The sequence below is a fragment of the Achromobacter sp. UBA2119 genome (assembly GCF_002331005.1).
GTDB lineage: Bacteria > Pseudomonadota > Gammaproteobacteria > Burkholderiales > Burkholderiaceae_B > Achromobacter > Achromobacter animicus.
On record NZ_DCYD01000020.1, the window covers coordinates 1 to 55,160 of the forward strand.

The window sequence follows — 55,160 nt, forward strand, 5'->3', positions numbered from 1 at the left end:
ACAGCGACCATATCAGGGTGTTCCACCGTGTTGACTTTTCATGTGCAGGTACCTAAATTCTTGCACAGGAATTTCCATTCACCAATGTGAAATACATTTCAGCCGGCTGGAGCACCGGCACCCGCCTTCCCGAGTTGCCGCGTCATCCATAACGTTCAATAAAACGGTCCGCTTCAGGCCTGGGAGACAGAAAAATGCGTATCAAACCCGTGTTGGCGGCGCTTGCCGCCGCCCTGGCCGCCTGCGCGGCCCAAGCCCAGTCCGACGTCGTGCGGTTGGGCGTGTCCAACGACCGTTCCGGCATTTATTCCGACCTGGGCGGCCTCGGGTCCGAGACCGCCGTGCGCATGGCCGTGGAGGATTTCGGCGGCAAGGTGACCGGCAAGACCGTTGAGGTGGTCGGCGCGGACAACCAGAACAAGGCCGACGTGGCATCCGCGCTGGTGCGCCGCTGGTTCGACACGCAGAATCTGGTCGCGGTGGTGGACGGCGGCGCCAGTTCGGCCGGGCTGGCCGCCCAGGGCGTGGCGCGAGAAAAAGGCGGCACCGCGCTGATCAGCGGCGGTTTTGCCGGGGACTTCAGCGGCAAACAATGCAGCAACCTCAGCACGCAATGGGCGCCGGATACCTATGCGCTGGCCAACGCCGTGGTCAAGAGCGTCGTCGAGAGCGGCGGCAAGAGCTGGTACTTCATCACCACCGATTACGTCTTCGGCAAATCGCTGGAAAGCAACGCGTCACGCTTCGTCGAGGCCGCGGGCGGCAAGGTCGTGGGCAGCACGCGCCATCCGCTGGGCGCGATGGACTTTGCGTCGTTCCTCATCCAGGCGCAGTCATCCAAGTCCGACGTCGTGGGCCTGGCCAGCGCCGGCGGCGATCTGGTCAACCTCATCAAGCAGGCGCAGGAGTTCGGCCTGGCGGGCGGCAAGCAGCGGATGCTGACGTTCCTGACCTTCATCAACGACGTCCATGCAATGGGGCTGCCCGTTGCGCAGGGGCTGACCTTCCCCACCGGCTTCTATTGGGATGCCGACGAGGATACCCGCGCCTGGACCCAGCGCTGGCAAAAGAAGATGGGCGTCACGCGCGCCCCCTCCATCGTCCAGGCCCTGAGCTACGTGGCCACCACACATTATCTGCAGGCCGCGCAGGCCGCCGGCACCTTTGATGCCGCGGTGGTCAACCAGAAGATGCGCGAATTGCCCATCACCACCAAACTGATCAAGAATGCCCGGGTGCGCCCCGAAGATGGCCGCGTCATCATGGACCTGTACCTGGTCGAGGTGAAAAAGCCCGCCGAGTCCAAGCATCCGAACGATTACTACCGCATCCTGTCCACGGTGCCCGGCGAAAAGGTCTTCGTGTCGCTCGCCGACAGCGAATGCCCGCTGGTCAAGAAATAGGTCACGCCCGGCGCGCCGGATTCCGGTCCGGCCGCAGGGTGCAGGCAATTACATAAAGGAGACAACCATGAAGTGCTATTGCGTCGTCAATTTCCGCGAACCGCTGCAGGAAATGGACCAGCCCACCCCCACGCCGCAAGGGACGCAGGTGCTGCTCAAGGTCCGCGCGGCCGGCGTGTGCCACAGCGATATTCACTTGTGGGAAGGCGGCTACGACCTGGGCCAGGGCCGGACCCTGTCGCTCAAGGACCGGGGCGTGTCGCTGCCGCTGACCATGGGCCATGAAACGGTGGGCGCCGTCGTGGCGGCCGGCCCCGACGCGCAGGGCCTGGCCACCGACCGCAATTACCTCGTCTATCCGTGGATCGGCTGCGGCAAGTGCCCGTCGTGCATGGCCGGCATGGAAAACCACTGCACCGCGCCGGCCTGCCTGGGCGTCCACCGCGCTGGCGGCTACGCGGACCACATCGTCGTGCCGCATCCGCGCTACCTCATCGACATCGGCGACCTGGACCCCGCGCAGATCGCGCCTTACGCGTGCTCAGGGCTCACCACGTACTCCGCCTTGCAGAAGATCGGCGCAGACATCTACCGCGAGCATCCCGTCGTGATCTTCGGCGCGGGAGGCCTGGGCCTGATGAGTCTGACGCTGATCAAGGCGCTGGGTGGCGCGGGCGCCATCGTGGTGGACATCGACCCCGCCAAGCGCAAGGCGGCGCTGGATGCGGGCGCGCTGGCGGCCATCGACGGCGCTGCCCCCGACGCCGCGCAGCAGATCATGCAGGCGGCGGGTGGCAAGCCGGTGCGGGCCGCGATCGATCTGGTCGGCGCACCGGCCACCACCTCGCTGGCGTTCGACTTCCTGACCAAGGGCGGCAAGCTCATCATCGTTGGCCTGTTCGGCGGCGGCTCCACCTGGCCCATCGCCTTGATTCCGATGAAGGCCCTGTCCATCATCGGCAGCTACGTGGGCAACCTGGCCGAACTGAAGGAACTGATGGAACTGGTGCGGGCGGGCAAGGTGCCGCCGATGCCCGTCCACCGCCACGCATTGGCCGAGGCGGACAGCGTGCTGGCCTCGCTGCGCGAAGGCAAGGTCGTGGGCCGGGCGGTGTTGACGGTTGATTGAGGCTTTTGCGGCGAATGCGACTGAACGCGCCCGGCAGCGGGCGCGTTTTTTTTGACGCTTGAATTTGGACGCTTGAATTTGGACGCCTACGCCGGCCGCAACCGCGGATCGTAGATGAAGCGTTCGCGCCGCACCACCACGATATCCTCGGCCTCCGGATGCGCCGGATTGATCAGGAAATTGCAGTCCGGCACGCCGCGATACGGCACGATCGCGCTGGGCAGTTCCAGCAGCGCCGACACCCCCGACGCCACCCAGTTGTCGCCCACGGCCTGCGACGCTTCGGCAAAGGGCACCGCGTCCCAGAACGGATAATCGTCCTGCAGTTGCGCCAGCGACAGCGACTGGCGCGCTTCGAAGATGCTAGTGGGCACGGCCAGTTCAATCAGGTAGCGGTTGGCGTGCTCGGACGCGCGCGCCGCAAAATGCACCACCGTTTCCAGCACGGCGAGCGCCACGCTGGCCGAGGCATACACCACCGGCGTACCCGGGCTGTTGTAGCGTCCGCCCACCGCGGCCGCCCCGGCGCCGGAAAGGTCGTCCGCCCGGTACTTACCCGCCGTGGTGCCAATGCGCCAGAGCGAAACGTAATCGGTCATGCGTAGACGCCCGCGGCGGCGCGGGCCAGCGTGTCTTCGACGATGCGGCTGCTGGCGTCCGACGTCAGCAGCGACAGCGGCTTGACGTTGCCCAGCGCCGGCACGGGCGTGTTCAGCCACAGCACCGCTTCTTCGTCGCTGCCCAGCACCTGACGGGCGACACGCACCACGCGAGCGACGCGGGCAAGCCGGTCGGATTCACCCAGCGGCAGCGCCTGGCCTTCGCGCGTCCAACGCGACAGCGACGCCGCCTTGACCTCGGTGATCGCCATGATTTCCGACTTGGGCACCTGCAGGTAATCGGCGGCATCGTCGACCATCTGCGCGGGCAGTCCGCGGTGCACATCCCGGGCAATGTCAGTCAGCGGACTGTCGATCAGGCCGCGAAAAAGCTGCCTGGGGCGCGGCGGGCGCTTGGTGGAGGCGCCGCGCTTGGCGGGCGATTTGTCAGTCAGCGCGATGGTCATGATCTGCTCCGGGCGCCGCGTGGACGAAGCGAAAGCCGGAGAAACCGGCCAGACTTGCTCAGCGGCTGAATTACCAAATTGAATTTATAATATCCCATTTGGAAATCGGCTTGCAAGACGGCGGATGCCGAGCCGGCCGCGGGCCGCGCTTTGCCCTCGTCCGCGGCCCCGTCATGCACCATATTTGGGCCTATCATAGGCGGCGGCAAATTCGCCCCTCGCATTTCTCTCAAGGACACGCAATGACGGACCGGCAGCTCACCATACTCGCGGCGATCAACCTCATGGTGGCGGTGGGCGCCGGGGCATTCGGCGCGCATGGCCTCAAGCGCATCCTGACGCCAGAACTGCTGGCCGTCTGGCAGACGGGCGTCATGTACCACCTGGTCCACGCCCTGGGCATCTTCATCATCGCGTTGCTGGGCGTCCGCTTCGGGTCGCCGCTGCTGTCGGCCGCTGGCGTTGTCATGTTCGTCGGCATCGTGCTGTTTTCGGGCAGCCTGTACCTGCTGACGCTGACCGGCACCCGTTGGCTCGGCGCGGTGACGCCGTTTGGCGGAACGGCCTTCCTGGCCGCCTGGGCGATGGTCGCCATTGCCGCCTACCGCGCGCAGAGCTGAAAGCCCTTCCCGATCTTCACCTATCCGTTCTTCACCCTCCGGCGGCAGGAACCGCCGCCCTTGCAGGTTTCAGATGTCCCCAAGCACCGCATTACCCGCCGTCCGTGAACATTCCGCCGCCGCAGGCATCGCCTGCGTGGCGGGCGGCATCTTCTTTCTGACGCTCAGCGACGCCAATGCCAAATGGTTGGGCGCCAGCTACAACCCGCTGCAGATCCTCTTTCTGCGCGCGCTGATCGCGCTGCCCTTCGTGACCGCGCTGGCCTTGTGGCTGGGCGGACGCCGCGTGTTGCGCACGACGCATCCCGGCCTGCACCTGACGCGCGGCGCCATCAACGTGGTCTCGGCCTGTTGCTTCTATCTGGGATTGCAGGCGCTGCCGCTGGCCGAGGCCACCGCCATCGCGTTCGCCGCGCCGCTGTTCGTCACGGCGCTGTCGGTGCTGATCCTGAAGGAACGCGTGGACGGCAAGCGCTGGCTGGCGGTGCTGGCGGGCTTTGCCGGCGTGCTGATCGTGGTTCGCCCTGGCACGCAGGCCTTCCAGGCCGCCACCCTGCTGCCGCTGACCACCGCCCTGCTCTACGCGGTCATGATGATCACCGCGCGCGGCATCAACCGCGCAGAAGGCATGCTGACCACCACTTTCTACATCGTGTTGGGACAACTGGTGTGCAGCGCGATCGGATTACCGTGGGTGTGGCGCGCGCCGGCCATGGAGGACCTGCCCTATTTTGGCGGCGTGGCGCTGTTCAGCACGTTGGGCCTGGCGCTCATCACGCAGGGATTCCGCATCGGACCCGCGTCTGTCGTGGCGCCTTTCGACTACACGGGTCTGGTCTGGGCCACGATCCTGGGATGGATCTTCTGGCGCGAGGCGCCCGACGCGTATGCGTACCTGGGCGCCGTTTTCATTGCCGGCAGCGGCGTGTACATCGCCGTGCGCGAAGCGCGCGGCAAATCGCGCCGGCGTGCCAACACCTGAAGCTGCCCGCGTTATTCGGTGGGCGGCGGAAAGTGCCGCCGCAACACCCGGGCCACGTTCGGTTCCAATGCTGCTTCGCGGGCGACCGCGGTCAATGCCGGACACATCGCGCTGAACCACGACGGGCCGGGACGCCAATGCGTCATGACCGTCACATACAGGTCCAGCGCTGAAAAACGCCGCCCCAGCATGTGCGGCGCGCCGGCCTGGCGTTCCAGCTCCTGCCACAGCTCGGCGCGGCGCGTGTGGACCCGTTCGCGCAGCAGGTCCACCGCATCGCCCGGCGTCGTCCACTGCGCGGGATCGTCGCCGTACGTGAACGTCGGGTAGACCGCCGCCACGACCCGCACCAGCAGGTTCAGAAAGCGCGCCCGTTCCGGTTTGTCCGGCGCGGGGGCAAGACCGGCCTGCGGCGCCAGGTCGTTCAGATGCAGGATCATCGCCGCGCTCTCGGTCATGACCTCGCCGTCGGGCAGGATCAGCGTGGGCACCTGCCCCAGCGGATTCAGATGCAGCAGCCGCTCCCGCTCGGGACCGGGCTTCAGGTACGGCACGTCCGTCAGGACGTGCGGCACATTGGCCAGCACCAGCGCCATCTCGACGATGGCGGAGCCGCACCCCGCGGACCCGATGAGCTCATAGGTCTTCATGACGGTCACCCTCCTGTTTCGGCCGGCGCCACCCGCAGCAGTTCGCCCGGTGAAGCGTCCGTCAGCACATACACATAACCGTCCGGCCCCTGCCGCACGTCGCGGATCCGGCGCTTGCGGTCGACCAGCAGCCTTTCCTTCTCAACCACGTTTTTGCCGTCGACGGTCAGGCGGATCAGGTTCTGGTTACCCAGCGCGCCGATGAAGAGGGAATTGCGCCAGGCCGGAAAGCGGTCGGCGTCATAGAACGCCATGCCGCTGATGGCGGGCGATTTCGGCCACCAGTAGACCGGCGGCTCCATGCCCGGCAGCGTCTCGCCCTTGGCTTCCGGAATCTTCAGACCCGAATAGTTGATGCCGTAGGTCGCCAGCGGCCAGCCATAGTTCTTGCCCGGCTGCACCACGTTGATCTCGTCGCCGCCGCGCGGCCCGTGTTCGTTTTCCCAGAGCTCGCCGGTCCAGGGATTGAGCGCCATGCCTTGCGGATTGCGATGGCCGTACGACCAGATCTCGGGCCGGGCGCCCTGCTTGCCCACGAAGGGGTTGTCGTCAGGCAGCGCGCCGTCGGCCTTGAGCCGCACGACCTTGCCCTGCAGCTTGTCCAGGTCCTGCGCGGTTGGCCGCTGGTTGTTCTCGCCCAGCGCAATGTAGAGGTAACCCTTGCCGTCAAACACCAGGCGCGAGCCGAAATGCAGCCCGGACGACAGCTTGGGTTCCTGGCGGAAGATGACCTTGAAATCTTCAAGTCCGCTGGCATCGTCGGCCAGCCGGCCGCGTCCGACGGCCGTGCCGCTCTTGTCCCCGTCCGACTCCGCATACGACAGATACACGTAGCGGTCGGTCGCAAAGTTTGGCGACAGCGCCACGTCCAGCAGACCGCCCTGGCCGCGCGCGGCCACCTTGGGCACGCCGGTCAGCGGCTTGGACAACCCGCCGGGCGTACGCAACAGCCGCAGATTCCCGGGACGCTCGGTGATCAGGATGCCGCCGTCCGGCAGGAACGCCATGGACCAGGGATGATCCAGGCCGCCGACAACCGGCATCACGCGCGCAGGCGCCGAGGGCGGTTCCTGCGAGGTTTGCGCGATGGCGGGCGCAGCGGCGCAGGCCAGGGTCAAGGACAAGAGAAAGGGGATCGCGCGCGTGCTCGCGGCGGTGCGTGACTGCATGGACATCTCCGGCGGCGACAGATTGAAAAGCGGGCGCGGAAGGCATGACAGAGAGACGCGGGACCACTCGCGAATGGCATACCCGGTTGGCGTACCATAGCGCCCACGGACGGGAGCTCTCCCGTTCTTCCTTCCAGGAGTCTCCGACAGATGAAACTGTACTACATGCCCGGCGCGTGCTCGCTCGCTTCCCATATCGTGCTCGAATGGATCGGCAAGCCGTATGAAACGCACAAGCTCAGCCGCGAGGCGCTCAAGGAGCCCGAGTTTCTGCGGATCAATCCGATGGGCGCCGTGCCGGCGCTGACCGATGGCGACTGGACCCTGACGCAGAACGTATCCATTCTGGAGTATCTGGCCGAACAGGCGCCCGAAAGCACGCTGCTGGGCGACGGCTCCGCACGTTCGCGCGCCGAAGTGCGCCGCTGGGTCGGCTTCATCAATTCCGACGTCCACAAGACGTTCTCGCTGCTGTTCGGCGCGCAGCGTTATTTGAAGGACGAAGGCGCGCAGAAGGAACTGGCCTCATCGGCCTCGGCGCTGCTGACCAAGCTGTTCGCGCAACTGGACACGCAACTGGCCGGCAAGCAGTACCTGGCGGGCGCCGCGCCTTCGGTTGCCGATGCCTACCTGTACGTCGTGCTGCGCTGGGCGCACGCCAAGGAAGTGGACCTGACCGGCCTTTCCAACCTGTCCGCGTTCTTCGAGCGCATGCAGGCCAACGCCGGCGTCAAGGCCGCGCTGCAGGCCGAAGGACTGTAAGGGTCTGCGCTGCCCCGCTGACGCCCGGGCGTCCTATTCCGGCGTCACCCCGGGCAGCGCCTCACTCTCAAGGATCCTCTTGACGGCGGCCAGAAAGCGCCGCGCCAGCAGGGGTGGCGCACTCAGGTTGGAATGCGTCGCCCAGATCTCAACGCTGGCCTCGGGCGTAATCGGACGCAGCACCATGTGCGCGGCCTGGTCCGGCGTGACGCACCAGGCATCCACCAGCGCCGGGCCCAAGCCCTGCTGCACGAAGGAACAGGCGGTCACGGGCGAATGCACCTCGATCGCCGCCGCGCAGTGCGGGCCTTCACCGAAGAACGGCTGCAGCGCGCGTCCCAACGGCGTATCGCGGGGATAGCCGATCCACGCCGCCGACGAAAAGTCCTCCGGCCGCACCGCGTCGTGGCTGGCAAGCGGATGCCCGGGCGGCAGCACGCACACCACCGGCACCCGCGCCAGCCGGACCGACGTCAGGTTCGGATGATCCGGCGGCTGCATGGAAATGCCGATGTCCGCCTGTCCCGACAGAAAGTACGCCGCCAGTTCGTCGAACGTCACGCTGCGGTAGTCGACGCGCGCGCCCGCATTGCGACCGCGAAACCGCTCCAGCGCCATGGGGATCAGCCGCTGACCGAAACTGGCGCTTGCCACGATCTTCAGCATGCCCGCGCCGGACTGCCCCAGGCTGGCGGCCAGGTCGTTCACGCGCTGGATGCCGCCGTACACCTGCTCGACCTCGGCATACAGACGCCGCGCCTCCGCCGTGGGGGACAGCCGGCTCTTGACGCGCTCGAACAGCCGATAGCCCAGACGGCTTTCCGTCAGGGCAAGCACCCGGCTTACAGCCGGCTGCGACACGTGCAGCATGCGCCCCGCCCCGCTGATCGAGCCGGCCATCATGATGGCGCGAAAGACCTCGATCTGGCGCAGGTTCAGCGGCCGCCCGGCGCTCGGCCCGGCCTCGTCGGCATACGCATCGGCTTCCATTTCTTCCCCTTTTCCAATAACGAGGGATTATAGGTTTGAGACATTTTTCGATGACGCAGTGCCGCATGGCCGGGTGTAATCTGCCCGCTCCACAAAACAAAACCAGGGGAAATCCAACATGCGCAGCACGCTCCTTCGCAGTCTTTCCATGGCGGCGCTCAGCGTCGTCTTCGCCGGCGCCGCCTCGGCCGCCGGCTATCCCGACAAGCCCATCACTTTCGTGGTCCCGTCTGCCGCCGGCGGCTCGCCTGACGTGCTGTCGCGCCTGATCACCACGCAGATTGCCCGCGACACCGGCGCCACGATGGTCGTCGAAAACCGCCCGGGCGCCGCCGGCAACATCGGCATCGCGCTCATCAAGCGCGCAGCGCCGGATGGCTACACGGTCGGCTACGGCAACATCAACACGCTGGCGGTGAACCGCTCGCTGTTCAAGCGCCTGCCGTACGACGTGGACAAGGACCTGACGCCCGTCGCGCACATGTTCGACCTGTACAACGCCCTGATCGTCCCGGCCGACTCGCCCGTCACCAGCGTGCAGGACCTGATCGACCGAGCCCGCAAGGAGCCGGGCCGCTTGTCGTATGGCGCGTCGGGCGTGGGCACCACCGGCCACATGGGCGGCGAACTCTTCAAGAGCATGGCCAAGCTCGACGTGATGTTCATCCCTTACAACGGCGGCCCCGCCGCCATCCAGGATCTGCTGGGCGGCCGCCTGGACTACCTGTTCGTCAATACCTCCGAGGCCGCGCCGCTGGTCAAGAGCGGCAAGGTCCGCGCCATCGGCGTCAGCAGCCTGAAGCGCCTGGCGCTGATGCCCGACGTGCCCACGCTGGACGAGTCCGGCCTGAAGGGTTACGAGACAGTCGCCTGGGGCGGCGTGGTGGCGCCCAAGGGCACGCCCGACGACGTGGTGGCCACGCTGAACGCCGCCATCCAGAAGGCGCTGCAAGCGCCGGAAGTGCGCCAGGGCCTGGCAACGCTGGGCGCCGAACCGGCCACCGGCTCTCCCGCCGACTTCAAGCAGCTGATCGATCGCGAAACCGCCAAGTGGCAGCAGATCATCGACAACGCCGGCATCGAAAAACTCGACTGAGCACGCTTCATGACGGCAGACACCTTGCAGGCTGACTTCATCGTCGCGGGCGCCTCGCTCATCGACGGCTCGGGCGGGCCCGCCACCCAGGGCGACCTGGCCGTGCGCGGCGGACGCATCGCGGCGGTGGGCAGCTTTGCCCATCCCGCCGGCGTGCCGGTCATCGACGGCCGGGGCCAGGTCCTGGCGCCGGGCTTCATCGACTCGCACACCCACGACGACGGCTACCTCCTGGCGCATCCCGACATGCTGCCCAAGGTGTCGCAAGGCATCACCACGGTCGTCACCGGCAACTGCGGGATCAGCCTGGCGCCGCTGGCGCACACGCAGATCCCGCAGCCGCTCGACCTGCTGGGTCCGCCGGCGCTGTTCCGCTTTGGCACCTTCCGCGCCTGGATGGACGCTCTGCGCGACGCGCCGGCCGCGGTCAACGTGATTCCGTTGGTGGGCCACACCACCTTGCGCGTCGCCGTCATGGACGACACCTCGCGCGCGGCCAACGACGCGGAACGGGCCGCCATGCGCGACCTGATGCAGGAAGCGCTGGATGCCGGCGCGTTCGGCGTGTCGACCGGCACCTTCTATCCGCCGGCCAGCGCCGCCCCCACGGACGAGATCATCGACGTGTGCCAACCGCTGCGCGGCCGCGCCGGCATTTATGCCACGCACCTGCGCGACGAGGCCGACCACATCGTGCCCGCCATGGAAGAGGCCCTGCTCATCGGACGCGAAACCGACTCCCGCGTGGTGTTCTCGCATCACAAGCTGGCGGGCGAACGCAATCACGGCCGCACCCGCGAAACGCTGGACCTCATCAGTCGCGCCGCGGCGGCGCAGCCGGTCTGCCTGGACTGCCATCCCTATCCGGCCACCTCGACCATGCTGCGGCTGGACCGCGCGCGGCTGGCCAGCCGCACGATGATCACGTGGTCCACGGGCTACCCCGAGGCCACGGGCCGTGACTTCAGTGACGTCATGGCCGAACTGGGCCTGGACGACGAAGCCGCGGTCGCCCGGCTGGCCCCGGCCGGCGCCATCTATTTCCTGATGGACCCGGCGGACGTCAAACGCATCTTCGCCCACCCGCTGACCATGGTCGGCTCGGACGGCCTGCCCTTCGACCCGCATCCGCACCCCCGCCAATGGGGCACGTTCACCAACGTGTTGCGCACCATGGTGCGCGAGCAGAACCTGCTGACGCTCGAAGCCGCCATCCACAAAATGACCGGGTTGGCCGCCGCCCAGTACGGCGTCGCCCGGCGCGGCCTGCTCCGGGAGGGGTATCATGCTGACCTGGTGCTGTTCGATCCCGCCACCGTCACCGACGTGGCCACTTTTTCAGCGCCCATTCAGGCAAGCCGGGGCATCCACGCCGTGTGGGTCAACGGCAGGCAGGTCTGGGACGGGGAACGGACGGGCACCGAACGCCCGGGCCAGGTCCTGACGCCCGGTGATGCATGAGCACGGAGTACATAAAGTGAAGACGTTTTCCCAGGGCTGCTACCTGGGTGTATTGGGCGGAATGGGCCCCATGGCCGGCGCGGCCTTTGCCCTCCGCCTGGCGGCGCTGACGCCCGCCACGGTTGACCAGCAACACATCCCCACCCTGCTGCGCAACGATCCCCGTATTCCCGACCGCTCCAGCGCCTACATGGCCGGCGGCGAGAATCCCCTGCCCCACATGGTCGATGGCGTGCGCTTCCTGGAACAGGCCGGCGCCCAGCTCATCGCCATCCCGTGCAACACCGCCCACCTGTGGTTCGACGACATCGCCGCGTCCACGCGTCTGCCGGTGCTGCACATCATCGAAGCGGTCATCGAAGACCTGCGCCGCCTTGGCCTGCCCAGCGGCCGCATCGGCCTGATGGGCACCGCCGCCACGCTCAAGCTCGGCCTCTACCAGCGTCACCTCGAAGCCCAGGGCTACGAGTGCATCGTGCCTGACGACGACGAAGTCGAACGCTTCTGCATGGGCTCGATCCGCGCGGTCAAGGGCAACCAGCTCGAAGACGCCTTTGCGCCCGCCGCCGAATGCATCGCCCGCCTGAAGGCCCGCGGCGCCGACGCCGTGGTGCTGGGCTGCACGGAACTGCCCCTGGCCGTGCCGCACGCCCTGCGCCCCAGCCTCGGCGTGACCCTCACCGACTCCATCGACGCCCTCGCCCGCGCCGCCATCGCGCACTACCAAGCCGACCAGCCGGCCGAACGCATCGCCGCGTAAAAAAAAGGGCGCATCTTTCGATGCGCCCACTTCCTTCGCGGGGAAGAGGTCAACCGCCCAGGTACGCCTTGCGGACCTTGTCGTTGACCAGCAGGTTGGCGCCGGTGTCCTGCAGGACCACGCGGCCGTTTTCCAGCACGTAACCGCGGTCCGCCACGCCCAGCGCCTTGTTGGCATTCTGCTCGACCAGGAACACGGTCACGCCCTGCTCCCGGATCTCGCGGATGATGTCGAAGATCTGGGCGATCACCAGCGGGGCCAGGCCCAGCGTCGGTTCGTCCAGCAGCAAGAGGCGCGGCCGGGTCATCAGCGCGCGGCCGATGGCCAGCATCTGCTGTTCGCCGCCCGACATCAGGCCGGCGCGCTGGCTGGCGCGTTCCTTCAAGCGCGGGAACAGCCCGTAGACGTGGTCGATGCCGGCCTCGATCTCGTCGCGCTTCGAAAAGAAGCCGCCCATCATCAGGTTCTCGGCAACCGTCAGGTCCTTGAACACGCGACGCCCTTCAGGCGAAATGGCGATGCCACTGCGCATGATGTGGTGCGTGTCCTTGTTCGTGATGTCCTCGCCTTCGAACGTGATCTTGCCTTCGCGCGCCCGGGGATTGCCGCAAACGGTCATCAGCAGCGTCGTCTTGCCCGCGCCGTTGGCGCCGATCAGCGTGACGATCTCGCCCTGGTTGACGTCCACCGACACGCCGTTCAACGCCTGGATGGCGCCATAGTACGTGTGTATGTTTTCCAGCTTCAGCATCATTCCTCCCCCAGGTACGCCTTGATGACGCGCTCGTCGTTGCGCACCTGCTCGGGGGTGCCGGTCGTGATGGGCTTGCCGTGTTCCATGACAAGAATGCGGTCCGAAATGCCCATGATCAGGCTCATGTCGTGCTCGATCAGCAGCACGGCCACGCCGAATTCGCGGCGAAGCTGGTCGATGAGCGATTGCAGATCGCGCTTTTCCTGAGGATTCAGGCCGGCCGCCGGCTCGTCCAGCATCAGCAGACGCGGCTTGGTGATCATGCAGCGCGCGATCTCCAGGCGCCGCTGGTGGCCGTAAGCCAGATTGCCGGCTTCACGGTTGGCGAACTCGCGCAGGCCCATGAAATCCAGCCACTGCGCCGCGCGCGACAGCGCCTCGGATTCAGATTGGCGGTAGCCGCGGGTCTTGAGCAGGCCGGGCAGCAGGCGCGATTCCACCTGCGTATGCTGCGCGACCAGCAGGTTTTCCAGCACCGTCAGTTGCTTGAACAGGCGCACGTTCTGGAACGTGCGCACCAGCCCATGGCGCGCCACCTTGTGGCTGGCAAGACCCGTGATGGGCTTGCCGTCCATGATGATTTCACCGGCGGTCGGCGCATAGAAGCCGCCCACGCAGTTGAACACGGTGGTCTTGCCCGCCCCGTTCGGGCCGATGATGGCAAAGACCTCGTCGGACATGACCTCGAAACCCACGCTGTCGACGGCCAGGAGGCCGCCGAACCGCATGGTCAGGCCGGAAACTTTCAGCAATGCCTCGCTCATTTAGCCAGCTCCACGTGGGGACGCTTCATGGGCAACAACCCCTGCGGACGCCACATCATCATCAATACCATCACCAGACCGAACATCAGCATCCGGTACTCGGCGAATTCGCGCGCCAGTTCGGGCAGCACGGTCAGCAGGATGGCAGCGAGGATCACACCGACTTGCGAACCCATGCCGCCCAGCACCACGATGGCCAGGATCAGCGCGGACTCGATGAACGTGAAGGACTCCGGATTCACCATGCCCTGGCGCGCCGCGAAGAACGCGCCGCCAAAGCCGGCGAACATGGCGCCCAGCGTGAACGCGGACAGCTTGATGCGGGTGGGATTCAGGCCCAGCGAACGGCAGGCGATCTCGTCCTCGCGCAGCGCCTCCCAGGCGCGGCCGACCGGCATGCGAATCAGGCGCGTGGACACGAACAGCGTCACCAGCGCAAGCAGCAGCGCCATCATGTACAGGTAGATCACCATGTCCTGGTTCTGGAACGTCAGCCCGAAGAACTCATGGAACGTGGTGCCGCCCTCGGTGCTGGGGCGGCGCGTCATTTCCAGGCCGAAGAACGTAGGCTTCGGAATTCCGGAAATGCCGTCCGGACCGCCAGTGACCTGGTTCAGGTTGATCAGCAGCAGGCGGATGATTTCACCGAAGCCCAGCGTCACGATGGCCAGGTAGTCGCCGCGCAGCCGCAGCACCGGAAAGCCCAGCACGAAGCCGAATAGCGCCGACATCGCACCGGCAAACGGCAGCGCTTCCCAGAAGCTCCAGCCGCCCCAGTGATAGAGCAACGCGTAGGTATAGGCGCCGACGGCGTAAAAGCCCACGAAGCCCAGATCCAGCAGCCCGGCAAAGCCCACCACGATGTTCAGGCCCAGGCCCAGCATCACGTAGATCAGCACCAGCGTGGCGATGTCCACCGAACTGCGGCCCGCGAAGAACGGCCAGATCACCGCAATGGCAAGCAGCAGCACCATCAGCGGCTTGTGGTTGCGGGCAGGCGCCGACGACAGCGTGGGCAGGCCGGTCTTGAGCTTCTTGAACGGAATGGCCAGCCACGGACGCAGCAGCTGGAACACGAACACCACCGCCGCGGCCAGCGCCACCAGCGACCAGTTCGACTCCATCGACGTGCGCGCACCCTGGCGGATGAGCTGCAGACCGAAGACCGGGGTGACGATGACCGCCGTCAGCACGGCCGCCATCGTGGCGTTTTTGAGATTGTTGGTCGACATCAGACTTTTTCCACCTCAGGTTTGCCCAGCAGCCCGGTGGGACGGAACAGCAGAATCAGGACCAGCAGCGAGAACGCCACGATGTCCTTGTACTGCGACGATATGTAGGCCGCCGCAAAGGTTTCCGCCAGGCCCAGCAGCACGCCGCCCAGCATGGCGCCGGGGATGCTGCCGATGCCGCCGAGCACCGCCGCCGTGAAGGCCTTGATGCCGGCCAGGAAGCCGATGAAGGGATTGAGTTTGCCGATAGTGATGGCGATCAGCACACCGCCGACCGCCGCCAGGATCGCACCCATCACGAACGTGAACGAGATCACGCGGTTGGTGTCGATGCCCAGCAGGTTGGCCATGTGCATGTCCTGCGAGCAGGCGCGCGATGCGCGGCCCATGCGGGAATACTTGATGAACAGCGTCAGCGCGATCATCAGCACCACCGTCACGACGATGATCATGAGGCGCGAGTACGGCACCGTCACATCGAAGTCCGAACCCATGTGGAACTGCACGGCGCCGGACACCAGCGAGGGCACGGCCATGTCGCGCGCGCCCTGGCCGAGGGCCACCCAGTTCTGCAGGAAGATCGACATCCCGATGGCGGAGATCAGCGCCACCAGGCGGGGGCTGCCGCGCACCGGCCGGTACGCCACGCGTTCGACCGAAAAGCCGTAGATGCCGGTAACCGTAATGGCCACGAGCAGCATGGCCGCGATGATGAAGGGGGTCGGCAATCCGCTGTTGGTGCCGATCGCCGTCAAGGTGACCAGGCCCACATAGGCGCCGATCATATAGATTTCGCCGTGGGCGAAATTGATCATACCGATGATGCCGTAGACCATTGTGTAGCCAATGGCAATCAACGCATAGATCGCTCCCAGGGACAATCCGTTGAAGAATTGCTGGGTAAGTTGGGGTATGAGGTCGGACATGATTCCATTGCTCCAAATAGTTCCGGCTCCGGTAGTGAGACCCGGAGCCGGAAACCTGGGCGTATTTTATAAGGGCCTGCCGGCGCCGCCTTGCCGGCCGCACAGCGCTTTTGGCGCATCGCTACGCGGATTACGGCAAGACGGAGACAGCAGGCCCTACACGCCGGCAACACGCCGGCGGGATCGCGAGTTTACAGCTGGGTCTTCTTTCCGTCCTTGTCCCACTTATAGACGGCGAACTCAAAGTCCTTCAGATCGCCCTTGGCATCGTATTCGACCTTGCCGATGCCCGTATTGAACGTGGTCTTGTGCATGTAGTCGGCAACCTTGGCCGGATCTTCGCCGACAGCGTTGATGCTGTCCGCCAGGATCTGGACCGCGGCGTAGGCCGGCATCTGGAAGGCGCCGTCCGGATCGCGCTTGGCGTCCTTGAAGGCCTTGACGATGCTTTCGTTGCCCGGCAGCTTGGTGAAGTCGGCCGGCAGCGTGACCAGCAGACCGTCGATGGCCGGACCGGCGATGGCCACCAGATCCTGGTTGGCCGTGCCTTCCGGACCCATGAACTGAACCTTCAGGCCCTGTTCACGCGCCTGGCGCAGCAGCAGGCCCAGCTCGGGGTGGTAGCCGCCGAAGTAGACCAGGTCCACGCCCGAGGACTTCAGCTTGGTGATGATGGCCGAGTAGTCGCTGTCGCCGACGTTGATGCCTTCAAACAGCGCGACGTTGACCTTTTCCTTGGCCAGCGCGTCCTTGACCTGCGTGGCCACGCCCGAGCCGTAGGTCTGCTTGTCGTGCAGCACGGCAACCTTCTGCGGCTTCAAGGTCTTGGCGATGTAGCCGGCGGCGTACGGACCCTGCTGGTCGTCGCGGCCGATCGTGCGGAAGAAGAAGTGCGGCTTGATCGTGTCGGTGACCAGCGGCGACGTGGCGCCCGGGGTGATGCCGACGATGCCCTCTTCCTCGTAGACCTTCACGGCGGCGACCGTGACGCCCGAGCACGCATGGGCCACGGCGAACTTGGCGCCGGAGTTGACCACGCGGTTGGCGGCGGGCACGGCCTGCTTGGGTTCGCAGCCGTCGTCGATCAGGATCGGCTCGAGCTTCTTGCCCTTGACGCCGCCCTTGGCGTTGATGGTCTCGATGGCGGTCAGCGCGCCGGCCTGGATCTGGTCGCCGTATTGGGTGTTGGGACCGGTCATGGGCTGGGGAATGCCGATCTTGATCGTGTCGGCGGCGTGCGCGGCGCCAGCCAAGGCAAGTGCCCCAAGCGCCATGGCTACCGGGGTAAGGCGATTCAGAAACTTCATGCGGAGTTCTCCAGCGAGGTTTTGAGCGGCTCTGTCCAACACGGTTTATCGGGAGAGTACCCCTACGTCCGCATTGCCCGTCGCCGGCTTCTTGGGCAAAAACACGGTGTGGGCGGTATTCTGAAAGCAAGCCGTCATACTGTCACTGCGTGTAATCCCCAATATTTCACGCGGGGCTTTTATTCGTGACGGATAGGCCGCGTAGTGCCGTGAATTCGTTGGAGAAATCGCAATTCCGGCTACGTTGTCTGCTGGCGCTTTTCCGGGATTTATGGTTGGGCGATTAATACCGAGTGGATTAATACGGTGTTTAAACTCGCATTTAAATACAGTGCTTACGCGGGACTTACTACATGCCGCGGAAAGGCCTCAGAAATAATGTCCGGCGCATTAATGAAAAACGCGCGCCCTGCTGAGATCAGCATCGGACGCGCGCATTCATTACGCCGCGAAGGCGGGTTCAAGTTCGGCTAGGCGTTTGCAGGCTTTGCCAGATTCCACATCAGCGCACGGAACGGCGCCAGCATGCTGATATTGACGACCAGCTTGATCGCCAGATCGCCCACCATCCATGTGACCCACGGCGCCCCGGTGGCGGCGAATGCCACGCTGAAGAACACCGCCGTATCCAATATGGCGCCCAGCACGCCCGACGCCAGCGGCGCGCGCCACCAGCGCTGGTCGCGCAGGCGATCGAACACCTGGATGTCGACGAGCTGCGCACATATATAAGCCAGCCCCGACGCCAACGCGATTCGCGGCGACGCCACCCAGACCGACACCGCCAGTGCGGCGGCAAAGCCAAACCACACCACGCGCCGGGCGGCGGCCGGGCCGAATCGCCGATTGAGAACATCGGTGACCAGGAAAGCCACCGGATACGACAGCCCGCCCCATGTCAGCCAGTCATTGAGCGGCACCTGAACCAGGATATTGGAACCCACCACGACGGCCAGCATGCACAGCACCGAAATGCCGAACTGCAGGCGCGTCATGGCGGGAAAGCGCACGGCGGACGGTTTCATTTGCGACCCGCCTCGGCCGCGCCGCGCGCCCGTCCGGCGCTCGCCATGCGCGTCATCGGCCCGTCAATGCGCGACGAATGACGTCTCCAAGCCGCAACACCTTGCATGTTCCGTGTCGCGCCGGCGAACAGCCCGCCAGCATACGCGCGCGGGGCGCCACAAACCCGCACACCGGCCGTGTCACGGCCCTGCCCGGCACCGCGCGCTTGCTCGTTTATGTCAATGACATGAACGCCCCGCACGGCGCATACTTTGGCAGCCGCGCGCGAGGCCGTCGCAGGCGGCCGTCTGCCCGCGCCGGTGAACGCAATCGAAAGTTCGTTTTCCATAGGCGGCGATTGTAAACGGTCGGCTCCCTGCGGATAGCGCGGCGAAATGTTCGTTCGCGCCTGAAACGCGCAATTTGACAGGCGCAGGGAGTGATGTGAAAGTCACGGTTTTGTCACAAACAATTCATAAGGTGTCGTGTTTCATGCGGTCGGACAACCCGTTCGCAACACGCCCAACTGGAGAACCCTTTATGCGATCCCATCGTATTGCACTGACCTTTGCCGCCATCATGACGGCTTTCGCCGGCGCTTCCGCGCAAGCAGCCACCGAGATCCAGTTCTGGCATTCGATGGAAGGCGCCCTGGGCGACCGCGTCAACGGCCTGGTCGAGGAATTCAACAAGCAGAACCCCGACTACCAGGTCAAGGCCATCTACAAGGGCAACTACGGTGAATCCATGAACGCCGGCATCGCCGCGTTCCGCGCCGGCAACGCGCCGGACATCCTGCAGGTCTTCGAAGTCGGCACCGCCACCATGATGTACGCCAAGGGCGCCATCAAGCCGGTGCAACAGATGTCCGAAGAAGCCGGCAACCCGATCGATCCCAAGGAATTCATCGGCGCCGTGGCCGGCTACTACTCGTCGGCCGACGGCAAGCTGGTGTCGATGCCGTTCAACAGCTCGACCGTCGTCTTCTACTACAACAAGGACGCCTTCAAGAAGGCTGGCCTGGACGCCGACAATCCCCCCAAGACCTGGGAAGAACTGGCCGCCGCCGGCCAGAAGCTGAAGGCCGCTGGCCAGGAATGCGGCTACACCACGTCGTGGCCGTCGTGGACCCAGCTCGAGACCTTCTCGGCTTGGCACAACGTGCCGTACGCCACCAAGGACAACGGTTTCGGCGGCCTGGATGCGCGCATCGCCATCAACACCCCGCTGCACGTGCGTCACCTGGAAAACCTGGCCAAGCTCGGCAAGGAAGGCATCTTCATGTACGGCGGCCGCGGCGACGAGCCGAATTCGCTGTTCATCAGCGGCAAGTGCGCCATGATCACCGGTTCGTCCGGCCTGCGCGCCAACATCGCCAAGAACGCCAAGTTCGAATTCGGCACCTCGACGCTGCCCTACTACGCCGACGTGCAAGGCGCGCCGCAGAACACCATCATCGGCGGCGCCTCGCTGTGGGTCTTTGCCAACAAGAAGCCCGAAACCTACAAGGGCGTGACTGCGTTCTTCAAGTTCCTGGCCAGCCCCGAAATCGCCGCCCGCTGGCACCAGCAGACCGGCTACGTGCCCGTCACCAAGGCCGCCTACGAGCTGACCAAGAAGGAAGGCTTCTACGACAAGAACCCGGGCACCGAAGTTGGCGTCAAGCAATTGAACGTCGAAACCACCGCCCAATCGCGCGGCCTGCGTCTTGGCTTCCTGCCCCAGATCCGCGAAATCGAGGATGCTGAAATCGAACGCATCGTCTCGGGCAAGGTTGCTCCCAAGGACGGCGCCGAGAACATCGTCAAGCGCGGCAACGAGCTGCTGGAAAAGTTCGAGAAGAGTGTAAAGTAACGCCCTTTCGCGCGACTTGACCGCCGCCTTGTCAATCAGCATTTTCCATGTTGCGACAAGGACATACGAGGCTTAAAGCCCTGGTTTTTCAGGGGCTTTAAGCCTATCGTGCTTTTTATGAGTGCCGGTGCTTTCGGGCTCCGGGCGCCACGCGCGACATGCGCGCTGGCGGTTTCAGGCGGCGGTTATTTCAACCGCCGCTTTTCTGTACCTTGGGTTCCCCCTATGGAAAAACGCGTTGTATTCGGGCACAAGACCTTGCCCTATCTGCTGCTCCTGCCGCAGCTGATCATTACCGTGGTGTTCTTCTTCCTGCCCGCCGGACAAGCCATGTGGCAGTCCATGCGCCTTGAAGATCCCTTCGGTCTGTCCTCGCAGTTCGTCGGCCTGGACAACTTCATGGAACTGTTCTCCCAACAGAGCTACCTGGATTCCTTCCGCGTCACCGCCGTGTTTTCGGTGCTGGTGGCCGGTGTTGGCCTTGGCGTGTCGCTGGTGCTGGCCGTGATGGCCGACCGCGTGATCCGCGGCGCCGGGCTCTACAAGACCCTGCTCATCTGGCCGTATGCCGTGGCGCCCGCCGTCGTCGGCGTGCTGTGGCTGTTCCTGTTCTCGCCGTCGGTCGGCATCCTGGCCGTTGCCTTGCGCAAGTCGGGCGTGGACTGGAATCCCCGCCTGGACGGCAATCAGGCGATGACCCTGGTGATCATCGCGGCCGTCTGGAAGCAGGTGTCGTACAACTTCCTGTTCTTCCTGGCCGGCCTGCAATCGATCCCGCGCTCGCTCATCGAAGCCGCCGCGATCGACGGCGCCAGCCCCGCGCGCCGCTTCTGGACCATCGTCTTCCCGCTGCTGTCGCCCACCACGTTCTTCCTGCTGGTGGTCAACATCATCTACGCCTTCTTTGACACGTTTGCCGTGATCGACACGACGACGCAAGGCGGCCCGGGCACGGCGACCTCGATCCTGGTCTACAAGGTGTACAGCGACGGCTTCCGCGGCCTGGACCTCGGTTCGTCCGCCGCCCAGTCCGTCGTCCTGATGTTCATTGTGGTTGCCTTGACGGTCGTACAGTTCCGGTACGTCGACCGCAAAGTGCAGTATTGATTTTGTCCGAGGCTGATAACAATGGTTGAACGCCGTCCCTGGCTGGATATTCTGGCCCACGTCATTCTGCTTTGCGGCGTGGCGATGGTGGCATTTCCGCTCTACGTCACTTTCGTCGCGTCCACCCAGACCGCGCAGGAAGTTGCTCAGGCGCCGATGTCCCTGATTCCCGGTCCGCATTTCGTGGACAACTACATGCAGGCGCTTTTTGGCGGTTCGTCAGGCGGTTCGTCGGGCGCGCCCGTCGGCCGCATGATGTACGTGAGCCTGATCATGGCGCTGGCGATCTCGATCGGCAAGATCGCGATCTCGCTGCTGTCGGCTTTTGCGGTCGTGTACTTCCGCTTTCCGGGCCGCATGTTCTTTTTCTGGATGATCTTCGTCACGCTCATGCTGCCGGTCGAAGTCCGCATCGCGCCCACCTACAAGGTCGTGGCCGATCTGGGCCTGCTCAACAGCTATGCGGGCCTGACCCTGCCGCTGATCGCGTCCGCCACGGCCACGTTCCTGTTCCGCCAGTTCTTCCTGACGGTGCCGGACGAGCTGATCGAGGCTGCGCGTATCGACGGCGCCGGTCCCGTGCGCTTCTTCTTTGACGTGCTGCTGCCCTTGTCCAAGACCAGCATCGCCGCGCTGTTCGTGATTCAGTTCATCTACGGCTGGAACCAATATCTGTGGCCCCTGCTGGTCACCACGCAGGAAGACATGTACCCCGTCGTCATCGGCATCAAGCGGATGATCAGCGGCGGCGACAGCGTGACCGAATGGAACATCACCATGGCCACCGCCATGCTCGCGATGATCCCGCCGGCGCTGGTCGTCATCCTGATGCAGAAATGGTTCGTCAAGGGTCTGGTCGACACTGAGAAGTGATCGCGCCCATCCCTCGCCTACCGAAAACGACTTCGAACACGAATATCTCATGGCTACTCTCAGCTTCCGCAACGTCAAGAAAACCTATGCCGGCAACGTGCCGGTCATCCATGGCATCGACATGGACGTCAAGGACGGTGAATTCATCGTCATCGTCGGCCCGTCGGGCTGCGGCAAATCCACGCTGATGCGCATGGTCGCCGGCCTGGAAACTGTGACCAGCGGCGACATCGTCATTGACGACAAGGTCGTCAACAACCTGGAACCCGCCGAGCGCGACATCGCCATGGTGTTCCAGAACTACGCGCTCTACCCGCACATGACCGTGTTCGAGAACATGGCCTATGGCTTGAAGATCCGCAAATTCTCCAAGGACGAGATCAAGAAGCGCGTCGACATCGCCGCGCAGATCCTGGAACTGGGTCACCTGCTGGACCGCCGTCCGCGCGCGCTTTCGGGCGGCCAGCGCCAGCGCGTCGCGATGGGCCGCGCCATCGTGCGTGAACCAAAGGTGTTCCTGTTCGACGAGCCGCTGTCCAACCTGGACGCCAAGCTGCGCGTGGCGATGCGTCTGGAAATCATGAAGCTGCATCGCCGCCTGGGCACGACCAGCCTGTACGTGACGCACGATCAGGTCGAGGCCATGACGCTGGCGCACCGCATGATCGTCATGTATCAGGGCGTTCCCGAGCAGATCGGCACCCCGATGGAAGTGTTTGAAAAGCCCGCCTCGACATTCGTCGCCGGCTTCATCGGCTCGCCCCCGATGAACCTGATGGAAGTCCAGGTCGCTGGCGACGGCACGGTGCAGACCGCCGACGGCAACCAGCTCGAGATCTCGCCGCTGCAGGTTCCCTCGCAGGTCCGCGGCCGCAAGATCATCATGGGCATGCGCCCCGAGCACATGCTGCTGAACACCCAGGGCATTCCCGCCGAAGTCGAAATGGTCGAGACGTTGGGTTCCGAGCAACTCGTGCACGCCCGCTGCGGCAAGAGCACGCTGGTCGTGCGCTGCACGACGCGCCAGCTTTCCGAGTCGTCCGCCAAGGTCGGCATGCAGGTCAACGTGGGCCCGGACGGCCGCCATCCCCTGCACTGGTTCGAGGCCGACACCGGCCGCCGCGTCCAGGGCCTGTAAGTCGGCGGGGCGTCAGCCCCCTGCCCCGCGCCCCGCAAAAACAAACTGGGCCGCAAGCTGATCGCTTGCGGCCCGGTTCTCTTTTGCAGCGCCTGATGCGTGTGGCCGGATGCGCTACATCCGACACGCGCCGCCGTTCGTTCGCGTGAAGCGGGCCTGGAACGGCCCGCCGCGCAGTGATTTACTTGTAGACGGTCTTGGAGCCGTCCTTGTGCCAGGTGAACACGTCGAACTGGAAGTTCGTCAGGTCGCCCTGCTTGTTCCACGACACCTTGCCGATCGGCGTGTCGAAGGAATTGGCGTGCAGGTACTTGGCCACCTTGGTGGGATCGTCCGAGCCCGCGCCCTTGATGCCGTCCGCGATGACTTGCGTGGCCGCGTAGGCGGTCATCTGGAACGCGCCGCTGGGATTGCGCTTCTTGGCTTCGAACGCCTTGACGATGTCGGCGTTGGCGGCGTTCTGCGTGAAGTCGGCCGGCAGCGTCAGCAGCATGCCTTCGACGGCGTCGCCCGCGATGGCGTTGATGTCCGGGTTGCCCGTGCCTTCCGGACCCATCCACTTGGCCTTCACGCCCTGTTCGGCCGCCTGGCGCAGCAGCAGGCCCATTTCGGGGTGGTAGCCGCCGTAGTAGACGAAGTCCACGCCCTGGCTCTTGAGCTTGGTGATGACCGCCGAGTAGTCGCTGTCACCCGCGTTGATGCCTTCGAACACGGCGACGGCCACGCCGCCCTTTTCCAGGTCGTTCTTGACCGCGGTGGCGATGCCCTGGCCGTACGACTGCTTGTCGTGCAGCACGGCAACCTTCTTGGGCTTGATCTTGTCGAGGATGAACTTGGCGGCGGCGGGACCTTGCTGGTCGTCACGGCCAATGGTGCGGAAGATGAACTCGTAGTTCTTGCCGTCGGTCAGTGCCGGCGACGTGGCCGACGGGGTGACCATGACCACGCCTTCGTTGTTGTAGATGTCGGCGGCGGCGATGGTGGCGCCCGAGCACACGTGGCCCACGACGAAACCGATCTTGCTGTTCACGACGCGGTTGGCGGCGTTGGGACCCTGCTTGGGTTCGCAGCCGTCGTCGATGACCACGGTTTCCAGCTTCTTGCCATTGATGCCGCCGGCGGCGTTGATGCGCTCGACCGCGGTATCGACCCCTTCACGGACCATATCGCCATACTGCGTGACCGCGCCGGTGGTGGGGCCGACGACGCCGATCTTGATGGTCTGCGCGTGCGCGGCCGCGCCAAACGTCAAACCAGCGGCGACGCCCAGCGCTGCGATGACCGGGGTCAGACGGAAAACTGGCTTCATGAGTGGACTCCTCGAATGACTTTTAATCGTTGATCCATCAACGGGCTGACGGCCGGAAACGTAGATGTCATGCCCGTTGGCGGTGCATTTGCCCGGCAAGCATACACTGAAATTTCGCGGCTTTTGGGCCGGTTGGCGCAGGGTTTTCCGGGGTTTTTTTATTGCACCGCGGCATGATTCGCACCGCCGGCCTTATTCCGAACGCCGTATATGCAAAAGACCATTAATTCGTTTGAGTTACTAAACGGCGGCGGCATCATGTGCCGCATGAGACTCCAACCGATAATCGTCCCGGGCTGGAAAAACTCCGGCCCCGACCACTGGCAGTCCCGGTGGCAGGCCCTGTTGCCCAACGCCCGGCGCATCGAGCAGCACGACTGGGAAAATCCCCGCGCGGCCGATTGGATATCCCGCCTGACCGCCGAGGTCGACGAAGCCCGCAGCCCGGTCCTGCTCGTCGCGCACAGCCTTGGCTGCCTGATCAGCGCCGCCCTGCCCGTGCCCTTGCGCGCCAAGGTCGCCGGCGCACTGCTGGTCGCACCCGCCGACGTCGAACGCGCCGACATGCCCGAATGCCTGCGCGCCTTCGCGCCCATTTCGCGCCAGCCGCTGCCTTTCCAGAGCGTGGTGGTTGCCAGCGACAACGATCCCTATTGCACGCTGGAACGCGCGCGCGTCTTCGCGGCGGACTGGGGAAGCCGTGTCGTCGTCCTGCCCGGCGCCGGTCATATCAATGCGGAAAGCGGCCTGGACGACTGGCCGCAGGGGCTGAAACTGCTGGGCGCGCTGCGCCGCAGAGCGTCGTGGCGAATTCCGCCGCCGGCCAAACGCATTCCGCCGATTCCGGTGTACGACTTGTAGGCGACGTTCCCGCCGTAAAAAAAATGGCCGCCCATCCGGACGGCCATTTCAACTTGAGCCTGAGGAATCGGCCGCCTTCCCTGAAGGGAGCCGGCCGTACCGATTACTGCAGCAGGCTGCGCAGCATCCACGCGTTCTTTTCATGCACGTCCAGACGCTGCGTCAGCAGGTCGGCCGTGGGCTGATCGTTGGCGGCGTCGGCCTTTTCGAAGGCTGCGCGGGCGGTCTTGGCGACCGATTCGTTGCCGTCCACCAGCAGGCGCACCATTTCCAGCGCGTCCGGCACGGTTTCCGGTTCAGAGATCGACGACAGCTTGGCGTATTCGCGATACGTGCCCGGCGCGTAGTGGCCCAGCGCGCGGATACGCTCGGCGATGCTGTCCAGCGCGTTCCATTCTTCGGTGTACTGCGTCATGAACATCTGATGCAGCGTGTTGAACATGGGCCCCGTGACGTTCCAGTGGAAGTTGTGCGTCATCAGGTACAGCGTGTATGAATCGGCCAGCAACTTGGACAGTTCGCCGGTAACCGCGGCGCGGTCCTTGTCCGAAATACCGATGTTGATGCGTGGAACGCTCGAGGTCTTCTTGGTGGACTTGGCCATTGCTAGCTCCTATGGAAAAAGGCGGAAATAAGAATACCACTGCAAACACGACAGAACAGGCGTTGTGGAGGCGCCGTTCTCACGATGGGCTGCGACCAATTGACGCGGTGCAAGGGGCGCGCCTTGCGCAATGACGCCCACGCAAAACCGCGCCGGCCATTGGCCGTCGTTTAGCGTTCAATCTTGCACGGCCGCCGCTTCGCCGGCCAGCATCTTCACGCCCGGCAGCTCGCACTCATAGACGGCCTGCGCCAGCGCTTCGATTGCCGCCAGGCGCGGGAAGCTGCGCCGCCATGCAAGGACGACGCGGCGCTCGGGCACATGGCCTTCGAACGGCAGATAGCGCAACAAGCTGTTGGAGGGCGGGTGTTCGGGGACGGCGGTGACCGGAAGCACGGTGACGCCGATGCCGGCCGCGACCATGTGGCGGATGGTTTCGAGCGAGGAGCCTTCGAAGGTGCGCTGGATGCCATCGCTAGCGGCCGAGAAGCGCGACAGTTCCGGACAGACTTCAAGCACCTGATCGCGGAAGCAATGGCCACTGCCCAGCAGCAGCATGGTCTGCTGTTTCAGGTCCTGGGCGTCGATGGACTTGCGCTGGGCCAGTTCATGGTCATTGGGCACGGCCACGACGAAGGGCTCGTCGTAGAGCGGCTGCATGACCAGGCCGGCTTCGGGCAGCGGCAAGGCCATGATGGCGCAGTCGATCTCGCCCTGGCGCAGCAGCTCGACGAGACGGACGGTGAAGTTTTCCTGCAGCAGCAGCGGCATCTGCGGCGTGCGGCCGATCTGCACGGGCACCAGCTTGGGCAGCAGGTAGGGTCCGATGGTGTGGATGACGCCAACGCGTAGCGGGCCGGCCAGCGGGTCGTGGCCCTGCCGGGCGATCTCTTTGATACTTGCGCTTTCCTCGAGCACCTTCTGCGCTTGCGCGACGATGCGCTGGCCGATGGGCGTCACGCCGACTTCGGAGCCGCCGCGTTCGAACAGGGTCACGCCCAGTTCGTCCTCGAGCTTGCGGATGGCCACGGACAGCGTCGGCTGGCTGACGAAACAGGCCTCGGCCGCGCGGCCAAAGTGCCGCTCGCGGGCGACGGCGACGATGTACTTGAGTTCGGTGAGAGTCATGGTGGACTACGCCCCCGGGGTTACGCACCGGCCCCGTGGCCGGCGCTTGAGGATTCAAGAGAATGGATGAGCCGCATGTCAGGTGCGCAGGAAGTCTTCGCGGCCACGCATCCAGCGGGCCAGATGGGCCTCGACGACGGCGGGATGTTCGGCGCGCAACCACACGGCGGCGTCGCGCGCGTCTTCGGCGATCGCGGCGTCGGTCTCCAGGTCGGCAAAGCGCAGGAGCGCCATCCCCGACTGACGTGTGCCCAGGAATTCACCGGGGCCGCGCTGTTCCAGGTCGCGCCGGGCGATCTCAAAGCCGTCGGACGTTTCGAACATGGCACGCAGCCGTTCGCGCGCAACCTGCGAGAGCGGCGTCTGGTAGAGCAGCACGCACACGGACTCGGCCGTGCCCCGCCCCACGCGCCCGCGCAACTGGTGAAGCTGGGCAAGCCCGAAGCGCTCGGCGTGTTCAATCACCATCAGCGACGCGTTCGGCACGTCCACGCCGACTTCAATGACGGTCGTGGCGACGAGCAGGTCGATGTCGCCGTCGCGGAATGCCTGCATCACGGCGGCCTTCTCGGCCTGCGGCAGGCGGCCGTGCACCAGTCCGATCCGCAGATCCGGCAGATCGGTCCGCATGCCTTCGTAGGTGTCGACGGCGGTTTGCAATTCGAGGGCTTCGCTTTCCTCGACCAGCGGACAGACCCAATAAGCCTGCTGGCCACCGCGCGCGGCCTGCGCGATATGGGCGATAACCTCTTCGCGCCGAGCGTCCGAGACCAGCTTGGTCACGACGGGGCTGCGGCCGGGTGGCAACTCGTCGATCACGGACACGTCCAGATCGGCGAAAAAAGTCATGGCGAGCGTGCGCGGAATGGGCGTGGCGCTCATGTTGAGCTGATGCGGCACGATGCGGCCGCGCACGGTTTCGCCCTTGCGCGTCAGTGCAAGACGCTGGCCGACGCCAAAGCGATGCTGTTCGTCGACGATGGACAGGCCCAGCCGGTGGAACTCGACATGATCCTGGATCAGCGCCTGCGTGCCGACCACAAGCTGCACGCTGCCGTCGGCAGCGGCGGCAGCGGCTTCGCGCCGGGCCTTCGCGGTCAGGCTGCCGCTCAACCACGCGACGTTCACGCCCAGTGGGGAAAGCCAGGACACCAGCTTACGAAAGTGCTGCTCGGCCAGGATTTCCGTGGGCGCCATCAGCGCCACCTGCGCCCCGCCCGCGATGGCCTGCGCCGCCGCGATGGCCGCCACGACGGTCTTGCCGCTGCCCACGTCGCCCTGCAACAGCCGGTGCATGGGATACGGCTTGGCCAGATCCGCCGAGATTTCCTCCACGACGCGCTGCTGCGCCACAGTCAGCTTGAACGGCAGTGTTTCGTACAGCCGTGCGACCAGCCCGCCTGCGCCGTTCTGCACCGGCAGCGATTCGGCTTCCTTGATGCGGCGTGCCGCACGCGCGGCGGCGAGCGAGAGCTGCTGCGCAAGCAGCTCGTCGAACTTGATGCGCCGCCATGCCGGGTGCACGCGATCCATCAAGGCCTGTTCGGATTCGCCCTGCGCGGGCGTGTGCAGCGCGCGAATGGCGGGCTCGAACGGCGGCAGGTCGTAGCGCGCGCGAGCCTCCTCGGGCAGCGTGTCGGACAGGTCAGCAGTGTTCAGCGCCTGTGCAATGGCGCGCCGCAAGGCCGGCTGAGGCAGCCCTTCGGTAGTGGGATAAACGGGGGTAAGAGCAGTCGGCAGCGGCGAATCCGCGTTAGTCAGCCGCGGATGCACCATCTCGCGGCCGAACAGCCCGCCACGCACTTCGCCGCGGGCGCGCAGGCGCTTGCCCACGGTCACTTGTTTCTGCTGGCTGGGGTAGAAGTTCAGCCAGCGCAATTGCAGTTCGCCGCTGTCGTCCGCCAACGTGGCGGTAAGCTGGCGGCGCGGCCGGTACAGGACTTCGGATTTGGTGATCTCGCCTTCGACCTGGCCGGCAAAGCCGGGGCGCAGCGAGCTGATCGGGATGACGCGTGTTTCGTCTTCGTAGCGCAGCGGCAGGTGCAGCACGAAGTCCTCGGGCAGCACCAAGCCCAGGTTACGAAGCTTGCGCTCCGTATCCGTCATCGGTTTGCCGGCGCCGTTCTTGTCGGCGCCGGTTCGCTTGGAGGCCACGGCTGCGGCCGTCATGTAGGAACGAACCCCTGGAATGAAACGTCCGGGCGCGCCTTACAGGACCATGATGGCTTCGACTTCGAACTGCGCGCCCTTCGGCAGGCTGGCCACGCCGATCGTGGAGCGCGCCGGGAACGGCTGGGGGATGATCTCGGCCATGATGGCGTTGGCCGCCGTGAACTTGCCCAGGTCGGTCAGGAACAGCGTGAGCTTGACCACGTTTTCCAGCGTGCCGCCTGCAGCCTTGATGACTTCCTGCATGTTGGCAAACGCCTGACGCACCTGCGCGTCGAAGTTTTCAGAGACCAGGTCGCCGGTGCCGGGCTCCAGGCCGATCTGGCCCGAGAGATAGACAGTCTTGGTGCCGCTGACGGCAACCGCTTGCGAGTAAGGGCCGACGGCGGCGGGCGCGGTGTCGGTATGAATGATTTGCTTGCTCATGGGCGGAATCCTTCTGGTGACGGATAGAAGCTACAACTATCGGAGTTTATCCAGCAATAGACTTTTGCGAAAGTAGCGGTTCGCCGTAAAGAGGGTTTAGGACTGACCCTGCGCAGCCGGCGGATGCCCTGCCCCGCCGATATCGCCACGATGCGCAATCAGCAGTTCCGCCAACGCCTGCGCGGCCACTGACAGGCTGCGTCCTTTACGGCGCACCAGATACAGCGGCCGCGTCAAGGCGCGGCCCGCCAAAGGTACGACACGCAGGTCGGCGCTGCGGAAATGAAAAAGCGTCATTGCGGGTACGACCGACACACCCAGCCCCGCACGCACAAGACCCGTGACGGTCGCCAGATGCTCGACCTCGAAAACCGGCAGGGGCGCCTCGGCGCCCAGCGCTTCGTCCAGATGTTTGCGCACACTGCTGCCACGCGCAAGCTGGATGATCGGATGCCGCAGCACGTCGCGCAGCCGCACGCGAGGCTGGTCCGCCAAAGGATGGTCCACGCGGCACACCAGAAAGTAGCGATCGGCATGCAGGAATTCGCTATCCAGATCGGTCATGTCAGGCCGCCTCGAGGCTACGGCAAAATCGGCCACCCCGCTCTGCACCATGTCCAGGCAAGGATCGAGCAAGGCGTCCCGCAGGTCCAGCACGATGCCAGGATGATCTTGCCGGAAGCGCGCCAGCAGATCCGGCAGCCAGCCCGCCGCAAGCGACGGCAGCGCGGCCAGCGTCACCCTGCCCCGCCGGCGGTCCGCCATATCCCGCAAATCGCCCATTGCAAGGTCCATGTCCGCCAGCAGGCGCCGCGCGGTCGCGTCCAGCACGCGGCCTTCGGCAGTCAGCTCGACGTGCCGCGTGCTGCGATCAAAGAGCCGGACGCCGGCACTGTCTTCCAGCGAACGGATCAACGCGCTGAAGGCCGGCTGCGTCAGGTGGCAGCGCTGCGCGGCGCGCGTGAAGTGCCTTTCATCGGCAAGCGCCACGAAGGCACGCAGTTGGCGGGACGATAGATTCATGGCTTTCTTGTATTAATCAATCCGATTTTTCTATTTTACGGATGATCGTGCCTTGCCTATAGTCGTCCCAACCCCTTGAACGCGCCTGGACTGCTCATGTCTCAATCTCCCTTGCTCATCGGCTGCGCCTCCGGATTCTCCGGCGATCGCACCGATGGCGCCGCGGCCGTGGTCCGCACCATGGCCGCCCAAGGCGGCGGCACGCTGATCTTCGAGACGCTGGCTGAGCGGACGCTGGCGCTGGCGCAGCTTGCGCGCAACGACGATCCGAACCGCGGCTATGAACCCCTGCTGGACGAACTGGTGGGTCCGGTCCTGGGCGACTGCCTGCGCCACGGCATCAACATCGTCAGCAATTTCGGCGCGGCCAATCCGCCCGCCGCCGCGCGCCGTATTGCTGAACTGGCGCGTGACCAAGGCTTGCCGGTTCCGCGCATCGCTGTCGTGCATGGCGACGCGCTGAATGGCGCCGAGCATCGCGACCTGCTGGCGCATCGACTGGGCGCCGCACTGGACGGCCTGGACATCGTGAGCGCCACTGCCTATCTGGGCGCCACCGAAATCGCCGAGGCGCTGGCCGCCGGCGCGCAGATCGTCGTGGCCGGCCGCGTGGCCGACCCGTCGTTGACGCTGGGGCCCGCGCTGGCGCACTTCGGCTGGGATCCCGCCGACTGGCCGCGCCTGGGACGTGCCACCATGGCCGGCCACATGCTCGAATGCGGGCTGCAGGTGACCGGCGGCTATTTCTGCGTGCCGGGGCTGAAGGAAGTGCCGGACGTCCATGCGGCCGGTTTCCCCATCGCCGAGATCCAGGCCGACGGCGAATTCGTGATCGGCAAGGCAGACGGCACCGGCGGCGCCGTAGACGCGCGCACGGTGAAAGAACAATTGCTGTACGAAGTCCACGATCCGGCTCGGTATCTGACCCCCGACGTGGTGGCGGACCTGAGCCAGGCGCGTGTCGTCGAACTGGGCGGCAACCGGGTTGCGGTCCATGGCATTACGGGTCACGCCCGGCCCGACGAACTGAAGGTGAACGTCTGCTATCGCGGCGGCTGGCTGGCTGAAGCGGAGATTTCATATGCGGGCGTGCAGGCCGAAGCCCGAGCGCGGCTCGCGGCAGATATCGTCCAGAAGCGCCTGGGCGCCGGCTACAAGCTGCGCGCGGACCTGATCGGCGCGATCAGCATCCTGGGCGACGATGCGGGCGAGATGCGCCGCGCGCTGCCCGACAGCCATGCCCGCGACGTGCGGCTGCGTCTGGCCACCGAAAACGCCGATCGCGCGCAGGCCGAACAGGTATTGCGCGAAGTGACCGCGCTCTATACCTGCGGCCCGGCCGGCGGCGGCGGCGTGCGCACTGCACTGCGCCCGCGCTTGAACATGATGTCCTGCACCATTCCCCGCGAAGCCGTAAAGAGCGGCTGGAACTTCCTGGAGGAGATCGCGCCATGAACCAGACTTTGCTCGCCGTGCCGCTGTACCGGCTGGCCCACAGCCGATCCGGGGACAAGGGAGATATCTCCAACCTGAGCCTCATCGCCTGGGATCCCGAATGCTATGACGTGCTGGCCGCGCAAGTGACCGAAGCGCGCGTCGCACAGTGGTTCGCGTACCGCCATCCGAAACGTGTGACACGCTATGCGCTGCCGATGCTCAACGCAATGAATTTCGTGTTGGAGGGCGTGCTGGACGGCGGCGTCAATGACGCGCTGAACCTCGACACGCACGGCAAGAGCCTGTCTTTCAGATTGCTGGACATGACGGTGGAGGTCAGCGCAGCGCTGGCGAGCCGTCTGCCAGACATACCCGGCGACCGTCCCGCGGCCGCCTGATTTGCAGTTCCGATAAAAAAACACCACAGGAGACACACATGCGCATCGCTACCAAGGGCCGGCTGGCCCTGCTGTTGGCCGCCGCCCTGCCCCTTTCGGCCATGGCGCAATTCCCGACCAAGCCCATCACTTTCATCGTCCCGTTCGCTGCCGGCAGCGCCACCGATCAGATCGGCCGCGCCATTGGCCAGGGCGTCACCGAACAGACGGGCCAAGCCGTCGTCATCGAGAACAAGCCCGGCGCAAGCGCGATGATCGGCGCGGCAGCCGGCGCGCGCGCAACGCCCGACGGCTACACGGTCCTGATCACCACCAACACCACGCATGCCGCCAACGAGCACCTGTACAAATCGTTGACCTACGATCCCGTCAAGGATTTCGCGCCCCTCACGCTGCTGGGCAAGGGCGGACAGATCATGGTCGTCAATCCCAGTTCGCCCGCCAAGACGGTGGGCGACTTCCTGGCCCAGGCCAAGCAGTCGCCGGGCAAGCTGAGCTTTGGCAGCGGCAGCTCCAGCAGCCGCATCGCTGGTGAACTGCTGCAGCAGATGGCCAACGTGCAACTGCTGCACGTGCCCTACAAGAGCAATCCGCTCGCCGTCACCGACCTGCTGGGCGGCCAGATCGACATGATGATCACCGACACCGCCACGGGCTTGCCGCAGGTCAAGTCCGGCAAGCTGCGCGCGCTGGGCGTCACGGGCCAGGCGCGCTCGCCGCTAGCGCCCGAAGTGCCGACCATTTCCGAGGCTGGCGTGCCCGGCTACGAGATGGGCTACTGGTTTGCCGCCTATGCGCCGGCCGGCACACCGCCCGACGTGGTCAAGCGCCTGAACGAATTGCTGGTCAACGCCACCAAGGCCAAGCCCGCTCAGCAGTTCTACGCGCAAACCGGCACGGACGCGGCTTCGTCGACACCCGACGAGCTGGCAAAGTTCCAGCAGGCGGAATCGAAGAAGTGGGGCGACATCATCAAGAAGGCCGGCATTCAGCCGGAGTGATTCACACCAGGCGTGCCAAAGCAAAAAACCCATCGCGCTTGCGATGGGTTTTTTTAGAACCTGAAGGCCGGAACCGCTTGGCTTATTTGTCCACGAAGGCGCGCTCGACGACGTAGTCGCCCGGCTGGCCCACGCCCGGCGACACCGCGAAACCACGGCTATCGAGCATGGCGCTGATGTCAGCCAGCATGTGCGGGCTGCCGCAGATCATGGCGCGGTCGGTTTCGGGGTTTATTTGCGGAATGCCGATGTCGGCGCACAGCTTGCCGTTTTCGAGCAGTTCGGTGATGCGGCCTTGATTGCGGAAAGGCTCGCGCGTCACTGTGGGGTAATACACCAGCTTGTCGCGCACGATGTCGCCGAAGAATTCGTTGTTCGGCAGTTCGTTTTCGATGTAGTTGGCGTAGGCCAGTTCGCTGACCCACCGCACGCCGTGCACCAGGATGACCTTGTCGAAGCGTTCGTAGACGTCCGGGTCCTTGATGATGCTCATGAAAGGCGCGAGGCCGGTGCCAGTGCCGAACAGGAACAGATGCTTGCCGGGCTTGAGGTCGTCGACGACCAGGGTGCCGACCGGCTTGCGGCTGACGAGGATGGTGTCGCCTTCTTTCAAGTGCTGCAGGCGCGACGTGAGCGGGCCGTTCTGCACCTTGATGCTGAGGAATTCGAGGTTTTCTTCGTAGTTGGCGCTGGCGATGCTGTAGGCCCGCAGCAGCGGCTTGCCTTCAACTTCGAGGCCGATCATCACGAAGTGGCCGTTGTGGAACCGCAAGGCCGAATCACGCGTCGTGGTGAAGGAAAACAGGGTGTCGTTCCAGTGGTGCACGCTAAGTACGCGCTCAGTGTTGAAAGCAGCCATGTCGTATTCAGTAAGGGCGGGTCGTGGCCGGGCGAAGCCCAGCTGTGCCGCGAGGTCATTCCGAACCGCAAAAAAAAGGCCGCGGTCGGCATTAGGGTTGTCCCTATTCTACAGGGTCTTGATGATAACTGCTCTCATTATTCCGTAATACCCTTATTCCAGTTTGACGGGGATCAACGTCTTGAACCCAACGCTTACTGCTAGTTGAACGGCGCAATGCTTCCTGTTATTGTCGCGTTCTCACTTGATAATCATTTTCGTTAGCAGACCGTTTTTCGCAATGGCGCGCCGCCAAATCAGGCGGAGCCGTGCGGCAACACTCGTTTCGGCCCTAGCTGGAGTTCCTTCATGATCAAGCGTCCCCAATTGAATTCCCTGCTGCGCGCGCTGGCGCTCGCCGGCGCCGCTGCCTTCACCGTGTCGGCCAACGCCGCCGAGGAAGTCAGCCTGTACACCACCCGGGAACCCAAGCTGATCCAGCCGCTGCTGGATGCTTTCACCAAGGAAAGCGGCATCAAGGTCAACACCGTCTTCGTCAAGGACGGTCTGCTGGAACGCGTCAAGGCCGAAGGCGCCAAGTCGCCCGCCGACGTGCTGATGACGGTGGATATCGGCAACCTGCTGGATCTGGTGGACGGCGGCGTGACGCAGTCGGTCAAGTCCGACACGCTGAATTCGGTCATTCCCGCCAACCTGCGCGACGCCGATGGCAAATGGTACGCCCTGTCGCTGCGCGACCGCGTGCTGTATGTGGAAAAGGACCTGAAGCTGGAATCCTTCCGCTACGAAGATCTGGCCGATCCCAAGTGGAAGGGCAAGGTCTGCATCCGTTCCGGCCAGCACCCCTACAACACCGCGCTGGTCGCTTCCATGATCGCGCATGACGGCGCCGAGGCCACCGAAAAATGGCTGCGCGGCGTCAAGGCCAATCTGGCCCGCAAGGCCGCCGGCGGCGACCGCGACGTGGCGCGCGACATCCTGGGCGGCATCTGCGACATCGGCTTGGCCAACGCCTACTATGTCGGCCACATGAAGAACGCCGAGCCCGGCACCGACGCGCGCAAGTGGGGCGATGCCATCAAGGTCATCCGCCCGACCTTCGCCAATGCCAAGAGCGGCGGCACGCACGTGAACGTCAGCGGCGCGGCCGTCGCGGCGCACGCTCCCAACAAGGCCAATGCGGTCAAGCTGCTGGACTTCCTGGTGTCGGAACCGGCCCAAGCCCTGTACGCGCAGGCCAACTACGAATACCCCGTCCGCAAGGGCGTGAAGCTGGACCCGGTGATCGCAAGCTTCGGCGAACTGAAGGTCGATCCCCTGCCCTTGACCGAGATCGCCAAGCATCGCAAGCAAGCCAGCGAACTGGTCGACAAGGTCGGCTTCGACAACTGATAAGCTGCCGGACCGCCGTGCCTTCGGGCATGGCGTGACCTTGATGCAGTGACACGCGAGCGCCCGGCACCGGGCGCAACGCGTAGGGCCTGTTCCCGCTTTTCCGGGGGAACAGGCCTTGCCATTGATGCAACCGACTTTGAAGCATGCACACACAATCCTTGCCCACGCCGCTACGGCTGCGCTGGTCTGAACGCGGAACCGGCTGGCTGGTTGGCGCAGCCCTGATCGCGCTGGCGGTGCTGGCGCCGGTACTGACGCTCGGCTGGTGGGCGATGGGCGGCAGCCTGGAACACTGGCAGCATCTGGCCAGCTATGTGCTGCCGCAGGCCTTCGCGAACACCGTCATCCTGCTGGCCGGAGTGGGCGTCGTCGTGACCTTGCTTGGCACCGGCGCGGCATGGCTGGTGACCGCGTACGAGTTTCCCACGCGCCGGGTCCTGACCTGGGCGCTCCTGCTGCCGCTGGCGGTGCCCACCTACATCATCGCGTTCGCCTACCTGGACCTGCTGCATCCCATCGGACCCATCCAGTCGGCGATCCGCGCCATGCTCGGCTTCGACAGCCCGCGCCAATTCCGCCTGCCCGACCTGCGCTCCATCTACGGCGCGATCTTCGTGCTGGGCTTCGTGCTGTACCCCTATGTCTACCTGAGCACCCGCGTCATGTTCATGACGCAGGCCGCCAGCCTGCTCGAAGCTGCCCGCACGTTGGGCGCGGGCCGCGTGGCGGTGTTCTGCCGCGTCGCCCTGCCCCTGGCCCGTCCCGCGATCGTGGTGGGCGTGAGCCTGGCGCTGCTCGAGACCCTGAACGACATCGGGGCCTCCGAATTCCTCGGCGTGCAAACGCTGACCGTCTCCGTCTACACCACCTGGGTCACCCGTTCAGACCTGGCTGGCGCCGCGCAGATTGCGCTGACCATGCTGGCGATCGTCATCGGGCTGATTCTGCTGGAACGCCACGGCCGCAAGCGGCAGCGCTACGCCAACACGCAGCGCATGCGCCCGATGCAGCCGCGTCGGCTGCGTGGCGCGGCGGCTGCCGTCGCGGCCGTGCTGGGCTGGATTCCCGTCCTGATCGGGTTTGTCGCGCCGGCGCTGTATCTGGTCGTTGAAACCTACAAGCGGCTTCACCTGGTGGGCGGTGTGTCGGACCAGTTGATCGGCGGCCTGAGCAACACCCTGATCGTCGCGTCCAGCGCCACCGTGGTCACCCTGCTCTGCGGGCTGATCGTTGCGTGGGCGGGCCGCACCCTGCGCGAAAGCGCCGGCTTCAATCCGGGCCGCGCCTGCGCGCGCATCGCCAGCCTGGGCTATGCGGTACCCGGCACGGTGCTGGCCATCGGCCTGCTGACCCCCTTCGTGTGGATCGACACCGCGGTCGCACGCGTGTTCGGCGGCACGGGCCTGTTCCTGATGGGCTCGATGGGCGCATTGGTGTGCGCCTATGCGATCCGCTTCCTGGCGATTTCCACCGGGGCGCTGGAAGCCGGCCTGGCGCGCATCCCGCCGTCCTTGGAACAAGCATCGCGCCTGCTTGGCGAAACCTCCGGCGGCACGTTGCGCCGCGTCCACCTGCCGTTGCTGCGGCCCGCTTTGGCCGCGAGCGCGCTGCTGGTGTTCGTGGACGCAATGAAGGAACTGCCCGCCACCCTGCTGCTGCGCCCCATGAATTTCGACACCCTGGCCACGTGGCTTTACGCGGAAGCCGCGCGCGGCACGTACGAAGAAGGCGCCGTGGCCGCGCTGGCCATCGTGCTGGCCGGCCTGCTGCCGGTCATCCTGCTGGCGCGCACCAATCTGAAAATGGGACATTGATCATCGTGCCCGATCTGCTAGAAATCGACCACCTCTCCCTGGCCTACGACACACCCGCTGGCTTGAAACCCATCGTGCAGGACCTGTCGCTGGGCTTGCCCGCCGGCCACATCGGCTGCCTGCTGGGCGAGTCCGGCTGCGGCAAGACCACCGTGTTGCGCGCCATTGCCGGCTTCGAGCCGGTGCGCGCCGGCCGCATCCTGCTGGACGGCACGGTGATCTCATCGCCCACCGAACAGGTCGCGCCCGAGCTGCGCCGCGTGGGCATGATGTTCCAGGACTACGCGCTGTTTCCGCACCTGACCGTGGCGCTGAACGTGGCGTTCGGCCTGCGCAAGCTGCCGCGTCCGGACCGCGCCCGCCGTGTCGAAGAAATGTTGGAACTTGTCGGCCTGGCACACGCCGCCAACAGCTATCCGCATGAGATTTCCGGCGGCCAGCAGCAACGCGTGGCCCTGGCCCGCGCGCTTGCGCCCTCGCCCGACCTGTTGCTGCTGGACGAACCGTTTTCGAACCTGGATGTAGACACGCGCGAGCGGTTGGCCTTCGAGGTGCGCGAGATTTTGAAGACCACAGGCCACACCGCGATCCTGGTCACGCACAACCAGGCCGAAGCGTTCGCGATCGCCGACCGCATCGGGGTGATGGCCAAGGGCCGCATCGCGCAATGGGATACGCCCTACAACCTTCACCACAACCCGGCCGACACCTTCGTGCGCGACTTCATCCGCCGTGAAGCGCTTGAAGAACAGCGCGAACAGGCGCTGGCGCGCGGCCGGTAGCGGGACCTGCGAGGCCCGCGCCGACCTCGGCGCCCCCGCGTCCCGCATGCCCCGCACTGCAGATCAATCTGCCGACAGCTTCACCTTCTGCGACAAGGCCTTGAAGGCCTCGTGCTGGCTTTGGGTCAGCCGCTCGACTTCCTGCGGCGACGAGCCATAGGGCATGAAGCCGGCCTTCTCCAGCTTGTCCTTGACGTCCGGCATCGCAAGCGCCGCCTGGAAGGCGTCGCTCAGCACGCGCGTCACGTCGGGCGACATGCCCGCGGGCCCATAGACCGCGAACCACGGATCCACCACCGCGCCCGAATAGCCCAATTCGGCCAGCGTCGGCACGTCGGGCAACGCCGGGGCGCGCTTGCTGCCGGTGACCGCCAGCGCGCGGACCTTGCCCGCATTGATGTGCGGCAGCGACGCGGGCAGGTTGTCGAACATGACCGGCAAGTGTCCGCCCAGCAGATCGTTCAACGCCTGGGCGCTTCCCTTGTACGGCACGTGCTGCATGCCGGCCCCGGTCAACTGGTCGAACATCACGCCCGCCAGATGCATGGACGTGCCCGTGCCGGGCGTGCCGTACGACGTATTGGGATTCGCCTTGGCGTAGGCGACCAAGTCCTTGACGCTGTCCACCTTTACCGACGGGCCCACCTCCAGCACCACGGAGGACGCCCCCAGCATGCTGATCCCGGTGAAATCCTTGGTCGGGTCGAACGGCATTTTGGGATAGACGAACGGATTGAGCGCGTTCGTGGATATCGCGCCAAAGCCGATGACGTAGCCATCCGGCGCGGCCTTGGCGACGGCGTCCATGCCGATGTTGCCGCCCGCGCCAGGACGGTTCTCGACGATGACCGGCTGCCCGAGCTTTTCGGCCACTTTCTGGCCCGCCGTGCGCGCGACCAGATCGGTCGTGCCGCCCGCGGTGTACGGCACGATGAAGGTGATGGGCTTGGCCGGATAGCCGGCGGCGTGCGCGGGCACGGCGCCCTGGATCAACGCCAACGCGGCCAGGCCGCGCAGCGCATTGTGGGTGTAGCGATGCATGATGTCTCCCTCCCGTTTGTCGTTATGCACGGGTAGCGCATCTTATCGCCGGACAGCGGCGGCGCACAGCACGATCCGCCTCGCTTATTCCCCCAGGTATCAATTCATGTTCCGCCGCGGGCGTTTATCGCCTGGGCGCCCGCTCCTATAGTTCGTCTCACTGTCTGAGCGCGCAGGCACCCTCAAATGCCAAACCGGAGTATTGAAATGTCGAACAAGACTGTAGTGATCACGGGCGCGTCCAGCGGAATCGGATTTGCCCTGGCGCAGGAATACCTGCGCCGCGGCGACAACGTGGTGGGCAACGCCCGCAGCCAGGAAGGCCTGAACGCCGCCGCCGAGCGCTTGGCTAAGGAAGGCCTGGGCCTGCCCGACCGCTTCCTGGCCGTGGCCGGCGACATCGCCCTGGCCAGCACTGCCCGCGATATCGTGCGCCAGGCCACCGAGCGGTTCGGACGCATCGACGTGCTGGTCAACAACGCGGGGATCTTCATTCCCAAGCCCCTGGGCGACTACACCGACGAAGACCTGGACCGCATCATCGATACGAACCTGAAGGGCTTCTTCCACATCACCCAGCAGGCCGCCGCGCACATGTCGGAATACCGCGACGGCCACATCGTCAACATCACGGCCAGCATCGCCATGCAGCCCAGCAGCCGCGTCCCGGCGCTGCTGCCCGTGCTGATCAAGGGCGGCCTGAATCACGCCACGCGGGCGTTGGCAATAGAACTGTCTGACCGGAACATCCGCGTCAACGCGGTGGCGCCCGGCATCATCGAGACGCCGATGCACGATCCGGCCACGTTCGGCTTCCTGAATTCGTTGCAGCCTGCCGGCCGCATGGGCAAGGTGGACGACATTGTCGGTGCGGTTACCTATCTGACCGATTCGGCCTACACCACCGGCGCGATCCTTCCGGTCGATGGCGGCGCCGCTGCGGGTCATTGGTAGCATCACCACGACAGCCCGCCGTGCGGCGGGCGTCCTCACCTCGAGAGACCCACCATGTCCATTGAAGCCAGACTGGCCGAACTTGGCCTGACCCTTCCGCCCGCGCCCCAACCGCTGGGCCAGTACACCGCCGTCAGCCAGGCGGGCGACCTGCTGTTCATCTCGGGCCAATTGCCGCTGCGCGACGGGCGCGTGGTGTGGCAGGGCCGCGTCGGCGCGGAGCTGACCGTTGACCAGGGCCGGCAGGCCGCGGAACTGGCCGCGCTGAACGTGCTGGCGCAGATCCGCCAGCACACCGGCAGCTTCGACCGGCTGGACCACCTTGTCCGCGTCGAGGGTTATGTGGCCAGCGCGCCGGGCTTTCTGGATCAGCCCGCCGTTCTGGATGGCGCATCCGGCCTGTTTGCGCGGGTGCTAGGCGAGAAGGCCGGTCACGCGCGCACCGCCAATTCGGTTTCTCAGCAGCCAGGCAACGCGGCAGTGATCCTGGTGGTGATCGCGCAGTTGAAAGGCGACTGACTCCGCTCAGTCCGCCAGCTTGTCGACCAGGAAATCGACGAACGCCCGCACGCGGCGCGATATGTGCCGGGCATGCGGGTACAACAACACGAACGGCCGGGTGCTGCCGCCATGTTGCTGCAGCACCTCAGTCAGCCTGCCCGCGCGCAGATCGTCTTCGACCACGAAGCGATACGTCTGAAAGAGGCCGGCGCCCGCGCGGGCCAGCGTCACGCCGCCCAGCACGTCCTCAGCCGTGCCATAGGCGCCGTCGGTCACGACGTCGACCGCTTCGCCCTCCACCTGAAACGTCCACGGAATGCGCCGCCCGCTGCTGGGCCGGTCGAACTGGATGCAGTCGTGCGCAGCCAGATCCTCCAGCGTTTGCGGTGTGCCGCGCCGGCGCAGGTAATCCGGCGCGCCGACCACCACCAGTTCCGCGTCCTCCAGCTTGCGCGCGATCAGCGCCGAGTCGTCGGGCGCGCGCCCGCGCACCGACAGGTCATAACCGTCATCGGCGAAATCGACATTGCGGTTGCTGATGTGGACGTGCACGTCCACGTTGGGATACTTGTCGCGAAATGCGGGCAGCAGCGGCAGAACGCGGTAATGCGCATAGGGCGTCGGCAGGCTGATGCGCAGCCGCCCGGCCGCGGCCTGCCCGCCCACCTGGCGTTCGGCGTCGACCAATTGCGCAATGGCCGGGCGCACCTGCTCGAAATAGGCGCGCCCTTCGTCGCTAAGCCGGATATGCCGCGTGCTGCGCACGAACAACCGGATGCCCAGCCGCGCCTCCAGCCGCGAGACGCTGCGGCTGACGGCTGCCGGCGTGACGCCCGCAGCATTGGCGGCGGCCGTGAAACTGCTGAGTTCCGCAGCCAGGCAGAACATCTCGATGCTGCCCAGCTGCAGGTCGTCAAAGTGGCGCGTCATGCGGGCTCCTGCCGTGAAATCCGGCGGGGGCAACCATCAGGCCGCCCCCGCCGGTCAGCGCCCCAACACATCGATGATGCGCTGGGCGATGTACTGGCCGTGAGTTTCCAGCGCGAAGTGGCCGGTGTCCAGCAGTTCAACCACGGCATCCGGGTTGTCGCGGCGATAGGCCTCGGCGCCCGGCGGAATGAAGAACGGATCGTTGCGGCCCCAGATCGCCAGCGTGGGCACCTGGGCCTGGCGGAAGAACGCCTGGAAGGCGGGGTATTGCGTGAGGTTGTTCGCGTAGTCCAGGAACAGGTCGAGCTGAATATCCTTGTTGCCCGGCCGTTCAAGCAGGGCCGCGTCCAGCGTATAGCCTTCGGGCGCGACGCTGTCCGGGTCGGCTACGCCGTGCACATACTGCCACTTGGTGCCTTCGAAGTTCAGGATGGCATCGTGAATGGTCTGGCGGTTTGCGGGCGACGGGTCGTTCCAATAGGCGCGGATGGGGGCCCACGCGTCGCCCAGGCCGTCGAGATACGCGTTGCCGTTCTGCGAAACCAGACCGGTCACCCGCTCGGGGTGCGCCACCGCCAGCCGCAAGCCGGTCGGCGCGCCGTAGTCGAAGAAATACATCGCGTAGCGGGTCAGCCCCAGTTCGTCGACAAACGCTTCCAGCGACTTGGCCAGGTTGTGGAAGGTGTAGCGGTAGCCGCGCTCGGCCGGAACCTCGGTAAAGCCGAATCCGGGCAGATCGGGCGCGATGACGCGAAAGTGTTGGGCAAGTTGCGGGATGACGTTGCGGAACTGATGCGAAGACGTGGGAAAACCGTGCAGCAGCAAAAGCACGGGCGCCTGCGGGTCGCCGGCTTCGCGATAGAAGAAGCGCAGGCCGTCGGCTTGCGCGTGGCGGTAATGGACGGTGTTGTCGGGCTGGGCGGTCATGAGGATCTCCGGTATTCGGGCAAGGAATGACGATGGGATTTCGAAGCTTCACGGCACAGTCTACGCATTTTACGTAACCTGTCAATAGTCTATTTACAGGTTACTCAACATCGAATCGACGTGTGATGCGGTGCTGGAATGTGGGGTGCGGGCCGCCCGGCTCCCAGACCAACCCGACGCCACCAATGAAAAAGCCCGGCATGAGCCGGGCTGAGAACCATCGATCGTTGTCATTTCGCCTTGGTACTGGCGTCGGCGGCCTCGCGCTGTCGGAACGCCGCCACCTTGTGCCGGTTGCCACACAGCGCCATGCTGCACCACCGCCGCTTGTGCGACCGCGTCCTGTCGTAGAACCACAGCGAGCACGCATCGCTTTCGCACTTGCGCACCAATCCAAAATCGCCATGCGCGAGCAGGTCGGCCGCCGCCTCGGCCACCGGCAGCAACCACTGTGCTGCGGTTTGCGAGGGATAACGGCGCGACACCACCAGACTGCCATCGTCTGCCGGCGCGAGCTCGAGGTGACTGCCCCCCGCCGCCAGGGCGCGATTCAACGCGGAAAGCGCCAAGGGCGCGTGCGCCTTGCGCTGGGCGACCAATTCCCGGACGGTTTCGCGCAGGCCGCGGGCGCTTTCCAGCAGACCGGCCGGCGCGGGGCCCTGCGCGGCGGCGAATCCCGCCAGCGCCAGCCAGCCCGCCACGTCCGCGTCCGATTGCCATCGGTCGACCGGGCCGGCGCTACTCTGCTCGACGGTGTTGATCAGATCCAGGGCGACGTGGTCGCCCAGTTGGCGGAATTCGGGTGCGTGGCTGGTGTTCATGGTGATCTCCGGCGCCAGTGTAACCCTCAAAAATAAACAATAAAAGTTACACGATCATGAGGGGCATTACGCCCCCCATCACGCATTGTCATCCCGCCCCGCTCAGGCGCGGGCTGCCGGCAGCGGGATGTACTCGGTCTCATCGCCCGGCACGATCTGATCGAACCGCGTGCGTTGCCAATCCTGCTTGGCCTGTTCGATGCGGTCTTTGCTGCTGGACACGAAGTTCCACCACACGAAGCGCGGGCCATCGAGCGGCTCGCCGCCCAGCACCGCGAACCGCGCGGCCGTCCTGGCGCGGATTTGCACCGGTTTGCCCGGGGCGAACACGACCAGGCGCCCGCTTTCGTACGTCTGGCCGTCGATTTCGACCTCGCCCTGCGCCAGATAGGCGGCGCGCTCTTCGTGTTCGGCCGGCAGCACCGTGGTCGCGCCTGCCTGCAGTTGCAGGTCGCCATAGAACAGGGGCGACAGCGTCTTGACCGAGGAGGTCTTGCCGAACAGCGAACCGGCCACGACCTGGGCGCGCACGCCCTCGCCTTCGATCACCGGCTGCGCGTCCAGCCCGTAGTGCGTGAACCCCGGATCGGTCTCTTCGTGCGCCTTGGGCAGCCCGACCCAGATCTGCAGGCCACAGAGGCGCTGCGGCGCAAGCCGGCTTTCCGGCGAGGAACGTTCGGAATGGACGATGCCGCGACCGGCCGTCATCCAGTTCACTTCGCCCGGCAGAATAGTCTGCGTGTGACCCGCGCCGTCGCGGTGGACCATGGAACCTTCGTACAGGTACGTCACGGTGGACAGGCCGATGTGCGGATGGGGACGCACGTCGATGCCGGCGCCGACGTCGAAGTCCGCCGGTCCCATCTGGTCCAGGAAGACGAACGGACCGACGCTGCGGCGCTGCATGGAAGGAATGGCGCGGCGGACGGAAAACCCGCCCAAGTCGCTGGTGCGCGGCACCACAACGGTTTCGATCTGGCTTTCGCCGGCTTGGGACAGGGTCGACATGGTGCAATGCTCCGCAATGGGTAGGCCTGGGGCCATCTTAATGGCCTCGCGGCCGGTATTGTGTGAAACCGGGCGGATTCCAGGATCCGCCCGGCCGTTGGCGTCAGGCCAGGTCGAAGACCAGCACTTCGGCGTCCTTGCCGCCCGACACCTCGACGCTGGCGGCGTCGGTGATCGCCACGGCGTCGCCGGCATTCAGCGCGGCGCCGTTGACCGTCACGCTGCCGCGGGCCACGTGGACCCAGGCGCGGCGGCCGGCAGCCAGCGGCAGCGAGGCCGACTCGTCGCCGTCGAACAGACCGGCGTACAGACGGGCGTCCTGATGGATCGTCATCGATCCGTCAGCGCCGTCGCCCGTCACCAGGGCTTGCAGACGGCCGCGCTTTTGCTCATCGCTGAAGGCGCGCTCTTCGTATTCCGGCGCGATGCCGGTCACGTTCGGCTCGATCCAGATCTGCAGCATGTGCGTTTCGGCATCGGGACGGGGGTTGAACTCGGAGTGCATCACGCCGCGGCCGGCGCTCATGCGCTGGACGTTGCCCGGCTGGATTTCCGAGCCGCTGCCCATGCTGTCCTTGTGGGCGATGGCGCCGTCCAGCACGTAGGTGATGATCTCCATGTCCCGGTGGCCGTGCGTGCCGAAGCCGCGGCCGGCCGCGATGCGGTCGTCGTTGATGACACGCAGCGCGCCGAAGCCCATGTGAGCCGGGTCGTAGTAGTTGGCAAAGGAGAAGGTGTGGAACGAATCAAGCCATCCGTGGTTGGCATGACCCCGTTCTGCAGCGCGGCGAATCGTAAGCATCTTGGACTCCTGTTTCAATAATATGAATGATTAGGGGGTGCATACTGGCTGGCCGTCCGCCTTGCCGTTTGTCTGCATCCCCGGCATGAGTGGTATTCTGCGCGCCTTGCCCCTCGGTTTTGGCGCTATATTTTGATGACTTCGTTCAAATTATTTGAATACCCACATTTCGCGCTCTGACATGCAGCCCATCACCCCGGAACTTCTTGTCCTTGTCGACGCGATCGCACGCCACGGCAGCTTTGCCAAGGCGGCGCGCGAACTGGGCAAGGTGCCCTCCGCCGTCACCTACTCCATCCGCAAGCTCGAAGACGGCTTGGACGTGCTGCTGTTCGACCGCTCGGGGCACCGCGCGCTGCTGACCCCGGCGGGCGAAGCGCTGCTCAAGGATGGGCGGCATCTGTTGCAATCGCTGGACGAGCTGGCCAGCCGGGTCAAGCGCATTGCCACGGGATGGGAAGTGCAACTGCGCATCGCCGTCAGTGCCGTGATTCCGTGGCGGCCCATCTACGACCTGATCGACGAATTCCATGCGGTGGGCAGCGCCACGACGCTGCGCTTTAGCACGGAAGTGCTGAGCGGCAACTGGGATGCCTTGACCTCCGGCCGCGCCGACCTGGTGATCGGCGCGGGCGCGGCGGGCGAACCCACGGGCCCGTATCGTTCACAAGCGATCGGCGTGATGCAGTTCGGATTCTGCGTGGCGGCGAATCACCCGCTGGCCTCCTTGCCGCAGCCGCTCAGCCGCGCGGACATCACGCGTTACTGCGCCGTGGTGATTGCCGATACCTCGCGCAACCTGCCCGTGCAGTCTCGCGGCATCCTGTCGGAGCAGCCGACGCTGGTGATGCCGTCGATGCAGGCCAAGATCGACGCGCAGGTGCGCGGCCTGGGCTGCGGCTATCTGCCGCTGACGCTGGCCGCGCCTTACCTTGCGCAAGGGTTGCTGGTGGTGTGCGAAACGGATGAAGGCATGTCCCTGACGGAACACGTGGCGTACGCGTGGCGGGCGGAGCCGCCCGGCGAGGCCATGAAGTGGTGGCTGCAGAAACTGAAGTCGCCGCGCCTGTGCGAAAGCCTGCTCGGCTTGTAGGCCGGCCCGAGCCCACATGCGCTCGGGTCCGGCGTCCGGAACCGGCCCACTGCCGGGCCGGCGCCGGATCGGTTACTCGTCTTCGATACCCAGCTCGCGCAGCTTGCGCGTGATGGTGTTGCGGCCGATCCCCAGGCGCGAGGCGGCTTCCACGCGACGGCCCCGGCTGGCATCCAGCGCGCTTTGCAGCAGGATCTTCTCGAACTGGCGCGTCAGTGTCGCCATGACTGCGGGTTCGCCGCGCTCCAGCCGGTACTGCGCATCGCGCAGCAGCGAATCCTGCCAATTGCGCGGCGCGCCGTCCTCAGCCGGTTCCGCGGCGTAGGCGCCCGACTGCACCACCGTACCCACGCCAGCCGTCGGCGTCGCGGGCCGCATGGGCGCGGATCCGGGCTGCGGCTGATGTTCCATGGCCCGGATTTCAGGCGGCAGGTCGATACGATCCACCGTCTGGCCCGGCGCCATCACCGTCAGCCAGTGGCAGAAGTTTTCCAGCTGACGCACGTTGCCCGGGAAGTCGAACTTGGTCAGCACCGCCAGCGCCTCGGGCGTCAGCCGCTTGACGGGAACGCCCAGCGTGCGCGCACTGGCGGTCAGGAAGTGCTGGGCCAGCGCGGGAATATCCTCGACCCGCTCGCGCAGCGGCGGCAGCCGCAGGCGAATCACGTTCAGGCGGTGAAACAGGTCTTCGCGGAAGAGGCCCTGCTCGACCCGCTGCTCCAGCGGCTGGTGCGTGGCGGCCACGATGCGCACGTCCACGCGCACGGGCTGCGCGCCGCCGACGCGGTAAAAGCTGCCCTCGGCCAGCACGCGTAGCAGTCGCGTCTGCAACTCGATCGGCATGTCGCCGATTTCGTCCAGGAACAACGTGCCGCCGTGCGCCTCTTCGAAGCGGCCGCGGCGCAGATTGTTGGCGCCGGTGAACGCGCCGCGCTCGTGGCCGAACAGTTCGGCCTCCAGCAGATCGCGCGGGATGGCTGCGGCGTTCAGCGCCACGAACGGGCCGCTGGCGCGCACGCCGTGGCCGTGCAGCGCGCGGGCCACCAGTTCCTTGCCCGTGCCGGACTCGCCGGTGATCAGGACGGTGACCTTGGACTGCGCCAGCCGGCCGATCGCGCGAAAGACTTCCTGCATGGCGGTGGACGACGATTGCGTCATCATCCAGCGCTCGTTGTTCTGGGCCGCTTCCCCCTGCCCGTCCGGGCTTTCGGGTTGCGCCGATTCCTGCATGGCGCGCTGGATCAGCGCGACGGCCTCGTTCACGTCGAACGGCTTGGCCAGGTAATCGAACGCGCCGCCCTGGAAGGCGGAAACGGTGCTGTCCAGATCCGCAAACGCGGTCATCACGATGACGGGCAGACCGGGATGCCGCTCTTTCAGTTGGCGCAACAGCTCGAGGCCGTTGCCGCCGGGCATGCGGATATCCGACACCAGCGCCACGGGCGTTTCACGCGAAAGCGCCTCGAGCACGTCGGCCGATTGGGAAAAGCTGCGGGTGGGGACGCCAGCGCGGGCCAGGGCCTTTTCGAGGACCCAGCGGATGGCCTGGTCGTCGTCGACGATCCATACGGGTTTCATCAGTTTGCGGGCTCCATCGGGAGGACCAGGCGAAACTCGGTGCGCCCCGGTCGGGATTCAAATTCGATGATGCCGCCGTGCTGTTGCACGAAGTCCTGCGCCAGGCTCAAGCCCAGGCCGGTACCGCCAGCCCTGGCCGTGACCAGCGGGTGGAAGATGCGGTCACGGATGTGGTCCGGCACGCCCGGACCGTTGTCGATGATGGACAGCACGAGCGCCAGGCGGTGCTGCCGGTGCGCCAGCATGACCTGCCGCGCCACGCGGGTGCGCAGCGTCACCACGCCGGGTTCGGTCTGCGGGCCTTGCGGGCGCGCCACCAGTTCCTGCGCGGCGTTGCGCGCCACGTTGAGCACGGCCTGCATCAGGCGGGCGGCGTCGCCCTTCAGGTCCGGCACCGAGGCGTCGTAGTCGCGCTGGATCGTGACGTCGTTGCGGAACTCGGCCTGGATCAGCGCGCAGACGCGCTCGCAGATTTCATGGATGTTCACCGGCCGCGCATTGAGCGGCACACGTTGCGGGCCGCTCAAGCGGTCCACCAGCGCCTGCAGGCGGTCGGCTTCGGAAATGATGACCTGGGTGTATTCGGCCAGGGCTGCGCTGGGCAGCTCGGCTTCCAGCAGTTGCGCGGCGCCGCGCAGCCCGCCCAGGGGATTCTTGACTTCATGCGCCAGGTTGCGCAGCAGTTCGCGGTGGGCTTCGATCTCGTCCACCAGCCGGTGGTTGCGGTCGGCCAGCACGCGCTGCTCGATTTCGCGGGTCTCGATCAGCACCGGCCAACGCTGGCCGGTCAGTCCCACGGTGGTCACGGCGACTTCCACGGATTCGGCGGCGCGGCGCAACGAGGCTAGTTGCCTCACGTCGGCGTACCTGCCGCCCGCGGCGCGGTCGATGGATGACTGGATATTCTCGGGGTTGTCGAACAGGGTGGCGGCGGAATGCCCGCCCAGTTGCTTGCGCGAGCGGCCGAACAGGTCCTCGGCGGCGGCGTTGGCGTATTCGATGTGGCCGCGCTCGTTGACCAGGAAGACTGACGTGGCTAGCAGATCGAGAGCTTCAACATTCATTTTCAACGTACCCGAATGGACAGGGGAAAGCGGAACGCGTCCGCGACGGGCGCGCCAACCCGGCGCCCTGCCCGCCGGCGCGGGGCCGGGCGGGCAATTTCGTCGGGCGGCTACCTGGTGGTGCGCGTGGTGTAAGCCGTGCTTCTGCCTACCTCATCGCGCTCCCCCCAGCCACGGCCTCAAACCATCAGAGGCTGTAGTACATGTCGAATTCGACCGGGTGCGTCGTCATGCGCAGACGCGTCACATCGGCCATCTTCAGGTCGATGTAGGCGTTGATCATGTCGTTGCTGAACACGCCGCCACGGGTCAGGAACTCGCGATCCTTGTCCAGGGATTCCAGCGCTTCTTCCAGCGAGGCGCAGACGGTCGGGATCTTCGCGTCTTCTTCCGGCGGCAGGTCGTACAGGTTCTTGTCGGCCGGATCGCCCGGGTGGATCTTGTTCTGGACGCCGTCCAGGCCGGCCATCATCAGGGCCGAGAAAGCCAGGTACGGGTTGGCCAGGGGGTCCGGGAAGCGCGCTTCGACGCGGCGGCCCTTCGGGTTGCCGACGTACGGAATGCGGATCGAAGCCGAACGGTTGCGGGCCGAGTAGGCCAGCTTCACGGGCGCTTCGAAGTGCGGGACCAGACGCTTGTACGAGTTCGTGCCCGGGTTGGTGATGGCGTTCAGGGCCTTGGCGTGCTTGATGATGCCGCCGATGTAGTACAGGGCGAATTCGGACAGGCCGGCGTAGCCGTTGCCCGCGAACAGGTTCTGGCCGTCCTTCCAGATGGACTGGTGGACGTGCATGCCGGAGCCGTTGTCGCCAACGATGGGCTTGGGCATGAACGTGGCGGTCTTGCCGTAGGCATGGGCCACGTTGTGCACGACGTACTTGACGATCTGGGTCCAGTCGGCGCGCTGCACCAGCGTGCTGAACTTGGTGCCGATTTCGAGCTGGCCGGGAGCAGCCACTTCGTGGTGGTGCACTTCAACCGGCACGCCCATCTGTTCCATCAGCAGGCACATTTCCGAACGCATGTCCTGGAACGAATCGACCGGCGGAACGGGGAAGTAGCCGCCCTTCACGCCCGGACGGTGGCCGGTGTTGCCGCCTTCGAATTCCAGGCCGGTCGACCACGGGGCTTCTTCGGACTTGATCTTGACGAACGTGCCCGACATGTCGGTGTTCCAGGTCACGCCGTCGAACACGAAGAATTCGGGTTCCGGACCGAAGTAGGCGGTGTCGCCCAGGCCGGAGGACTTCAGGTAGGCTTCAGCGCGCTTGGCCAGCGAGCGCGGGTCACGGTCATAGCCCTTCAGGTCCGACGGTTCGACCACGTCGCACGACAGGATCAGGGTCGGCTCTTCGCGGAACGGATCCAGGTTGGCGGTGGCGCAGTCGGGGATGAGGAGCATGTCGGAGGCTTCGATGCCCTTCCAGCCCGGGATCGACGAACCGTCGAAAGCCTGCCCGCTTTCCAGCTTGTCTTCATCGATAGCGGTGGTGGGCACGGAAACGTGGTGCTCACGGCCAACCGTATCGGTAAAGCGGAAATCCACGAATTTCACTTCGTTATCGGCGATCTGTTTCAGGACGTCTTTCGGGCTTGCCATGTCATCTCCATTAGATAAAAGGGTCGAGGGCTTTGCCCGTCGACTGGCATAAAAGAGGGAAGCAATAAGCGTGCCAGGTTTAGCCCCGGTATTCCCGGGGGGAGGCACGTCAGTCTTGGGGCAATGTAGCACCATCGTGGTGCAAAAGATGGGGCATGATCGCCCCATCTTGGTGCTTGCACCTTACAGGAACATTTCCTGAAGGTCATTGAGGAAGCGCCAGCCCAGGGGCGTCGCGCGCAGGCGCGTGGGATCGGCGTCGAGCAGGCCCCGTTTCGAGGCTGCCTCCAATTGGTGCGCAATGACGGCAAGCGACAAACCGGTGCGTTCATTGAACGCCGTGGCCGCCACGCCGTCCTTCAGGCGCAGGGCGTTGAGCATGAACTCGAACGGCAGTTCGTCCGGCCCGACCTGCCGGCTCTCGGCCAGATGGCTGCCGTCGCGCGCCATGGCGGCCTGCATCCACGAATCCGGACTGCGCAGCCGCGCTTCGCGCACGATGCGGTCATGAAACGAGAGCTTGCCGTGCGCGCCGGGGCCGATGCCCAGGTAGTCTCCGAACTCCCAGTAATTCACGTTGTGGCGGCAGCGGGCGCCCGGTTTGGCGTAGGCCGATACCTCGTAGCGCGCAAGTCCCGCCGCCCTCAGCTCGGCTTCCACCGCGTCCTGCATGGCGGCGCTCGTGTCGTCGTCCGGCAAGTCTTCAGGCGGAAACTTCGCGAAGACCGTGTTCGGCTCCATCGTCAGGTGATACAGCGACAGGTGCTCGGTGCCGAACGAAATCGCCTGCCGCAGATCGGCCGTACAGGCCTCCAGCGTCTGGCCGGGCAAGGCGAACATCATGTCCAGATTGACGCGGGCCGCCGCCTGCTGCGCCATCTCGATGGCCGCGCGCGCCTGGTTGGCATCGTGAATGCGGCCCAGCTTCTTCAACTGCGCATCGTCAAAGCTCTGGATGCCCAGCGAAAACCGCGTGACGCCGCTGGCCGCATAGTCACGAAAGCGCCCCGCCTCGGCCGTGCCGGGGTTGGCTTCCATCGTGATTTCGGCATCAGGCCACAGGTTCAGGTACGCCCGCAGCATTGCCAGCAGCTCGTCCAGGCCGGCCGCCGACAACAGGCTGGGCGTGCCGCCGCCGATGAAGACGGAAATGACCTGCCTGCCCCAGATGGACGGCAGCGACTGCTCGAGGTCGCTGCGCAGCGCATCCAGATAGGCGCGTTCGGGAATCTCGCCCGGCGCGGCGTGCGAGTTGAAATCGCAGTACGGGCACTTGCGCACGCACCACGGCACGTGGACGTAGACCGACAGCGGCGGCAGGCTGGTCAGCGTGGCGCCCGCGGGAACAACGAGGCGCGACTTGGTCGCGCCCATATCGTTGCGGATGGGAATGGTGATGGACATGCGAAAAAATTCCTGGCGCCTTGGCGGCGCCGTGGTCAAGCGTGGCTCAGCTTGCTGAGCAGCTCGCGCAGCGCCCGGGCGCGATGGCTGACCCGGTTCTTTTCATCGGGATCCAGCGACGCGGCGGTCAGCGCCATGTCGGGCAGGTAGAAGTGCGGATCGTAGCCAAAGCCGTTGGCGCCTTCGGGCACGTCGATGATCTCGCCGTGCCACAGGCCTTCGCCGATCAGCGGGCGGGGGTCGTTCTCGGAACGCACCAGCGCCAGGACCGCCACATACCAGGCGCTGCGGTCGGCGACGGACGCCAGGTTGCGCATCAGCAGTGCGTTGTTGGCTGCATCGGACTTTTCGCCGCCGTTCATCTTGGCATAGCGCGCTGAATACACGCCGGGCGCGCCGTCCAGCGCGGCCACGCACAGGCCCGAGTCGTCCGCCAACGCGGGCAATCCGGTCAGGCGACTGGCATGGCGCGCCTTGGCCAGCGCGTTTTCGACGAACGTGACGTGCGGCTCATCGGCTTCCGGCACGCCGAGGTCGCCCTGCGGAACCAGCTCGATGCCCAGCGGCGCGAACAAGGCGGAAAACTCGCGCAGCTTGCCGGCGTTATTGGACGCCAGGACAACACGGCGCAGGGAGTCGGGAATCTTGGGGGAAGTCATAGGCCGGATTGTATAGGGCGGGGCCGGCGGCGGGCGGGCATCCCACGATATTGGCGTGGGTACCACGTACGTGAGATTTCGTTGTTGACACGGATGTAACAGCGACTGAAGATTGCACGTCACGACATGGCGCAACAACGCAGACATATTTTGTTGTCAATATGACCGATCTTGTCACTGATCGTATCTCAACGCCCCGGCGATGAACTCCATTCACGCTTTGCCACGGCCCGCCGCGGCCCGCGCTCCGCTCAATCCTCCCGGCGGCGCGCCCGCGCACGCCAGCCTGGCTGGCATTCTGCGCGAAAGATTATTGCGGCCGCGCTTCCAGCCTGTGGTCGACCTGTCGCACAGCCGCATCTACGGCCACGAAAGCCTCATCCGCGGTCCCGCCGACACCCCCCTGCACTTTCCCGACGCCCTGTTCGCCGAAGCGCGACGCCAGGGGCTGCACCCGCAGCTCGAACTGGCCAGCTTCCGCGCGGGCGCACGCGGATTCGAACAGAACGACGCTGCGGGCAAGCTGTTCCTGAACCTGTCCGGCTCCGCCCTGCTCCATTACTGGACCCTCTGGGGCCACGACATGCCCGGGCGGCTGCTCAAGGACTGCGCGCTGGAACCGGCCAGCATCGTCGTCGAACTGACCGAGCAGGATCCGCTGTCGGACCGCATGGGCGAACTGCACAACGCCTTTGCCTGCCTGCGCGAGGCCGGCATGCGCATCGCGCTCGACGACTATGGCGTCGGTAATTCCAACCTGCAGCTCTGGGCCGAAACCCAGCCCGAGCTGGTCAAGATCGACCGCTATTTCTTTGACGGCATCGGCCACGACGAGCGCAAACAGAACATGGTGCGCGCCATCCTGAAGGTGGCGCAGCACCTGGGCACGTCGGTCATCGCAGAAGGCATCGAAACCGCCGAGGACCTTGCCGTCGTGCGCGAGCTGGACATCCGCTACGCGCAGGGCTGGTTCCTGGGGATGCCCGACGAAACCCTGCTGACCGAACTGACCCCGCCCCTGCGCGACTCCCTGCGCTCGCGCACGTCGGCGCCGGTGTCGCAGCGCGCCGCCGGCGGCACAGCCGTCAGTCTGCGGGTCGAGGCCCCCGCCGCGCTCCTGACCAAGCACACCAACGATGACGTGCATCGCCTCTTCATCGAGCACAAGAACCTGCACGCCGTGGCGGTCGTCGACGCCGACAACCGGCCGGTCGGCATCATCAACCGGCGGGACTTCTCCGAACACTACGCGCAGCGCTACACGCGCGAGCTCTTCGGCCGCGACGCCTGCTCGACCTTCATGAACGCCAAGCCGGTGCTGGTGGACGTGAACGTGTCGATCGACCAGCTGAGTCACGTGCTGATTTCCGAGGACCAGCGCTACCTGATGGACGGGCTGATCATCACACGCGACGGCCGCTATGACGGCCTGGCCACGGGCGAAACCCTGGTGCGCTCGGTGACCGAGATGCGCATCGAGGCGGCGCGCTACGCCAATCCGCTGACGTCCCTGCCCGGCAATATCCCCATCAGCCGGCACATTGCCACGCTGCTGGAAGACGCCGCGGACTTCACGATCTGCTACGGGGATCTGAACAACTTCAAGCCCTTCAACGACGTCTACGGCTACTGGCGCGGCGACGACATGATCATGCTGACCGCCGACGTCATCAAACGCCATTGCGACCCGCAGCGCGATTTCGTGGGGCATGTGGGCGGTGACGACTTCGTGGTGCTGCTGCGCAGTCCGGACTGGATGACGCGCATCGAGCGCATCATTGCCGAATTCAACGAGGGCGCCATGGCCCTGTACGACGAACAGGGCCGCCGCAACGGGGGCATCGAGGCCGAAGACCGTTACGGCGTGCCTCGCTTCTTTCCGTTCGTGACGCTGGGCGTGGGCGCCCTGACCGTCACGCCCTCGTTATGCGAGCGCATCCGCCCTGAGGACATCGCCTCGGCGGCTGCCCATGTCAAGCACAAGGTCAAGCACGGCAACCTGTCGCTCGTGGCCGAACGCTACACGGGCGCCATCCTGCCGCAGCTCACCGGCTGAGGCTTCGCGCGCCGCCGCCTGCGCGCCCTCTGCAATCTGGAATTTGGCCACGGCCCGGCGCAGTCCCTGCGCCTGGGCTTCCAGCGCCGCCGCAGCGGCCGCCGTCTGTTCGACCATGGCGGCCGTTTCCTGCGTGGACCGCTCGATATCGGCCACCGCATCGTTGACCGAGGCAATGCCGGACGCCTGTTCGGCGGTGGCGCTGGAAATCTCATTCACGATCTGCGTCACACGGTCCACGGAAGCCACCATATCGCGCATGGTGTCGCCCGCCAGGTTCACATGACGTACGCCCGCATCCACGCGCGCGGCCGAGTCTTCGATCAGGCCCTTGATCTCGCGCGCCGCCTGGGCGCTGCGCTGCGCGAGCGACCGCACTTCCCCCGCCACGACGGCAAAGCCCTTGCCCTGCTCGCCCGCGCGCGCCGCTTCCACGGCCGCGTTGAGCGCCAGGATGTTGGTCTGGAA

General features: G+C 65.5%; 52 protein-coding genes and 1 pseudogene. 23 read left to right on the plus strand and 30 right to left on the minus strand.

Annotated features, from left to right (window positions below; genetic code table 11):
- The first annotated feature begins 194 nt into the window (after positions 1–194).
- The gene (locus tag B3098_RS27180) at positions 195–1,403 is read left to right on the plus strand and encodes an ABC transporter substrate-binding protein (RefSeq protein ID WP_286900291.1); all 1,209 of its coding nucleotides are present in this window, start codon (positions 195–197) and stop codon (positions 1,401–1,403) included.
- A gap of 67 nt (positions 1,404–1,470) precedes the next feature.
- Positions 1,471–2,532 carry an alcohol dehydrogenase gene (locus B3098_RS27185; RefSeq protein WP_286900292.1) on the plus strand — a complete coding sequence of 354 codons (1,062 nt, stop codon included), beginning with the start codon at positions 1,471–1,473 and terminating at the stop codon, positions 2,530–2,532.
- An 86-nt stretch (positions 2,533–2,618) separates the two neighbouring features.
- On the opposite strand, the gene B3098_RS27190 is transcribed toward B3098_RS27185, so the two are convergent.
- Together B3098_RS27190 and parS are read right to left on the minus strand one after the other, a co-directional pair.
- Positions 2,619–3,131, minus strand: a complete 513-nt coding sequence (locus B3098_RS27190; RefSeq protein WP_279973981.1) for an RES family NAD+ phosphorylase — start codon at positions 3,129–3,131, stop codon at positions 2,619–2,621.
- Positions 3,128–3,598 carry a type II toxin-antitoxin system Xre/ParS family antitoxin gene (parS, locus tag B3098_RS27195; protein WP_191578705.1) on the minus strand — a complete coding sequence of 157 codons (471 nt, stop codon included), beginning with the start codon at positions 3,596–3,598 and terminating at the stop codon, positions 3,128–3,130. The genes B3098_RS27190 and parS overlap by 4 nt, the downstream gene beginning before the upstream one ends.
- A gap of 242 nt (positions 3,599–3,840) precedes the next feature.
- Here parS and B3098_RS27200 point away from each other — a divergent pair, with 242 nt between their 5' ends.
- Both B3098_RS27200 and B3098_RS27205 read left to right on the plus strand, forming a co-directional pair.
- Complete coding sequence (locus B3098_RS27200) at positions 3,841–4,218, plus strand: DUF423 domain-containing protein (RefSeq protein ID WP_286900294.1); 378 nt, start codon at positions 3,841–3,843, stop codon at positions 4,216–4,218.
- Positions 4,219–4,291: 73 nt separating this feature from the next.
- A complete protein-coding gene (locus tag B3098_RS27205; protein ID WP_286900295.1) occupies positions 4,292–5,200 on the plus strand; it encodes a DMT family transporter in 909 nt (302 codons plus the stop codon).
- An 11-nt stretch (positions 5,201–5,211) separates the two neighbouring features.
- Here B3098_RS27205 and B3098_RS27210 read toward each other — a convergent pair whose 3' ends face one another.
- The gene (locus B3098_RS27210) at positions 5,212–5,850 is read right to left on the minus strand and encodes a glutathione S-transferase family protein (protein ID WP_286900297.1); all 639 of its coding nucleotides are present in this window, start codon (positions 5,848–5,850) and stop codon (positions 5,212–5,214) included.
- 5 nt (positions 5,851–5,855) lie between these two features.
- Complete coding sequence (locus B3098_RS27215) at positions 5,856–7,019, minus strand: PQQ-dependent sugar dehydrogenase (protein ID WP_286900299.1); 1,164 nt, start codon at positions 7,017–7,019, stop codon at positions 5,856–5,858.
- A 150-nt stretch (positions 7,020–7,169) separates the two neighbouring features.
- Between B3098_RS27215 and B3098_RS27220 the strand changes: the two genes are divergently transcribed.
- Positions 7,170–7,781 carry a glutathione binding-like protein gene (locus B3098_RS27220; protein WP_279973978.1) on the plus strand — a complete coding sequence of 204 codons (612 nt, stop codon included), beginning with the start codon at positions 7,170–7,172 and terminating at the stop codon, positions 7,779–7,781.
- 33 nt (positions 7,782–7,814) lie between these two features.
- Here B3098_RS27220 and B3098_RS27225 read toward each other — a convergent pair whose 3' ends face one another.
- Positions 7,815–8,771: a LysR family transcriptional regulator gene (locus B3098_RS27225; protein ID WP_279973977.1), complete on the minus strand. Its 957-nt coding sequence runs from the start codon at positions 8,769–8,771 to the stop codon at positions 7,815–7,817.
- A gap of 118 nt (positions 8,772–8,889) precedes the next feature.
- Here B3098_RS27225 and B3098_RS27230 point away from each other — a divergent pair, with 118 nt between their 5' ends.
- From B3098_RS27230 to B3098_RS27240, 3 genes are read left to right on the plus strand one after another with little or no spacing between them, the layout of a single operon-like run.
- Positions 8,890–9,867, plus strand: coding sequence for a Bug family tripartite tricarboxylate transporter substrate binding protein (locus B3098_RS27230; RefSeq protein ID WP_279973976.1), 978 nt, complete (start codon positions 8,890–8,892; stop codon positions 9,865–9,867).
- A 9-nt stretch (positions 9,868–9,876) separates the two neighbouring features.
- Complete coding sequence (locus B3098_RS27235) at positions 9,877–11,328, plus strand: N-acyl-D-amino-acid deacylase family protein (protein ID WP_286900303.1); 1,452 nt, start codon at positions 9,877–9,879, stop codon at positions 11,326–11,328.
- 16 nt (positions 11,329–11,344) lie between these two features.
- Positions 11,345–12,088 (plus strand): aspartate/glutamate racemase family protein, encoded by a 744-nt coding sequence (locus B3098_RS27240; protein ID WP_175121624.1) that lies wholly within the window; start codon positions 11,345–11,347, stop codon positions 12,086–12,088.
- 49 nt (positions 12,089–12,137) lie between these two features.
- Here the strand turns inward: B3098_RS27240 and B3098_RS27245 are convergent, their stop codons facing one another.
- The 6 genes from B3098_RS27245 to B3098_RS27270 form a co-directional block, all read right to left on the minus strand.
- Positions 12,138–12,839 carry an ABC transporter ATP-binding protein gene (locus B3098_RS27245; protein ID WP_175122001.1) on the minus strand — a complete coding sequence of 234 codons (702 nt, stop codon included), beginning with the start codon at positions 12,837–12,839 and terminating at the stop codon, positions 12,138–12,140.
- The gene (livG, locus tag B3098_RS27250; RefSeq protein WP_175121625.1) at positions 12,839–13,606 is read right to left on the minus strand and encodes a high-affinity branched-chain amino acid ABC transporter ATP-binding protein LivG; all 768 of its coding nucleotides are present in this window, start codon (positions 13,604–13,606) and stop codon (positions 12,839–12,841) included. Before livG ends, B3098_RS27245 begins: the two co-directional genes overlap by 1 nt.
- Positions 13,603–14,838: a high-affinity branched-chain amino acid ABC transporter permease LivM gene (locus tag B3098_RS27255; protein WP_175121626.1), complete on the minus strand. Its 1,236-nt coding sequence runs from the start codon at positions 14,836–14,838 to the stop codon at positions 13,603–13,605. Before B3098_RS27255 ends, livG begins: the two co-directional genes overlap by 4 nt.
- Positions 14,838–15,764: a high-affinity branched-chain amino acid ABC transporter permease LivH gene (gene livH / locus B3098_RS27260; protein WP_056561063.1), complete on the minus strand. Its 927-nt coding sequence runs from the start codon at positions 15,762–15,764 to the stop codon at positions 14,838–14,840. Before livH ends, B3098_RS27255 begins: the two co-directional genes overlap by 1 nt.
- 191 nt (positions 15,765–15,955) lie before the next feature.
- Entirely contained in the window at positions 15,956–17,071 is a 1,116-nt protein-coding gene (locus tag B3098_RS27265; protein ID WP_105238831.1) for a high-affinity branched-chain amino acid ABC transporter substrate-binding protein, read from the minus strand.
- A 470-nt stretch (positions 17,072–17,541) separates the two neighbouring features.
- Positions 17,542–18,096: a queuosine precursor transporter gene (locus B3098_RS27270; protein WP_286900308.1), complete on the minus strand. Its 555-nt coding sequence runs from the start codon at positions 18,094–18,096 to the stop codon at positions 17,542–17,544.
- Between the two features lie 520 nt (positions 18,097–18,616).
- Between B3098_RS27270 and ugpB the strand changes: the two genes are divergently transcribed.
- The 4 genes from ugpB to B3098_RS27290 all read left to right on the plus strand — a co-directional run bounded on the left by ugpB (position 18,617) and on the right by B3098_RS27290 (position 23,048).
- Entirely contained in the window at positions 18,617–19,930 is a 1,314-nt protein-coding gene (gene ugpB, locus B3098_RS27275; protein ID WP_175121629.1) for a sn-glycerol-3-phosphate ABC transporter substrate-binding protein UgpB, read from the plus strand.
- Positions 19,931–20,155: 225 nt separating this feature from the next.
- Positions 20,156–21,037, plus strand: coding sequence for a sn-glycerol-3-phosphate ABC transporter permease UgpA (gene ugpA, locus B3098_RS27280; RefSeq protein ID WP_175121630.1), 882 nt, complete (start codon positions 20,156–20,158; stop codon positions 21,035–21,037).
- Positions 21,038–21,058: 21 nt separating this feature from the next.
- Positions 21,059–21,910 (plus strand): sn-glycerol-3-phosphate ABC transporter permease UgpE, encoded by an 852-nt coding sequence (gene ugpE, locus B3098_RS27285; RefSeq protein ID WP_175121631.1) that lies wholly within the window; start codon positions 21,059–21,061, stop codon positions 21,908–21,910.
- A 49-nt stretch (positions 21,911–21,959) separates the two neighbouring features.
- Positions 21,960–23,048, plus strand: a complete 1,089-nt coding sequence (locus B3098_RS27290; RefSeq protein ID WP_175121632.1) for a sn-glycerol-3-phosphate import ATP-binding protein UgpC — start codon at positions 21,960–21,962, stop codon at positions 23,046–23,048.
- A 181-nt stretch (positions 23,049–23,229) separates the two neighbouring features.
- Here the strand turns inward: B3098_RS27290 and B3098_RS27295 are convergent, their stop codons facing one another.
- A complete protein-coding gene (locus B3098_RS27295; protein ID WP_175136576.1) occupies positions 23,230–24,357 on the minus strand; it encodes a branched-chain amino acid ABC transporter substrate-binding protein in 1,128 nt (375 codons plus the stop codon).
- 267 nt (positions 24,358–24,624) lie between these two features.
- Between B3098_RS27295 and B3098_RS27300 the strand changes: the two genes are divergently transcribed.
- Entirely contained in the window at positions 24,625–25,218 is a 594-nt protein-coding gene (locus B3098_RS27300; RefSeq protein ID WP_175136577.1) for an RBBP9/YdeN family alpha/beta hydrolase, read from the plus strand.
- Between the two features lie 103 nt (positions 25,219–25,321).
- Here B3098_RS27300 and B3098_RS27305 read toward each other — a convergent pair whose 3' ends face one another.
- From B3098_RS27305 to B3098_RS27325, 5 genes are all read right to left on the minus strand, one after another.
- Positions 25,322–25,822, minus strand: coding sequence for a Dps family protein (locus tag B3098_RS27305; protein ID WP_175121647.1), 501 nt, complete (start codon positions 25,820–25,822; stop codon positions 25,322–25,324).
- A gap of 177 nt (positions 25,823–25,999) precedes the next feature.
- Positions 26,000–26,950 carry a LysR substrate-binding domain-containing protein gene (locus tag B3098_RS27310; protein ID WP_286900312.1) on the minus strand — a complete coding sequence of 317 codons (951 nt, stop codon included), beginning with the start codon at positions 26,948–26,950 and terminating at the stop codon, positions 26,000–26,002.
- A 78-nt stretch (positions 26,951–27,028) separates the two neighbouring features.
- Entirely contained in the window at positions 27,029–29,119 is a 2,091-nt protein-coding gene (recG, locus tag B3098_RS27315; protein ID WP_286900315.1) for an ATP-dependent DNA helicase RecG, read from the minus strand.
- A gap of 39 nt (positions 29,120–29,158) precedes the next feature.
- Complete coding sequence (locus B3098_RS27320) at positions 29,159–29,545, minus strand: Rid family detoxifying hydrolase (RefSeq protein WP_056561027.1); 387 nt, start codon at positions 29,543–29,545, stop codon at positions 29,159–29,161.
- Between the two features lie 96 nt (positions 29,546–29,641).
- Positions 29,642–30,568, minus strand: coding sequence for a LysR family transcriptional regulator (locus B3098_RS27325; protein ID WP_286900318.1), 927 nt, complete (start codon positions 30,566–30,568; stop codon positions 29,642–29,644).
- A gap of 96 nt (positions 30,569–30,664) precedes the next feature.
- Between B3098_RS27325 and B3098_RS27330 the strand changes: the two genes are divergently transcribed.
- Genes B3098_RS27330 through B3098_RS27340 form a run of 3 tightly spaced genes read left to right on the plus strand, consistent with a single transcriptional unit; the run spans position 30,665 to position 33,404 of the window.
- Positions 30,665–32,023, plus strand: coding sequence for an acyclic terpene utilization AtuA family protein (locus B3098_RS27330; protein ID WP_286900321.1), 1,359 nt, complete (start codon positions 30,665–30,667; stop codon positions 32,021–32,023).
- On the plus strand, positions 32,020–32,403 hold the full coding sequence (locus B3098_RS27335; RefSeq protein WP_218343728.1) for an AtuA-related protein: 384 nt from the start codon (positions 32,020–32,022) through the stop codon (positions 32,401–32,403). The genes B3098_RS27330 and B3098_RS27335 overlap by 4 nt, the downstream gene beginning before the upstream one ends.
- A gap of 38 nt (positions 32,404–32,441) precedes the next feature.
- Complete coding sequence (locus B3098_RS27340) at positions 32,442–33,404, plus strand: Bug family tripartite tricarboxylate transporter substrate binding protein (protein WP_286900324.1); 963 nt, start codon at positions 32,442–32,444, stop codon at positions 33,402–33,404.
- A gap of 82 nt (positions 33,405–33,486) precedes the next feature.
- Here B3098_RS27340 and B3098_RS27345 read toward each other — a convergent pair whose 3' ends face one another.
- Complete coding sequence (locus tag B3098_RS27345) at positions 33,487–34,263, minus strand: ferredoxin--NADP reductase (protein WP_175121654.1); 777 nt, start codon at positions 34,261–34,263, stop codon at positions 33,487–33,489.
- Between the two features lie 348 nt (positions 34,264–34,611).
- On the opposite strand from B3098_RS27345, the gene B3098_RS27350 reads away from it, so the two are divergent.
- The 3 genes from B3098_RS27350 to B3098_RS27360 all read left to right on the plus strand — a co-directional run bounded on the left by B3098_RS27350 (position 34,612) and on the right by B3098_RS27360 (position 38,254).
- A complete protein-coding gene (locus B3098_RS27350; protein ID WP_286900325.1) occupies positions 34,612–35,655 on the plus strand; it encodes a Fe(3+) ABC transporter substrate-binding protein in 1,044 nt (347 codons plus the stop codon).
- 146 nt (positions 35,656–35,801) lie between these two features.
- Positions 35,802–37,472, plus strand: a complete 1,671-nt coding sequence (locus tag B3098_RS27355; RefSeq protein ID WP_286900327.1) for an ABC transporter permease — start codon at positions 35,802–35,804, stop codon at positions 37,470–37,472.
- Between the two features lie 5 nt (positions 37,473–37,477).
- Positions 37,478–38,254 carry an ABC transporter ATP-binding protein gene (locus tag B3098_RS27360; protein ID WP_191578686.1) on the plus strand — a complete coding sequence of 259 codons (777 nt, stop codon included), beginning with the start codon at positions 37,478–37,480 and terminating at the stop codon, positions 38,252–38,254.
- A gap of 63 nt (positions 38,255–38,317) precedes the next feature.
- On the opposite strand, the gene B3098_RS27365 is transcribed toward B3098_RS27360, so the two are convergent.
- Positions 38,318–39,295, minus strand: a complete 978-nt coding sequence (locus tag B3098_RS27365) for a Bug family tripartite tricarboxylate transporter substrate binding protein (protein ID WP_175121657.1) — start codon at positions 39,293–39,295, stop codon at positions 38,318–38,320.
- A gap of 207 nt (positions 39,296–39,502) precedes the next feature.
- Here B3098_RS27365 and B3098_RS27370 point away from each other — a divergent pair, with 207 nt between their 5' ends.
- Together B3098_RS27370 and B3098_RS27375 are read left to right on the plus strand one after the other, a co-directional pair.
- Positions 39,503–40,249, plus strand: a complete 747-nt coding sequence (locus tag B3098_RS27370; protein WP_175121658.1) for an SDR family NAD(P)-dependent oxidoreductase — start codon at positions 39,503–39,505, stop codon at positions 40,247–40,249.
- 54 nt (positions 40,250–40,303) lie between these two features.
- Positions 40,304–40,768 carry a RidA family protein gene (locus B3098_RS27375; protein WP_279973961.1) on the plus strand — a complete coding sequence of 155 codons (465 nt, stop codon included), beginning with the start codon at positions 40,304–40,306 and terminating at the stop codon, positions 40,766–40,768.
- A 6-nt stretch (positions 40,769–40,774) separates the two neighbouring features.
- On the opposite strand, the gene B3098_RS27380 is transcribed toward B3098_RS27375, so the two are convergent.
- The 5 genes from B3098_RS27380 to B3098_RS27400 all read right to left on the minus strand — a co-directional run bounded on the left by B3098_RS27380 (position 40,775) and on the right by B3098_RS27400 (position 45,238).
- Positions 40,775–41,680: a LysR family transcriptional regulator gene (locus B3098_RS27380; protein ID WP_286900329.1), complete on the minus strand. Its 906-nt coding sequence runs from the start codon at positions 41,678–41,680 to the stop codon at positions 40,775–40,777.
- A 54-nt stretch (positions 41,681–41,734) separates the two neighbouring features.
- Positions 41,735–42,607 carry an alpha/beta fold hydrolase gene (locus tag B3098_RS27385; RefSeq protein ID WP_286900331.1) on the minus strand — a complete coding sequence of 291 codons (873 nt, stop codon included), beginning with the start codon at positions 42,605–42,607 and terminating at the stop codon, positions 41,735–41,737.
- 230 nt (positions 42,608–42,837) lie between these two features.
- A complete protein-coding gene (locus tag B3098_RS27390) occupies positions 42,838–43,428 on the minus strand; it encodes a CGNR zinc finger domain-containing protein (RefSeq protein WP_279973958.1) in 591 nt (196 codons plus the stop codon).
- A 102-nt stretch (positions 43,429–43,530) separates the two neighbouring features.
- Positions 43,531–44,436: a pirin family protein gene (locus B3098_RS27395; protein ID WP_279973956.1), complete on the minus strand. Its 906-nt coding sequence runs from the start codon at positions 44,434–44,436 to the stop codon at positions 43,531–43,533.
- Between the two features lie 103 nt (positions 44,437–44,539).
- Positions 44,540–45,238 carry a pirin family protein gene (locus tag B3098_RS27400; RefSeq protein ID WP_175121664.1) on the minus strand — a complete coding sequence of 233 codons (699 nt, stop codon included), beginning with the start codon at positions 45,236–45,238 and terminating at the stop codon, positions 44,540–44,542.
- A 181-nt stretch (positions 45,239–45,419) separates the two neighbouring features.
- Between B3098_RS27400 and B3098_RS27405 the strand changes: the two genes are divergently transcribed.
- Positions 45,420–46,331, plus strand: coding sequence for a LysR family transcriptional regulator (locus tag B3098_RS27405; protein ID WP_175121665.1), 912 nt, complete (start codon positions 45,420–45,422; stop codon positions 46,329–46,331).
- 72 nt (positions 46,332–46,403) lie between these two features.
- Here the strand turns inward: B3098_RS27405 and ntrC are convergent, their stop codons facing one another.
- The 5 genes from ntrC to rdgB all read right to left on the minus strand — a co-directional run bounded on the left by ntrC (position 46,404) and on the right by rdgB (position 52,636).
- Complete coding sequence (gene ntrC / locus B3098_RS27410) at positions 46,404–47,909, minus strand: nitrogen regulation protein NR(I) (protein WP_279973953.1); 1,506 nt, start codon at positions 47,907–47,909, stop codon at positions 46,404–46,406.
- Entirely contained in the window at positions 47,909–48,973 is a 1,065-nt protein-coding gene (gene glnL, locus B3098_RS27415; RefSeq protein ID WP_056560977.1) for a nitrogen regulation protein NR(II), read from the minus strand. Before glnL ends, ntrC begins: the two co-directional genes overlap by 1 nt.
- Positions 48,974–49,160: 187 nt before the next feature.
- Positions 49,161–50,573 carry a type I glutamate--ammonia ligase gene (gene glnA, locus B3098_RS27420; protein ID WP_175136605.1) on the minus strand — a complete coding sequence of 471 codons (1,413 nt, stop codon included), beginning with the start codon at positions 50,571–50,573 and terminating at the stop codon, positions 49,161–49,163.
- Positions 50,574–50,756: 183 nt separating this feature from the next.
- Positions 50,757–51,977 (minus strand): radical SAM family heme chaperone HemW, encoded by a 1,221-nt coding sequence (gene hemW / locus B3098_RS27425; protein WP_286900335.1) that lies wholly within the window; start codon positions 51,975–51,977, stop codon positions 50,757–50,759.
- Between the two features lie 35 nt (positions 51,978–52,012).
- Positions 52,013–52,636 carry an RdgB/HAM1 family non-canonical purine NTP pyrophosphatase gene (gene rdgB / locus B3098_RS27430; RefSeq protein WP_286900336.1) on the minus strand — a complete coding sequence of 208 codons (624 nt, stop codon included), beginning with the start codon at positions 52,634–52,636 and terminating at the stop codon, positions 52,013–52,015.
- 202 nt (positions 52,637–52,838) lie between these two features.
- On the opposite strand from rdgB, the pseudogene B3098_RS27435 reads away from it, so the two are divergent.
- A pseudogene (locus B3098_RS27435) lies at positions 52,839–54,659 on the plus strand (EAL domain-containing protein); the annotation flags it as partial.
- Here the strand turns inward: B3098_RS27435 and B3098_RS27440 are convergent.
- Positions 54,561–55,160, minus strand: a 600-nt coding sequence (locus tag B3098_RS27440) for a methyl-accepting chemotaxis protein (protein ID WP_286900339.1), incomplete at its 5' end; no start/stop codon positions are given. The pseudogene B3098_RS27435 and the gene B3098_RS27440 sit on opposite strands and share 99 nt — an antisense overlap.

Bases quoted from the DNA above. Each gene is read 5' to 3' on its own strand.
- B3098_RS27265 (WP_105238831.1), bottom strand. From the start codon at position 17,071: ATGAAGTTTCTGAATCGCCTTACCCCGGTAGCCATGGCGCTTGGGGCA.
- B3098_RS27400 (WP_175121664.1), bottom strand. From the start codon at position 45,238: ATGCTTACGATTCGCCGCGCTGCAGAACGGGGTCATGCCAACCACGGA.
- B3098_RS27320 (WP_056561027.1), bottom strand. From the start codon at position 29,545: ATGAGCAAGCAAATCATTCATACCGACACCGCGCCCGCCGCCGTCGGC.
- ugpE (WP_175121631.1), top strand. From the start codon at position 21,059: ATGGTTGAACGCCGTCCCTGGCTGGATATTCTGGCCCACGTCATTCTG.
- hemW (WP_286900335.1), bottom strand. From the start codon at position 51,977: ATGTCCATCACCATTCCCATCCGCAACGATATGGGCGCGACCAAGTCG.
- recG (WP_286900315.1), bottom strand. From the start codon at position 29,119: ATGACGGCCGCAGCCGTGGCCTCCAAGCGAACCGGCGCCGACAAGAAC.
- B3098_RS27345 (WP_175121654.1), bottom strand. From the start codon at position 34,263: ATGGCTGCTTTCAACACTGAGCGCGTACTTAGCGTGCACCACTGGAAC.
- B3098_RS27235 (WP_286900303.1), top strand. From the start codon at position 9,877: ATGACGGCAGACACCTTGCAGGCTGACTTCATCGTCGCGGGCGCCTCG.
- ugpA (WP_175121630.1), top strand. From the start codon at position 20,156: ATGGAAAAACGCGTTGTATTCGGGCACAAGACCTTGCCCTATCTGCTG.
- B3098_RS27290 (WP_175121632.1), top strand. From the start codon at position 21,960: ATGGCTACTCTCAGCTTCCGCAACGTCAAGAAAACCTATGCCGGCAAC.
- B3098_RS27375 (WP_279973961.1), top strand. From the start codon at position 40,304: ATGTCCATTGAAGCCAGACTGGCCGAACTTGGCCTGACCCTTCCGCCC.
- B3098_RS27300 (WP_175136577.1), top strand. From the start codon at position 24,625: ATGAGACTCCAACCGATAATCGTCCCGGGCTGGAAAAACTCCGGCCCC.
- B3098_RS27305 (WP_175121647.1), bottom strand. From the start codon at position 25,822: ATGGCCAAGTCCACCAAGAAGACCTCGAGCGTTCCACGCATCAACATC.
- B3098_RS27220 (WP_279973978.1), top strand. From the start codon at position 7,170: ATGAAACTGTACTACATGCCCGGCGCGTGCTCGCTCGCTTCCCATATC.
- B3098_RS27390 (WP_279973958.1), bottom strand. From the start codon at position 43,428: ATGAACACCAGCCACGCACCCGAATTCCGCCAACTGGGCGACCACGTC.
- B3098_RS27255 (WP_175121626.1), bottom strand. From the start codon at position 14,838: ATGTCGACCAACAATCTCAAAAACGCCACGATGGCGGCCGTGCTGACG.
- B3098_RS27245 (WP_175122001.1), bottom strand. From the start codon at position 12,839: ATGCTGAAGCTGGAAAACATACACACGTACTATGGCGCCATCCAGGCG.
- B3098_RS27335 (WP_218343728.1), top strand. From the start codon at position 32,020: ATGAACCAGACTTTGCTCGCCGTGCCGCTGTACCGGCTGGCCCACAGC.
- B3098_RS27310 (WP_286900312.1), bottom strand. From the start codon at position 26,950: ATGACTCTCACCGAACTCAAGTACATCGTCGCCGTCGCCCGCGAGCGG.
- B3098_RS27215 (WP_286900299.1), bottom strand. From the start codon at position 7,019: ATGCAGTCACGCACCGCCGCGAGCACGCGCGCGATCCCCTTTCTCTTG.
- B3098_RS27205 (WP_286900295.1), top strand. From the start codon at position 4,292: ATGTCCCCAAGCACCGCATTACCCGCCGTCCGTGAACATTCCGCCGCC.
- livH (WP_056561063.1), bottom strand. From the start codon at position 15,764: ATGTCCGACCTCATACCCCAACTTACCCAGCAATTCTTCAACGGATTG.
- B3098_RS27330 (WP_286900321.1), top strand. From the start codon at position 30,665: ATGTCTCAATCTCCCTTGCTCATCGGCTGCGCCTCCGGATTCTCCGGC.
- B3098_RS27380 (WP_286900329.1), bottom strand. From the start codon at position 41,680: ATGACGCGCCACTTTGACGACCTGCAGCTGGGCAGCATCGAGATGTTC.
- B3098_RS27365 (WP_175121657.1), bottom strand. From the start codon at position 39,295: ATGCATCGCTACACCCACAATGCGCTGCGCGGCCTGGCCGCGTTGGCG.
- rdgB (WP_286900336.1), bottom strand. From the start codon at position 52,636: ATGACTTCCCCCAAGATTCCCGACTCCCTGCGCCGTGTTGTCCTGGCG.
- B3098_RS27370 (WP_175121658.1), top strand. From the start codon at position 39,503: ATGTCGAACAAGACTGTAGTGATCACGGGCGCGTCCAGCGGAATCGGA.
- ntrC (WP_279973953.1), bottom strand. From the start codon at position 47,909: ATGAAACCCGTATGGATCGTCGACGACGACCAGGCCATCCGCTGGGTC.
- glnL (WP_056560977.1), bottom strand. From the start codon at position 48,973: ATGAATGTTGAAGCTCTCGATCTGCTAGCCACGTCAGTCTTCCTGGTC.
- B3098_RS27210 (WP_286900297.1), bottom strand. From the start codon at position 5,850: ATGAAGACCTATGAGCTCATCGGGTCCGCGGGGTGCGGCTCCGCCATC.
- ugpB (WP_175121629.1), top strand. From the start codon at position 18,617: ATGCGATCCCATCGTATTGCACTGACCTTTGCCGCCATCATGACGGCT.
- B3098_RS27295 (WP_175136576.1), bottom strand. From the start codon at position 24,357: ATGAAGCCAGTTTTCCGTCTGACCCCGGTCATCGCAGCGCTGGGCGTC.
- glnA (WP_175136605.1), bottom strand. From the start codon at position 50,573: ATGGCAAGCCCGAAAGACGTCCTGAAACAGATCGCCGATAACGAAGTG.
- B3098_RS27185 (WP_286900292.1), top strand. From the start codon at position 1,471: ATGAAGTGCTATTGCGTCGTCAATTTCCGCGAACCGCTGCAGGAAATG.
- livG (WP_175121625.1), bottom strand. From the start codon at position 13,606: ATGAGCGAGGCATTGCTGAAAGTTTCCGGCCTGACCATGCGGTTCGGC.
- B3098_RS27350 (WP_286900325.1), top strand. From the start codon at position 34,612: ATGATCAAGCGTCCCCAATTGAATTCCCTGCTGCGCGCGCTGGCGCTC.
- B3098_RS27355 (WP_286900327.1), top strand. From the start codon at position 35,802: ATGCACACACAATCCTTGCCCACGCCGCTACGGCTGCGCTGGTCTGAA.
- B3098_RS27180 (WP_286900291.1), top strand. From the start codon at position 195: ATGCGTATCAAACCCGTGTTGGCGGCGCTTGCCGCCGCCCTGGCCGCC.
- B3098_RS27270 (WP_286900308.1), bottom strand. From the start codon at position 18,096: ATGAAACCGTCCGCCGTGCGCTTTCCCGCCATGACGCGCCTGCAGTTC.
- B3098_RS27340 (WP_286900324.1), top strand. From the start codon at position 32,442: ATGCGCATCGCTACCAAGGGCCGGCTGGCCCTGCTGTTGGCCGCCGCC.
- B3098_RS27405 (WP_175121665.1), top strand. From the start codon at position 45,420: ATGCAGCCCATCACCCCGGAACTTCTTGTCCTTGTCGACGCGATCGCA.
- B3098_RS27325 (WP_286900318.1), bottom strand. From the start codon at position 30,568: ATGAATCTATCGTCCCGCCAACTGCGTGCCTTCGTGGCGCTTGCCGAT.
- B3098_RS27200 (WP_286900294.1), top strand. From the start codon at position 3,841: ATGACGGACCGGCAGCTCACCATACTCGCGGCGATCAACCTCATGGTG.
- parS (WP_191578705.1), bottom strand. From the start codon at position 3,598: ATGACCATCGCGCTGACTGACAAATCGCCCGCCAAGCGCGGCGCCTCC.
- B3098_RS27225 (WP_279973977.1), bottom strand. From the start codon at position 8,771: ATGGAAGCCGATGCGTATGCCGACGAGGCCGGGCCGAGCGCCGGGCGG.
- B3098_RS27190 (WP_279973981.1), bottom strand. From the start codon at position 3,131: ATGACCGATTACGTTTCGCTCTGGCGCATTGGCACCACGGCGGGTAAG.
- B3098_RS27230 (WP_279973976.1), top strand. From the start codon at position 8,890: ATGCGCAGCACGCTCCTTCGCAGTCTTTCCATGGCGGCGCTCAGCGTC.
- B3098_RS27395 (WP_279973956.1), bottom strand. From the start codon at position 44,436: ATGTCGACCCTGTCCCAAGCCGGCGAAAGCCAGATCGAAACCGTTGTG.
- B3098_RS27385 (WP_286900331.1), bottom strand. From the start codon at position 42,607: ATGACCGCCCAGCCCGACAACACCGTCCATTACCGCCACGCGCAAGCC.